Below are 57671 nucleotides of genomic sequence, written 5' to 3' on the forward strand. Positions count from 1 at the left end.
TTTTCAATCAGCGCCAACAGGCAGATTTCAATTACACCTGTTGGCCCACATAAAATGGGTTAATTGTAAGACACGACGTGCCGTTTGACTTCATGTTGAAAACGACCGAAGGCTGGTTTTAACTGACGAACCGAAGACCATCCACAGGAAGCTCCAGGCGTATGCCTTGTGGGATTCATCGGTTATGGGGGTGAGTTAAGAAACGGTTTTGTTACGCACCCGCTACATTCACCTTTCCGTTAACTGAAACGCGGCCAAAGACTTGAACATCAGTGACATGAGCGTCGTTTTCGGGAACAAGGCTGTTTAAGTGGTGTGCGATTTAGCACCAAAAACCCTCAGCCTTCTCAGACTTTTCCTTCGAAAAGTAGGGCATCCATGAACTAGGCGCCTTGCAGATAGGCAGATAACCTCTGTTCGTCACCGCAAAAAACGGTGACACGGACGTGCAAGTCCGGATTCGGCATTCATTCGGTTATAGCTATTCACCGAGCGTTTTCTTATGCTCGCGGATCGTTATGGCGGCTGTGTGTGGGAGACCTTCGGGTCTGCCGGTTTACCGAGTCCGGTCTTGCACACCTATACACAGCTGCCACCCTTTTCGAAGCAAGCGAATCGGATTGGCCTCATAACTCGGTGACATTCAAATGTTCAAACCAAGCCCCAATCCGCCGGAATCAGATACGGTATCGCCCTACGAAAGCCTCGATTCAAAGAAACTCCACGAAGCCGCTGAACGCGCCCTCGACCACCATCTCGCCCCACCCAAGCCCGCTCCAACAAAACGCACCGGCCAACTCTTCAGCGTCTGCCCAGACATCAACACCGAAGCCCTCCTCGCCAACGCCTCCGAAGACCTGCTCTCCATCAGCGCCATCGCCGCCGACCTCGCCGACGATGTGGATGGCTCGCGCCGTTCCGTAGCCTTGGCGCTCAGTCGTATGGCCGACGGTGTGCATTTGTTGGTGGAGCAGGCGCTGGATCATCTGGATGAACCGGAAATGGCAGCGATCGTTGCCAGGCAACACAGTCGTGTCGGCTAGGTAGGAGCCGGCTTGCTGGCGATGGCGTCAATGAGAGCACCATCGCCAGCAAGCCGGCTCCTACAAAGTGCAGTATTCCAGGCACAAAAAATGGGCACCCAACCTGGTTGGCGTGCCCATTTTTTCCACTCCCCCGCTACGCGGGCGGTGCAGACGGATTACGGATTGACGCTGTCTTTCAACGATTTGCCTGGCTTGAAGGCAACGGTGTTGCTGGCCTTGATTTTGACGGGCTCACCGGTTTGCGGGTTTTTGCCGGTGCGGGCGCCGCGATGGCGTTGCAGGAAGGTGCCGAAACCCACCAGCGTCACGCTGTCTTTGCGGTGCAGGGCGCCGGTGATTTCTTCGAGGACGGCGTTGAGAACGCGGTTGGCCTGCTCTTTGGTGAGGTCTGCTTTTTCAGCAATTGCTGCGGCGAGTTCTGGTTTACGCATATTAGTGAAGCCCCTTTGACGGTTTTTTGTTGTTATGTCCGTGCTGCTCTCTGTGGAGCAGCGCCCAAAGCGCCGCAGGTGCTCTACTCTGCGGCAGACGGGAGTGAGGATGGCACGCAGCGAGGTGCCGCGCCAGTGTCGGCGCGGCCAATGTAGGGGCAAAAGGGGGGTGATTCCGACAGAACGACCGGTATTTACGCCAGCAGTGCCGGAAGCTCTTTGTTCAGGGCCAGTTTTTCCATCACGGCCGCGCCTGTCAGGGCATATCCGAGCAGTTTGCCGCTGGCATCACGGCATAAAACCTTGATGTCGGCGCCCTGCCCTTCGACGGTCCAGACGCCTTCCGTACCCCGTGGCGGCGGGGATACCACCAACGGGCACACCGGGGTTTTGACGGTGATCGGCATCGGGCCGTAGTTGACCCGCGTCGGGTTGCCGGCGAGGGTTTGCGCCAGCGCTCTCGCACAGCTCATCAGGGGCATCACGTACAGCAAGTTCAGCCCATCGACCTCGGCGCAGTCACCCAGGGCGTAGATGTTGGCGTGGGAGGTTTGCAGGTGACGGTCGACCACCACGCCGCGATTGACTTGCAGGCCGGCAGCGGCGGCCAGGTCGATGCGCGGGCGCAGGCCAATGGCCGAGACCACCACGTCGCACGGGATGACCTGGCCATCGGATAGATGCGCTTGCAGACCATCTTCAACCCGTTGCAGGCGATTGAGCACCGGCCCGAGGTGGAAGCGCGCGCCGAGGCTTTCCAGCCCGGCCTGCACCGCAGCAGCAGCTGCCGGGTGCAACAGGGTCGGCATGACTTGTTCGCATGGCGCCACCAATTGCACTTCGTAGCCGCCCAGGCTCAGGTCGTTGGCGAACTCGCAGCCAATCAGGCCGGCGCCGAGCAGCAACACGCGACGTTTGCCAGCCGCGGCGGCACGAAAGCGTGCGTAGTCTTCGAGGTCGTTGATCGGGAACACGCAGTCCGCCGCGTCACCTTCGATGGGCACGCGCACGGTTTCGGCGCCCCAGGCCAGGATCAGGTCGCGATAGATGACCGATTCTTCGCCGATCCACAGGCGCTTGTGGCCCGGGTCGATGCCGCTGATGCGCGTGTGGGTGCGCACTTCGGCTTTCAACTGCTCGGCCATGGCGCCCGGTTCGGCCATGCTCAGGCCGTCGGCATCCTTGTTTTTGCCGAAACCGGTGGAGAGCATCGGCTTGGAGTAAGAGCGCCCGTCATCGGCGGTAATCAGCAGCAGCGGGGTTTCGCCATCGAGTTTGCGAAACTCGCGGGCAAGGTTGTAGCCAGCCAGGCCGGTGCCGACGATGACAACAGGTGCGTTCATTCCTTACTCCTCTGGGTGTCTTAGTTGATTTCGATCATTTCGAAATCCATTTTGCCGACGCCGCAATCCGGGCACAGCCAGTCTTCCGGCACGTCTTGCCACAGGGTGCCCGGCGCAATGCCGTCATCCGGCCAGCCGTCGGCTTCGTTGTAGATCAGGCCGCAGACTACACATTGCCACTTTTTCATTCCGGTACTTCCTCAAATTCAGGCTTTTACTGGCGCGAACGGTCGATGGATAAAGCGCTGCCGTCCGGCTCAGGGCGTTTTGTACTGATGGGGCCGGGCAGATGCAAGCCTGTTCGGCGCAACGGGCGGCCGGATCACTCAAATTTATAAGCTGACATGGTAAGCTCGCCGCCTCATTTGCTGCCAATAATGACTCACTGTGCCGCACTCAAAATCCCTGTTTTGGGCTCCCAGAAGCCAACTCGCTCCCCTCCCCGACGCCACCATCCTCGACTGGTTGTTCGATGAAGGTTCGCTGACCAGACGCCTCATTCAGCTATCGAATGATGCGTTCAGTGTCACGCCGTTGTTCGAAGGCTGGCAGACCCTGCGCGCCGACGAATGCGCCGCGCTGGACCTGGCCGAAGGCAGCGAGGGTTGGGTGCGCGAGGTGTATTTGCGCGGTCATGGCGAGCCGTGGGTGTTCGCCCGCAGCGTCGCGTCGCGCAGTGCGTTGCAGGGCGATGGTTTGCACATGGACGAGTTGGGCAGCCGCTCCCTGGGCGAATTGCTGTTTTGCGATCACGCCTTCCAGCGCCGGGCCATCGAGGTTTGTCACTATCCTCAAGCGTGGCTGCCGATAGAAGTGCAGGCGCCAGCGTTGTGGGGCCGCCGTTCGCGCTTCGACCGTGGCGCCTTGAGCGTGCTGGTGGCCGAAATTTTCCTGCCGACCCTGTGGAACGCCGCCCGCGTCCATCCGGAGAATTGCTGATGTACCAGAGCCTGCTCAAGTCCCTGAACCGCTTGAACCCACGGGCCTGGGATTTCATTCAGCTGACGCGCATGGACAAGCCGATCGGCATTTATCTGCTGTTGTGGCCGACTTTGTGGGCATTGTGGATTGCCGGCAAAGGCTCGCCGTCCCTGGCCAACATCGTGATTTTCGTCCTCGGCGTGGTGCTGACCCGCGCCGGCGGTTGCGTGATCAATGATTGGGCGGACCGTAAAGTCGACGGGTACGTGAAGCGCACCGAACAACGGCCGCTGGTGAGCGGCAAGATCAGTTCCAGGGAAGCGTTGGTGTTCTTCGCGCTGCTGATGGGCGTGAGTTTCCTGCTGGTTCTGTGCACCAATGCCGCGACGATTTGGCTGTCACTCGGCGGCTTGGCGCTGGCGTTCAGTTACCCGTTCATGAAGCGTTACACCTATTACCCGCAAGTGGTGTTGGGCGCGGCGTTTTCCTGGGGTATGCCGATGGCGTTCACCGCCGAAACCGGTGAATTGCCGGCAGCGGCGTGGTTGCTGTACATCGCTAACCTGATGTGGACGGTGGGTTACGACACCTATTACGCGATGACTGATCGCGACGATGATTTGAAGATCGGGGTGAAATCCACGGCGATTCTGTTTGGCGAGGCGGACCGGGTGATCATCCTGACCTTGCAAGGGCTGGCGCTGGGTTGCCTGTTGCTGGCCGGGTCAAAATTCGAGCTCGGTGGCTGGTTCCACCTTGGGTTGGCGGTGGCGGCGGGCTGTTTTGCCTGGGAGTTCTGGTACACCCGTGGTAAGGATCGGATGCGTTGCTTCAAGGCGTTTTTGCACAACCATTGGGCCGGGTTGGCGATTTTTGTCGGGATTGTGCTGGATTACGGGTTGCGTTGAGGATTTTAAAAGATCGCAGCCTTCGGCAGCTCCTACAGGGGGCTGCGATCTTTTTTGGATTACGGTTATTTTTGCGACTCGTGCATGACGTGCCAGACGTCTTTCATGTTGTCACCGACCATGTCGCCGGGTTTTTTGTCCTTCACGAACGTATACAGCGGCTTGCCGTCGTAAGCGTATTGACTCGTACCGTCATCGCGCTTGATGACGCTCCACTTGCCTGAAGTCGTGGCACCCGCCGGCGCCATCATCGGTGGCCAGTTTTTGGCGCACTCGTCATTACACATCGACTTGCCGCCGGAGTCCTTGTCGAACGTGTACAGGGTCATGCCCTTGTGGTCGACCATCATCCCGTCTTTCATCATCGCCGGGTCGGCGGCGAAGGCCATGGTCGGCAGCGTTAGCGCCGCAGTAACCAACAGGGCCTTCCAGGATTGAGCAAGGTGATTCATGGAAACCTTCCTTTTGTGGTTGTCAGGATTCGGACTTAGAGCTTAGTCCAGGTTCATGACAATCGCCGGGCGACTAAAATACTGTCACACGACTGCAATAATTCCGTTATCTAATGCGGCGCAAGACAGTTAAATGACAAGAGGATTAAGGCATGGTTGGCAGGAGCATTCTGATCGTCGACGACGAAGCGCCCATTCGCGAAATGATCGCCGTTGCGTTGGAAATGGCCGGCTATGACTGTCTGGAGGCGGAGAACTCCCAGCAGGCCCACGCCATTATCGTCGACCGCAAACCGGACCTGATCCTGCTCGACTGGATGCTGCCCGGCACCTCCGGTATCGAACTGGCCCGCCGCCTCAAGCGTGATGAGCTGACCGGGGATATCCCGATCATCATGCTTACCGCCAAGGGCGAAGAGGACAACAAGATCCAGGGCCTGGAAGTCGGCGCGGACGACTACATCACCAAACCGTTTTCCCCCCGCGAGCTGGTCGCACGCCTCAAAGCCGTGCTGCGTCGCGCCGGGCCTACCGATGGCGAGGCGCCAATTGAAGTCGGTGGCCTGTTGCTCGACCCAATCGGCCACCGCGTGACCATCGACGGCAAACCGGCGGAAATGGGCCCGACCGAATACCGCCTGCTGCAATTTTTCATGACCCACCAGGAACGCGCCTACACGCGCGGCCAGTTGCTGGATCAAGTCTGGGGCGGCAACGTCTATGTCGAGGAACGCACCGTGGACGTGCACATCCGGCGCCTGCGCAAAGCCCTCGGCGACGCCTACGAAAATCTGGTACAAACCGTGCGCGGCACTGGTTACCGCTTTTCTACCAAAGCCTGACGGCAGCTACGAGCTTCAAGCTGAAAGCCAAGCCGCTTCAAACTTGAGGCTTGAAGCTTGAAGCTAAAAGCTGCTTCTCTGACAAGGACGCGCGTTCAAGTGAACCAAAACTGGCATGGCACCCTGATTCGCCACATGCTGCTGCTGGTCACCGCTTGCCTGGTGATTGGTCTGATCACCGGCTACTACGGCTGGAGCCTCGCGGCTGGCCTGGGTATTTACCTGGCCTGGACGCTCAAGCAATTGCTGCGTCTGCATGAGTGGCTGCGCCTGCACAAACCGGATGAAGCGCCGCCCGATGGCTACGGCCTGTGGGGTGAGGTGTTCGACAGCATCTACCACCTGCAACGTCGTGACCAACGGGTTCGCGGACGCTTGCAAGCGGTGATCGACCGGGTTCAGGAATCCACGGCCGCGTTGAAAGACGCCGTGGTCATGCTCGACAGCGACGGCAATCTGGAATGGTGGAACCGCGCCGCTGAAACCTTGCTGGGCCTCAAGACGCCACAAGACAGCGGCCAACCCGTGACCAACCTGGTGCGCCACCCGCGCTTCAAGGAATATTTCGAGCAGGACAGCTACGCGGAGCCGCTGGAAATCCCCTCGCCGACCAACGACCGGATGCGCATTCAGCTGTACATCACGCGCTACGGCAACAACGAACACTTGATGCTGGTGCGCGACGTGACGCGCATCCATCAGCTGGAACAGATGCGCAAAGACTTCATCGCCAACGTATCCCATGAGCTGCGCACGCCGCTGACGGTGATCTGCGGCTACCTGGAAACCCTGCTCGACAACGTCGAAGACGTGAACCCGCGCTGGACCCGCGCCCTGCAGCAGATGCAGCAGCAAGGCGGGCGCATGCAGACGTTGCTCAACGACTTGCTGTTGCTGGCCAAACTGGAAGCCACCGATTACCCGTCGGACAACCAGCCGGTGGCCATCGACGGTTTGCTTCAGTCGATCAAAAGCGATGCGCAACAGCTGTCCGGCCAGAAAAACCAGCGCATTACCCTGGAAGCCGACCCGACGATTCTGCTCAAGGGCAGCGAAGCCGAATTGCGCAGCGCGTTTTCCAACCTGGTGTTCAACGCCGTGAAATACACCCAGGCCGAAGGCAACATCCGCATTCGCTGGTGGGGCGACGAGCAAGGCGCGCACCTGAGCGTGCAGGATTCCGGGATCGGCATCGACACCAAACATCTGCCGCGCCTGACCGAGCGTTTTTACCGCGTCGACTCCAGCCGCAACTCGAACACCGGCGGCACCGGCCTCGGCCTGGCCATCGTCAAACACGTGCTGTTGCGCCACCGTGCGCGCATGGAAATCAGCAGCGTGCCGGGCCACGGCAGTACGTTTACCTGCCATTTCGCCCCTGCCCAGGTCAGCCAATCCAGAGTCATCAGCGCGGCTGACTGATACCGGCCAGCACGCGCCACTAGGCAATCGACAAGTCAGCCGCTACATTGGCTGACTTGTGCCTGCCTTTCAGGTACACATTTTTCTTTCCTTTTGAATTCACGGAACCCGCAAAACTCCATCATGGACCCTTCCCCTGGCTTGACCCTCGCAACAATATTCGCCGATTTCGGCATGATTCTTTTTGCTCTGATCCTGGTTTTGCTCAACGGCTTTTTCGTTGCGGCGGAATTTGCCATGGTCAAACTGCGCTCGACCCGGGTCGAAGCCATCGCTGAACAACACGGCTGGCGCGGGCACATCCTGCGCACCGTGCACAGTCAGCTCGATGCCTACCTGTCGGCGTGCCAATTGGGTATCACCCTCGCCTCCCTGGGCCTCGGCTGGGTCGGTGAGCCGGCGTTCGCGCACCTTCTGGAGCCGTTGCTGGAAACCATCGGCGTGCAATCCGCCGAAGTGGTCAAGGGTGTGTCGTTCTTCACCGCGTTCTTCATCATTTCGTACCTGCACATCGTGGTCGGCGAACTGGCCCCGAAATCCTGGGCGATCCGCAAACCCGAGCTGCTGTCGCTGTGGACCGCCGTGCCGCTGTACCTGTTTTACTGGGCCATGTACCCGGCCATTTACCTGCTCAACGCCAGCGCCAACCAGATTTTGCGCATCGCCGGCCAGGGTGAACCCGGCCCGCATCACGAGCACCATTACAGCCGTGAAGAACTGAAACTGATCCTGCACTCCAGCCGTGGCCAGGACCCGAGCGACCAAGGCATGCGCGTATTGGCCTCGGCGGTGGAAATGGGTGAACTGGAAGTGGTCGACTGGGCCAACTCCCGCGAAGACCTGGTGACCCTGGAGTTCAATGCACCGCTCAAGGAAATCCTGGCGATGTTCCGTCGCCACAAGTTCAGCCGTTATCCGGTGTACGACAGCGAGCGCCAGGAGTTCGTCGGCCTGCTGCATATCAAGGATTTGTTGCTGGAACTGGCAGCACTGGACCACATTCCCGAGTCGTTCAACCTGGCCGAGCTGACCCGCCCGCTGGAGCGCGTGTCCCGGCACATGCCGCTGTCGCAACTGCTGGAACAGTTCCGCAAGGGCGGCTCGCACTTCGCCGTGGTCGAAGAGGCCGACGGCAACATCATCGGCTACCTGACCATGGAAGACGTGCTGGAAGTGCTGGTGGGCGACATTCAGGACGAACACCGCAAGGCCGAGCGCGGCATCCTCGCTTATCAGCCGGGCAAACTGCTGGTGCGGGGCGATACGCCGTTGTTCAAAGTCGAGCGACTGTTGGGTATCGATCTGGATCACGTTGAAGCCGAAACACTTGCCGGGCTGGTTTACGAAAGCCTGAAGCGGGTGCCGGAAGAGGAAGAAGTGCTGGAAGTCGAAGGACTGCGGATCATCATCAAGAAGATGAAAGGACCGAAGATTGTGTTGGCCAAGGTGTTGATGCTGGACTGATACACACCTCGGCTGAACGATTACTCATGTGGCGAGGGAGCTTGCTCCCGCTGGGCTGCGAAGCGGCCCCAATCCTGCAACCGCGATCCTTCAGATCAACCGCATTCACCGGATTAACGGCTGCTGCGCAGCCGAGCGGGAGCAAGCTCCCTCGCCACAATAAGTCTTCGCAAGCCCTCGTTATTGCTTGCCCACCACAAAGTTGGGCAACGCACCCACCGATTGGTTGAACTGATACGGGATCGATACCAGCCCCATCCCGGTATTGCGCTGCACCACGAAATGCAGGTGCGGGCCGCTACTGTTGCCGGTATTGCCCGATAGCGCCAGTGGGCTGCCCACTGCCACCTGCTGCCCCTCCCGAACGCTGACCGAGCCTTTTTTCAGGTGCAGGTACACGCCCATCGTCCCGTCATTGTGCAGCACCCGCACAAAGTTGCCTGACGCGTCGGTGCCACGCCCGTCCTGGCTGTTTTCAGTCTTGATCACCACCCCGCCCCGCGCGGCAATGATCGGTGTGCCTTCGGGCATGGCGATGTCGATGGCGTAGCGGTTCTTCGGCCCGAAGTGGCTGTATTGGCCGTTGGCGCCCTGACTCACCCGAAACGGCCCGCCACGCCAGGGCAACGGGTATCGATAGGCCATGGAGGCACCTGCGGGGTCGCCCAGGGAATATTCGAACTTGGGAACGTAGGCAATCGGCCTTTCGGCCTGCGTCGCCGTGAGCATCGCCAGACGGATGCTGCTGCGTGCCGGCATCACCCGCCGAATCGGCCGGCTCGGCGCGCCGCTGACATTCTTCAACCCGGCGAAACTCAACTCGATCTCGACCGGTGCATACAGGTCGTTGCGCACATAAACGCTGTCCACGCCTTCCTTCTTCATGATCACCAGGTACACCTGACGCTCAAGGTGCTCGACCATGCGATCGCGAAAAGTGAACACCGTGGAGCCTTTCGTGGGGCGGTCGCTGTAGGAGACCACTCCATTGGTGTCGGTGGACTTGTAGATGGTCACGGCTACTGCTGAGGAGGCAGCCATGAACAGTCCGCAGAAAAAAAGCAGGCGCGCGAGCATGGGCGAGATTCTGTCGAGTAGGGTCTGGAGTGAGCCTAGCAGTCGGAATTGACCTGTGTAGTCGGCAGATGTTTCAAAATTGGCCGGTGTAGATCGATCAGGCTGGCTGGAGTGGCTCGCGCGGCAATATACAAATGTCGACAGACAAATGGGCCGACGAAGACAAATTCACCAAGGCATCGAGTGAAAATTTGTCGATTTTGCCGCTGAGAACATCGTTCAGTCGCGGCTGGCTGATGCCCAGTCGCTTGGCCGCCTCCTTTTGCGACAGTTCCCAAGCCTGAACGGTTTTGCCCAGTTCCAGCATCAGCTTGGACCGCAGGCGCATGTTTGCAGCTTCCTGGGGAGTATCTTCCAGTGCATCCCAAATACTGGCAAAGCGCTGGGTCTGGTTCTGATCATCCGTCATTTGATTAACCTATTTCCTTCAGTCTAGCCCGTGCCAGTTCGATATCCCGTACTTCAGTTTTTCGTGTGGTCTTGTGCAAGGCGTGCAGCACATAAACGGCTTCAGGCCGGCTGACGACATAAAATACCCGGTACGCCCCTGACTCTTCGGTAATTCTGATTTCATTGACGCCCCGGCCAACTGTTTTCATCGGCCTCCAGTCAAAAGGCTCTTCGCCCTGCTGCAAGAGATCCAGCTGAAACCCCGCAGCTCTTCGCGCATCCAGCGGGAAAGCTTTCAAATCCTTGAGTGCGGTCGCGATAAACACCACATCCTTGTGCCTTGGCATCGACGTCTCCTGTTGCTGACAGAAAAAGCGTAATCGATGACTTGGGGATCGGTAGATCGAGGTTGTTTCAAGGCGTGGCCGGGATGGAGCACTAACAATCAGGCTATATCAGAACAGATATAAATCAAGTCGCGGGGGCGAGATATCAGACGTGCGGGATGGAAATGACCCCATCGCGAGCAAACTCGCGATGGCGGACTAGCAGGCGAAGCCGATCTTAGGCGCCCGGAATGAAATGCTTCTGCGCCGTACCGCGCGCAATCAGCCGGGAGATGTAATCGAGTTTTTGCGCATCTTGATCGACGAAGCGGAAGGTCAGTTGCAGCCAGTCGCTGTCGGGCTTTGGCTCGTGGGCGACGATGGCGTGCAGGTAGCCGTTCAGACGTGCGGTTTCAGCGTTGTCGCCTTGCTCCAGGTCCAGTACGGCGCTATCGAGCACTTGTGGCAGGGTTTCCGAGCGTTTCACCACCAACAGCGCTTCTTTGAGGCTGAGCGCCTTGATAACGCATTGCTGAATGCCGTTCGGCAGGCGCAATTGACCCTGACCACGCCCGCCCCCGGCGCCAGCGGCCGCTGCCGGCGCCTTGACCGGCGGGCTGTTGAGCAAACCACGGGACGGTGCGGCAGCGGGTGCGGCAGGCGTTGGCGCGACCACGGCAGCTTTGCCGCCGGTCAATGCGTTCAGGGAATCGTTGCCGAACGCCGAGCTGGTTTTGGTCGCGGCGACGCTCATCAACGAGTCGAGTTTGCCGACCTTGTGCAGCGCCTGTTTAACCTTGGTGATCAGTTGCTCGTTGGTGAAGGGCTTGCTGACGTAGCCGGAAACGCCGGCCTGGATCGCCTGAACGACGTTCTCTTTGTCGCCACGACTGGTCACCATCACGAACGGCATGGCCTTCATGGATTCCTGCTCGCGACACCAGGTCAGCAGTTCCAGGCCGGACATTTCCGGCATTTCCCAGTCGCACAGGACCAGGTCGAACGCTTCACGCGTCAGCAGGGCTTGAGCCTTTTTGCCGTTGATTGCGTCTTCGATCCGCATGCCCGGGAAATAATTGCGCAGGCATTTCTTCACCAGGTCACGAATGAACGAGGCATCGTCCACGACCAACACACTGACCTTACTCATCCATAACCCCTTTAAAAAATCCCGGCAAGCATACCGTTTTGCTGATGGCACTTTGCCAAAAACCTTCAGTCACGCCGGGACTTTTCGTTCGCGGGTGCTGCTTTTGAAATTCGCAAACCACAAACAAAAACGCCCGGCCAAAAGGCCGGGCGCTTTACTTGGGCAATCTTACTTATCGTCAGATTTGCCCGGAACATTAGCGCTTTCGCCGCTGGTTCCTTCAACTTCTTCCTTCATGCGTTTGAGCCCCAGGTGACGTACGTCGGTGCCGCGCACCAGGTAAATCACCAGCTCCGAGATATTGCGCGCGTGGTCGCCGATGCGCTCCAGCGAACGCAGCACCCAGATAATGCTCAAGACCCGCGAGATAGAGCGCGGGTCTTCCATCATGTAGGTCGCCAGCTCACGCAGGGCGGTCTTGTATTCGCGGTCAATGATCTTGTCGTACTGCGCCACCGACAACGCCAGGTCGGCGTCGAAACGGGCAAAGGCGTCCAGCGCATCACGCACCATGTTGCGTACCTGGTCGCCGATGTGGCGAACCTCGACATAACCGCGCGGCGCTTCGCCTTCTTCACACAACTGGATGGCGCGACGGGCGATCTTGGTCGCTTCGTCACCGATGCGCTCCAGGTCGATCACCGATTTGGAGATGCTGATGATCAGGCGCAAGTCCGATGCCGCTGGCTGACGACGAGCCAGAATGCGCAGGCATTCTTCGTCGATGTTGCGTTCCATCTGGTTGATCTGGTCATCGATCTCGCGGACCTGCTGGGCCAGGCCGGAGTCGGCCTCGATCAGCGCGGTCACCGCGTCGTTGACCTGCTTCTCGACCAGCCCGCCCATGGCCAGGAGGTGGCTGCGCACTTCCTCAAGCTCGGCGTTGAACTGCGCGGAAATGTGGTGGGTAAGGCCTTCTTTACTAATCATCTATTTCGCTCCGCGAAAGTTGCAAGCTTCAAGCTGCAAGCTTCAAGCAGTTATGTATAAGTCCTGAAATCGCACCGCTTCTATCTTGCCGCTTGCAGCTTGTAGCTAGCGGCTGCCTCGACTAGCCATAACGACCGGTGATGTAGTCTTCGGTCTGCTTCTTCGCCGGATTGGTGAACAGGGTGTCGGTGTCGCCGAACTCCACCAGCTTGCCCATGTACATGAACGCCGTGTAGTCGGAAACCCGCGCGGCCTGTTGCATGTTGTGGGTCACGATGACGATGGTGAACTTCGATTTCAGTTCGTAGATCAGCTCTTCGACTTTCAGCGTCGAGATCGGGTCGAGTGCCGAGCACGGTTCGTCGAGCAACAGCACTTCCGGTTCCACGGCGATGGTGCGCGCGATCACCAGACGTTGCTGCTGACCACCGGACAGGCCCAATGCCGACTCATGCAGACGGTCTTTGACTTCGTCCCACAGCGCCGCGCCTTTCAATGCCCACTCGACGGCTTCGTCGAGCACGCGCTTCTTGTTGATGCCCTGGATTCGCAGGCCGTAAACCACGTTTTCGTAGATGGTTTTCGGGAACGGGTTGGGCTTCTGGAACACCATGCCGACGCGACGACGCAGTTCGGCCACGTCTTCGCCTTTACGGTAGATGTTGTTGCCGTACAGGTTGATCGCGCCTTCGACACGGCAGCCATCGACCAGGTCGTTCATGCGGTTGAAGGTCCGCAGCAGCGTGGACTTGCCGCAGCCGGACGGGCCGATGAAGGCGGTCACGCGCTGTTTAGGGATGTTCATGCTGACGTCGTACAGCGCTTGTTTGTCGCCGTAGAACAGGCTCAGGCCCGGCACTTCGATGGCAACGGTTTCCTGCTCAAGGCTCAGGCTCTGTTTGTCGCGACCCAGGGCCGACATGTTGATGCCGTGGGTATGTGTTTCGTGCTGCATGGGAGGCTCCCTGTGCTAACAAATTCGGTTCGTTGAACCACTGGCCTGGCCAGCGGGTTACTCAAATTCTATGTCTGTCGCGGTCCCTGTGGGAGCTGGCTTGCCAGCGATGCAGGCGCTGCGGTTTTTCAGTAACACCGCAGTGATGCCATCGCTGGCAAGCCAGCTCCCACAGGATTCGTATTAGCTGTCGAGTGCTTTGTACTTCTCGCGCAGGTGGTTACGGATGTACACCGCCGACAGGTTCAATGTCGCGATCACCAGCACCAGCAGCAGCGCTGTGGCGTATACCAGCGGTCGTGCAGCTTCGACGTTCGGGCTCTGGAAGCCGACGTCATAAATGTGGAAGCCCAGGTGCATGATCTTCTGGTCAAGGTGCAAGTACGGGTAGTTGCCGTCCACCGGCAGCGACGGCGCCAGTTTCACCACACCCACCAGCATCAGCGGCGCCACTTCACCGGCGGCGCGAGCCACGGCGAGGATCATGCCGGTCATCATCGCCGGGCTGGCCATCGGGATAACGATCTTCCACAAGGTTTCAGCCTTGGTCGCACCGAGGGCCAACGAGCCTTCGCGCACGGTGCGCGGGATTCGCGCCAGGCCTTCTTCAGTGGCCACGATCACCACCGGCACCGCCAGCAGCGCCAAGGTCAGCGAAGCCCAGAGCAGACCCGGCGTACCGAAGGTCGGCGCCGGCAGCGCTTCGGGGAAGAACAAGCGGTCGACCGAACCACCCAATACGTAAACAAAGAAGCCCAGGCCGAACACGCCGTAAACGATCGCCGGAACGCCAGCCAGGTTATTCACCGCAATCCGGATGATCCGGGTCAGTGTGTTCTGCTTGGCGTATTCACGCAGATACACCGCCGCCAGCACGCCGAACGGGGTGACGATCATCGCCATGATCAGGGTCATCATCACGGTGCCGAAGATCGCCGGGAAGATCCCACCTTCGGTGTTCGCTTCACGCGGGTCGTCCGACAGGAATTCCCAGATCTTGCTGAAGTAGAAACCGACCTTGGTGAACGTACTCATCGCGTTCGGCTGGTAGGCGTGAACCACTTTGCCCAGGCCGATTTCGATTTCTTTGCCGTTGGCATCACGAGCGGTGAGGCTGTCGCGGTTGAACTGCGCGTGAAGGTCGCCAAGACGCGCTTCGATGTCCTGATAACGGGCATTGAGTTCGGCGCGCTCGGATTCCATGTCCGCTTGCGCGGCCGCGTCGAGCTTGCCGTCCAGTTCCAGTTTGCGGCTGTGCAGACGGATGCGTTCGAGACCGGCGTTGATCGCACCGATATCTACCTTTTCCAGGGTCTTGAGTTGTGAGGCCAGCTGATTCACACGGTTGATCCGCGCTTGCAGCTCAGGCCAGGCAGCTTCGCCTTCAGCGATGACCTTGCCATCCTGTTTGACGTTGACCAGGTAGCCGTAGAAGTTGCCCCACTCGCGGCGCTCCAGCGCCATCAGCTCGACCGGGGTCTTCTGGTTGGTCAGCCACTCGCCGACGATCCACGTGAAGTCATTGCCGTTCAGGTCACGGTTGCCGACCTTGATCAGCTCACGAGTCATGAACTCCGGGCCTTCGTCCGGCACTGGCAAGCCAGCGCTTTTCAAACGCGCACGCGGCACTTCTTCCTTCTGTACCACTTCGCCGATGACCAGGTGATTGGCCTGGCCCGGCACGTCATAACTGGCGTGGATCAGGTCCGCCGGCCAGAAGTGACCCAGACCGCGCACGGCAATCACTGCCAGCAGGCCAATGGTCATGATGACCGCGATGGACACCGCGCCACCGCTGATCCAGACGCCGGGGGCGCCGCTCTTGAACCATCCTTTCAGGGAGTTCTGTTTCACAGACTTCTACCTTTGCTTAAAGCGACGAGTATTTCTTGCGCAGACGCTGACGAATCAGTTCCGCGAGGGTGTTCATGACGAAGGTGAACAACAGCAGCACCAGCGCCGAGAGGAACAGCACGCGGTAGTGGCTGCCGCCGACTTCCGACTCCGGCATTTCCACCGCGACGTTGGCGGCCAGGGTGCGCAGGCCTTCGAACAGGTTCATTTCCATGACCGGGGTGTTACCGGTGGCCATCAACACGATCATGGTTTCGCCGACCGCACGGCCCATGCCGATCATCAGCGCCGAAAAGATGCCCGGGCTGGCGGTGAGGATCACCACGCGCGTCATGGTCTGCCACGGCGTGGCACCGAGGGCCAGGGAGCCGAGGGTCAGGCCACGAGGTACGCTGAACACGGCGTCTTCGGCGATGGAGTAGATGTTCGGGATGACCGCGAAGCCCATGGCCAGACCGACCACCAGTGCGTTGCGCTGGTCGTAGGTGATGCCCAGGTCGTGGGAGATCCACATGCGCATGTCGCCGCCGAAGAACCAGTTCTCCATGAACGGGCTCATGTACAGCGAGAGCCAGCCAACGAAGAGGATCACCGGGATCAGGATGGCGCTTTCCCAGCCATCCGGCACTTTCAGGCGGATGGATTCAGGCAGGCGACTGAAGATGAAACCGGCGACCAGGATGCCGATCGGCAGCAACATCAGCAGGCTGAAGATCCCCGGCAAATGCCCTTCTACATACGGCGCGAGGAACAGACCGGCGAAGAAACCGAGGATCACCGTCGGCATCGCTTCCATCAGCTCGATCACTGGCTTGACCTTGCGGCGCATGCCCGGGGCCATGAAGTACGCGGTGTAGATCGCCGCGGCAACAGCCAGTGGAGCGGCCAGCAGCATGGCGTAGAACGCGGCTTTCAGGGTGCCGAAGGTCAGGGGTGACAGGCTCAGTTTCGGCTCGAAGTCGGTGTTGGCGGCGGTCGATTGCCAGACGTATTTAGGCTCGTCGTAGTTCTCGTACCAGACCTTGCTCCACAGCGCGCTCCACGAGACTTCCGGGTGCGGGTTGTCGAGCAGCAGCGGTTGCAGCTTGCCGCCGGCTTCGACGATCACGCGGTTGGCACGAGGCGACAGACCGAACAGGCCCTGGCCTTCGACCACTTGGTCGACCAGCAAAGTACGGTGCGCGGTGCTGTGGAACACGCCGAGCTTGCCGGAGGCGTCGAGGGCAACGAAGCCCTTGCGGCGCTCTTCAGCGGTGATTTCGACGATAGGCGTGGTGCCCATCTGGAAGGTGCGGATCTGCTTCAGGCGTTGCTCGCCATCCGGATCGCGAGCCATGAACCACTGGGCCAGGCCACCTTTGGAGTCGCCGAGGATCAGCGAGATACCGCCCACCAGTTGCGTACTGGCGGTGATTTCAGCGTCGCCGTTTTCCAGCAGTTTGTAGCGACCGTTGAGGCTCTTGTCGCGCAGGCTGAACACGTCGGCCTGGGCACGACCGTTAATCACGTACAGCCACTGCTGACGCGGGTCGACGAAGATGTTCTTCACCGGCTCGGTCATTTGCGGCAGGTCGATACGCTTCTGCTCGTTGGTGATTTCGCCGGTCATCATGTTTTCTTCGCTGGTCAGCGACAAAACATTGAGTTGCGAACCGGTGGCGCCCACCAGCATCAGGGTCGAATCGTTGGCGTTGAGGCTGACATGCTCCAGAGCGCCGCCGGCTTCATTCAGCGCAATGGGCGTTTCGCCGTACGGGTACTCAATGGCCGGCGAAATGGTCTTCTTGCCGTCCGGGTAGCTGACTTTGTAGGTGTGACGGAACACCAGTGCCTGGCCGTTGGAAAAGCCCACGGCCACCAGCGGTTGACCTGGCTGGTCGTCACCGATGGAAGTCACGGTGGCACCCGCCGGAACCGGCAGATCGACGCGCTTGAGTTCAGCGCCACTGTCGATGTCGAAGAACAACGCCTGGCCCTTGTCGGAAACCCGCATGGCGACCTGGTTCTGTTCTTCCAGGGAAATCATCAGCGGCTTGCCGGCGTCTTGCATCCAGGCCGGCGTGATGGCGTCCTTGGACGTCAGGCTGGCACCCTGGAACAGGGGCGCAACCACGTAGGCGAGGAAGAAAAAGATCAGCGTGATCGCACCGAGAACGGCGAGGCCGCCCACGAGGACGTACCAGCGGGTCAGGCGATCCTTGAGCGCGCGGATGCGGCGCTTGCGTTGCAGCTCAGGCGTATTGAAATCAATTCGCTTGGGGGGATTTGTAGTCATTGTGGAATTGGCCAGATCATTCATTCGCACACCCTAGCGATCCTGTATGACAGAAAGATGACAGTGCAGTGACGCAACAAATCCGCCGCTGGTGGTAGCCAGCAGTGGATCGGGAATTTGGGGGTTGTAGGAGCCGGCTTGCTGGCGATCCTGTCGACTCGGTCCGACGGGCTCACCGTGGTGATCCCATCGCCAGCAAGCCGGCTCCTACAGGTTCGGGGCGTGCCCCGGACCTAGGGTTTTACTTTTTTGCGACTTCAGCGCCGCCTTCCTGCAGACCCAGGTCAGCCAGTGCTTTTGCAGCAACCTTGGCTGGCAACGGGATGTAGCCGTCTTTCACTACAACTTCCTGACCCTGTTTCGACAGAACCAGTTTCACGAACTCGGCTTCCAGCGGGGCCAGAGGCTTGTTCGGGGCTTTGTTGACGTACACGTACAGGAAGCGCGACAGCGGGTACTTGCCGTTCAGGGCGTTTTCTTCGGTGTCTTCGATGAACTCGGTGCCGCCTTTCTTGGCCAGGGCCACGGTCTTCACGCTAGCGGTTTTGTAGCCGATGCCCGAGTAACCGATGCCGTTCAGCGAGGAGCTGATCGACTGCACGACCGAAGCCGAGCCTGGTTGTTCGTTGACGTTTGGCTTGTAGTCGCCTTTGCACAGGGCTTCTTCCTTGAAGTAGCCGTAGGTGCCGGATACCGAGTTACGGCCGAACAGTTGAACTGGCTTGTTGGCCAGGTCGCCGGTCACGCCCAGGTCGCCCCAGGTTTTAACGTCGGTTTTAGCGCCGCACAGACGAGTGGACGAGAAGATCGCGTCGACTTGTTCCATGGTCAGGTGCTGGATCGGGTTGTCCTTGTGTACGAATACCGCCAGGGCGTCCACGGCAACCGGGATAGCGGTTGGCTTGTAGCCATACTTCTGCTCGAAGGCCGCCAGTTCGGTGTCCTTCATCTTGCGGCTCATCGGGCCCAGGTTGGAGGTGCCTTCAGTCAGCGCAGGTGGCGCAGTGGCGGAGCCAGCGGCCTGAATCTGGATGTTTACGTTCGGGTATTCTTTTTTGTAGTTCTCAGCCCAGAGGGTCATGAGGTTGGCCAGGGTATCGGAACCGACGCTGGACAGGTTGCCCGACACACCAGTGGTCTTGGTGTAGCTCGGGATAGCAGGGTCAACAGCGGCAACCGCGTTGGCAGTCGCAACGCCAGCAGCGACAAAAGTCATTGCCGCCATCAAACGCTTCAGTTTCATGCCTTACTCCTAGCAGATAGGGTGTGTTAAGTCGGGGCCAAGTATCAGCAGGCCGTGTGAACACTCTATGGCTGAAATATGACAATTGGATGAAAGGCCAGTATTCGAGTTTTTACCGGATGATTCATGCGCCCCCAATCGCCAGCAAGCCGGTTCCTACGGGCTTGTGTAGGAGCCGGCTTGCTGGCGATGAGGCCAGAACTAACGCCCCTGTTTCCAGAGATACGCACCCACCAGCATCCCGACCCCACACAGCACCGCCACGTAATAAGCCGGCCCCATCGGGCTTTCCTTCAGCAGCAGGCTGACAATCATTGGCGTCAAACCACCGAAAATTGCGTAGGCCACGTTGTACGAAAACGACAAGCCGCTGAAGCGCACCACCGGCGGGAAGGCCTTGACCATCACGTACGGCACCGCACCGATGGTGCCCACCAGCAGGCCGGTCAGGGCGTACATCGGGAACAGCCAGTCAGGATGGTCGGCCAGGCTGTGGTAGAAGGTCCAGGAACTGGCCAGCAACGCGGCGCAACCGAACACGAACACCCGGCCCGCGCCGAAGCGATCCGCCAGGGCGCCGGAAACGATGCAGCCGATGCTCAGGAACACGATTGCCACGCTGTTGGACTGCAACGCGGTGGTGGGCGAGAAGTGGTAGACCGTTTGCAACACGGTCGGGGTCATCAGGATCAGCACCACGATGCCGGCAGACAACAGCCAGGTCAGCAACATGGAGATCGCGATCGCGCCACGATGGTCACGCAGCACGGCGCGCAGTGGCACTTCTTCGGCCAGAGCCTTGCGCTGTTGCAGTTCGGCAAACACCGGGGTCTCGTGCAGCCAGCGGCGCAGGTACACCGAGAACAGGCCGAACACACCGCCCAGCAGGAACGGGATCCGCCACGCGTAATCCGAGACTTCCACCGGCGTATAAATGCTGTTGATCGCGGTGGCGACCAGAGAGCCCAGCAGGATGCCCGCCGTCAGGCCACTGGTCAGGGTCCCGCAGGCGTAGCCGACATGCCGTTGCGGCACGTGTTCGGAAACGAAGACCCACGCGCCCGGCACTTCACCGCCAATCGCAGCGCCCTGAATCACGCGCATCAGCAACAACAGAATCGGTGCCCACATGCCGATCTGCGCATAGGTCGGCAGCAAGCCCATGATCAGGGTCGGCACGGCCATCATGAAAATGCTCAGGGTGAACATTTTCTTGCGCCCCAGCAGGTCGCCGAAGTGCGCCATCACAATGCCGCCCAGCGGCCGCGCCAGGTAGCCGGCGGCGAAGATGCCGAAGGTCTGCATCAGGCGTAGCCATTCAGGCATGTCCGCCGGGAAGAACAGTTTGCCCACTACCGTGGCAAAGAAGACAAAGATGATGAAGTCGTAAAACTCCAACGCGCCACCCAGGGCCGACAACGATAGGGTTTTATAGTCGTTGCGGGTCAGCGGACGTGCGGATTGGCTTGGCTGCGCGATACTCGAGGGCGCTGTGGTCATGGCAAGGGCTTCTCTAATAGTCAGATCTGCCGCCCCAACAACGCTGGCAAGGGCTCGGGCAGGTCCGCACCATAGCAAATTGTTCGAAAAAGCACATAGAGGCGCGTATTTGACGGTCAAAATGAGAACCGGACGGTCGTCTCGGAGTCTACCGACCGATATACTCGCAATCTTGCTGCACTTTGAAAGGGTTGCTGTGCGAAAACGCCTGTCAGGTTCATAGGCGATTTCGCAGAGTTTCCCTTTAGGCGCCTTATGGAAAACGTGACGAACGTAGTATGTTCGGTGCTGAATCGTTTTTCCCGAAGACGGCTACCACCAGCAATACCAACGAAGAGTCACGGGTCAGAGGCACCCCCGGCATGATAGAGCTCGAACAAGAAGATCCGATCCCGCAAGGCGACCTGGCCCTGCAAATCACCGCGCTGCCGCGCGAAACCAACGGCTTTGGCGATATTTTCGGCGGCTGGCTGGTGGCGCAGATGGATTTGGCCGGCACGGCAATGGCCAGCAAGGTGGCCGGTGGTCGCGTGGCGACGGTTGCGATCGATCGCATGGCGTTCCTGGTTCCAGTAGCGGTGGGCGCTCAGCTCTCCTTCTATACCCAGGCCCTGGAAATCGGCCGCAGCTCGATCAAGATGATGGTCGAGGTCTGGAGCGACGATCCGCTGTCCAGCGAATGGCGTAAAGTCACCGAAGCGGTGTTCGTGTTCGTGGCCATCGATGGCAGCGGCCGCACCCGTTCGGTTCCGCCTAGAGCTCGTTAAACCAGGGCTGCGTTAAACCTGACGATCGCTTCGCGGTCCATTGCACTCCTGTTACTGATCGAGAGCTGTCCCATGAACACGCCCAACGTTGAAGCCGTGAAACTGGATGAACTGAACTGCTGGCGCATCCGCCACGGTCAGGCCGAATTGCTGGTTGCCCAGCAAGGCGCGCACATCCTCAGTTATCAGTTGGCTGGCCAGCCGCCAATCATCTGGCTCAACGATGAGGCGGTGTTCAAGACCGGCAAAAGCATTCGCGCCGGTGTGCCGGTGTGCTGGCCGTGGTTCGGTAATCTGGCGCGCAACCCGCAGAGCGTTCAGGCAATGCGCGTCAGCAACGAACCGGCGGCGGCTCATGGTCTGGTGCGTGCAATGGACTGGGAACTGGTCGGCATCGAAGCCGAGGGCGAAAGCCTGAAGGTCGAATTCCTCCTGCCCTACCCCGAAGGTGGCCTGCCGGGCTGGCCACATCAGGTGGACTTGAAGCTGAGCATTCGTCTGGATGAACAGCTGCACATCAGCCTGACCAGCCACAACCAGGGCACCGAAAAAGTCACCATCAGCCAGGCGCTGCACAGCTATTTCGCGGTCAGCGACGCGCGCAACGTGCATGTCGAAGGGCTGGATGGCTTGAGTTACATCGAGACGCTGGATGACTGGAAAACGGTCACCCAAACCGGTGACCTGCACTTTACCGGCGAGACGGATCGCATCTATCTCGATACACCTGCGAAGCTGAGTATCGTCGACCCGCAATGGGAACGGCGCATCGAGTTGACCAGCAGCGGTTCACGCTCGGCGGTGATCTGGAACCCGTGGATCGATCGTGCTGCGGCGCTCAGTGACATGGCTGACGATGGCTGGCAGCGCATGCTGTGTATCGAGACGGCGAATGTGATGGGGGATGTGGTGAACCTGGCGCCGGGCGCCAGTCACACCCTCGGCGTCAGCATCGGTAGCAAACCGCTGTAAACCTACAGGAGCCGGCTTGCTGGCGATGGCGTCCTCAAGATCGCTATCGCCGCAAACCGGCTCCTACGGTGTTTTTACAAATCCGACTCTTTCACCACTCGCACCTTCGCTGCATCCAGCGCATACGCCGCATCGGCCAAATCATTGCTGACCTTCTCGATTTTCAGCGTGCCGGTCACCCACAGCGGCGTGTAGATGTCGTTCAGCTTCAAACCCTTCGGATAGCGCACCAGCACCAATTGATTCGGTGGCGGCGGCGGCACGTGGATACAAGCGCCCGGATACGGCACGAGGAAGAACAAGGTGCTGTGCCCCTTGGCGTCGGACTCCAGCGGTACCGGATAGCCACCGAGACGGATGTTTTTGTCATTCATCGACGCCACGGTTTTGGTCGAATACATCACCGCCGGCAAGCCTTTGCTCTGCTTCATGCCACCCTTTTCGGTAAAGGTGCCAGTGGCTTCGGGGGAGTTGTGGTCGATTTCGGGCATGGCTTCGAGGGCCTTTTGATCCGACTTTGGCATCAGTTCGAGCCAGTCGGTTTCCGGCAGCTCGCCGGCGTGGGCAAGGCCCGTACCCAGGAAAAGAAGAGACAACAGAAGACGGCGCATGAAGGTGCTCGGTAAAGGAGAGGACTGTGAAACGCCGAGCATTCTAGCCCTCCCCACACATTTGGCAGAGAGGGCTTTGTCGCTTGATCAGTTCTTTTTGATCAGGCCGTAGATCACCAGCAAAATCACAGCGCCAACCAGGGCACCGAGGAAGCCAGCGCCTTGGCCGGCCTGGTAGAAGCCCAGGGCCTGGCCGCCGTAAGTGGCCGCCAGCGAACCGCCGATACCGAGCAGGATGGTCATGATCCAACCCATGCTGTCATCGCCCGGTTTCAGGAACCGCGCCAGCAGGCCGACGATCAAGCCGATAAAGATGGTTCCGATAATTCCCATGGCATTTCCCTCTGAATGGATAGTTATGCGAAAGCCTAGTCAGACTTTCGCATCCTGCCATGAGAGAACGGCGGCCCCTTAATGGTTCCGCCGCTGCCACATGAAACTGTTTTACTCGGCGATGAGCGCTTCGACCTTGAGGATCTGCGCGGCGAGGGTTTCGCGATCTGCACAACGCAGGTTGGCGTGACCGACCTTGCGGCCGACCTTGAATGCCTTGCCGTAGTGATGCAGATGGCAATCGGCGATCGCCAGGACCTTCTCGGTCTCCGGTACTTTGCCGATGAAGTTGAGCATCGCGCTCTCGCCGACCTTGGCCGTCGATCCCAGCGGCAGACCGGCAACCGCCCGCAGGTGGTTTTCGAACTGGCTGCACTCGGCGCCTTCAGTGGTCCAGTGCCCGGAGTTGTGCACACGCGGGGCGATTTCGTTGGCTTTGAGGCCACCGTCGACTTCAAAGAACTCGAACGCCATCACGCCGACGTAATCCAGCTGCTTGAGCACACGGCTGGAGTAATCTTCGGCCAGGGCTTGCAGCGGGTGGTCGGTGCTGGCCACGGACAGCTTGAGGATGCCGCTGTCGTGGGTGTTGTGCACCAGCGGGTAGAACTTCGTTTCACCATCGCGAGCACGCACGGCAATCAGCGAGACTTCGCCGGTGAATGGCACGAAGCCTTCCAGCAGGCACGCCACGCTGCCCAGTTCGGCGAAGGTGCCAACCACGTCTTCAGCGGTACGCAGGACTTTCTGGCCCTTGCCGTCGTAACCCAAAGTACGTGTCTTGAGCACGGCCGGCAGACCGATGGAAGCCACGGCGGCGTCCAGATCGGCTTGCGACTGAATGTCAGCGAACGCCGGGGTGGGAATCCCCAGGTCCTTGAACATGCTCTTTTCGAACCAGCGATCGCGGGCGATACGCAGGGCCTCGGCGCTTGGGTAGACCGGAACGAATTGCGAGAGAAATGCCACGGTTTCAGCCGGAACGCTCTCGAACTCGAAGGTCACCAGATCGACTTCATCGGCCAGCTGACGCAGGTGATCCTGATCGCTGTAATCGGCGCGCAGATGCTCGCCCAATGCAGCAGCGCACGCGTCCGGCGCCGGGTCCAGAAAAGCGAAGTTCATGCCCAGCGGAGTCCCCGCCAGCGCCAACATGCGGCCCAACTGGCCGCCACCGATTACACCGATCTTCATCGTCAACAACCTCAGGCGATGCGTGGGTCTGGATTTTCCAGGACGCTGTCTGTCTGCTCAGCACGGAAGGTTTTCAGCACTTCGTGGAACTGCGGGTGCTTGGCGCCAAGGATACTCGCCGACAACAGCGCGGCGTTGATCGCGCCAGCCTTGCCGATGGCCAGGGTGGCGACCGGAATGCCCGCAGGCATCTGCACGATAGAGAGCAGCGAATCGACGCCCGAGAGCATCGCCGACTGCACCGGCACGCCCAGCACCGGCAGGTGGGTCTTGGCCGCACACATGCCAGGCAAGTGGGCCGCGCCACCGGCACCGGCGATGATCACCTCGATGCCACGCGCCTCGGCTTCTTCAGCGTACTGGAACAGCAGGTCCGGGGTGCGGTGCGCGGAAACCACCTTCACCTCGTAAGGGATGCCGAGCTTTTCCAGCATATCGGCGGTGTGGCTAAGGGTGGACCAATCGGACTTGGAGCCCATGATCACGCCAACCAATGCACTCATCGTCGTGCCTCTTCTCTCTGGGCGCCCGCAGGCGCATCAAAAAACAACAAGCCACGCAAAATGCGTGGCTTGATTGTACGAATTATGGCCGGTCGTAACCGGCCGAAGGCCGCGCAGTATACCTCAATGGAGCAGATAAACAGCCCCCGAATCGACCATCCGTCATACAGCGCAAAGCGCCGGTTTTATTGACTCAGAGGTCAGCCAAAACACACTGCAAATCCCTTGCAGGAGCCGGCTTGCTGGCGATCAAGTCGACGCGGTCTAACCTGACACACCGCGTCGCATGGATCGCCAGCAAGCCGGCTCCTACGGGTTGATGGAGGTTTGCGCGGCGCCGCCTTCGAGTTTGCGCCACAACAACCGCACGTTAGCCTTGCGCACCAGCGCGCAGCGGTACAGACGAATCTCCAAAGGCACATGCCATTGCGGGCCACCGCAAACCACCAATTCGCCGCGAGCCAGTTCGGCGCGTACGCTGAGTTGCGGCACCCAGGCAATCCCCAGCCCTTCCAGCGCCATGCTTTTCAGGCTGTCCGCCATCGCGGTTTCGTAGATCGTGGTAAATCGCAGCGCCCGTTGGCGCAGCAGCAGGTTCACCGAACGCCCGAGAAACGCGCCGGCGCTGTAGGCCAGCAGCGGCACACTGCCCTCGCCTTCCAGGTCGAACAACGGCTTGCCGTCGGCGTCCGCCGCGCAGACTGGCAGCATTTCGGTGTTCCCCAAGTGCAGTGACGGAAAGATCTCTGGGTCCATCTGCATGGCTGCGTCGGGGTCGTAGAACGCCAGCATCAAGTCGCACCCGCCTTCACGCAGCGCATGCACCGCGTCGCCGACGTTGGTCGCGACCAGCCGCGTAGCGATGTTCAAGCCTTCGTTGCGCAGCTGCGCGATCCAGCGCGGGAAGAAACCCAGCGCCAACGAGTGAGCGGCAGCAACTTGCATCACTTCACCCTGCCCGCCTTCCAGGTGATGAAGGTGGCGCAGCACTTCGCCGAGCTGTTCGACCACGGTGCGCGCGGTGACGAGGAACAACTGCCCCGCCGCTGTCAGCTCGACCGGCGTGCGCGAACGGTTGACCAACGTCAGCCCCAGCGCCGCTTCGAGACTGCGGATTCGCCGACTGAACGCAGGTTGGGTCACGAAGCGACGTTCCGCGGCCTGGGAGAAGCTGCGGGTGGCGGCCAGGGCACTGAAGTCCTCCAGCCATTTACTTTCCAGATTCATCACGCCCTCCCGGACACGCACCAAATTAGGTCACACGCTCGCCGTCAACGCGGCGTCACACGGGCATTATGCCGAATGTGCATAGGCCAGTGTTTAACAGCATTGGCCCAAAATTCTCCACAAGCCTAGCATTTGCAGTGTTCCGGCACAGACCGGGTCCATATTGAGATGATTTCTATCATGTCCTCCGCTGCATCATTCCGCACAGAAAAAGACCTGCTTGGCGTACTCGAAGTACCGGCTCAAGCGTATTACGGCATCCAGACCCTGCGAGCGGTGAATAACTTCCGTCTCTCCGGCGTTCCGATTTCGCATTACCCGAAGCTGGTTGTCGGCCTGGCGATGGTTAAACAAGCCGCCGCTGACGCCAACCGCGAGTTGGGTCACCTGAGCGAAGCCAAGCACGCTGCCATCAGTGAAGCCTGTGCACGATTGATCCGCGGCGACTTCCACGAAGAGTTCGTGGTGGACATGATTCAGGGTGGCGCCGGTACTTCCACCAACATGAACGCCAACGAAGTGATCGCCAACATTGCCCTCGAAGCAATGGGTCACGAGAAAGGCGAGTACCAGTACCTGCACCCGAACAACGACGTGAACATGGCGCAGTCCACCAACGACGCCTACCCGACGGCAATCCGTCTGGGTCTGCTGCTGGGTCACGACGCGCTGCTGGCCAGCCTCGACAGCCTGATCCAGTCGTTTGCCGCCAAAGGTGAAGAATTCAGCCACGTCCTGAAGATGGGTCGTACCCAGCTGCAAGACGCCGTGCCGATGACCCTTGGCCAGGAATTCCGCGCCTTCGCCACTACTCTGGGCGAAGACCTGGCACGCCTGAAAACGTTGGCACCTGAGCTGCTGACCGAAGTGAACCTCGGCGGCACCGCGATCGGCACCGGCATCAACGCCGACCCGCGTTACCAGCACCTGGCCGTTCAACGTCTGGCGACCATCAGCGGTCATCCGCTGGTGCCAGCTGCCGACCTGATCGAAGCCACCTCCGACATGGGCGCCTTCGTGCTGTTCTCCGGCATGCTCAAGCGCACCGCGGTGAAGCTGTCGAAGATCTGCAACGACCTGCGCCTGCTGTCCAGCGGCCCTCGCACCGGCATCAACGAAATCAACTTGCCGGCGCGTCAGCCAGGCAGCTCGATCATGCCAGGCAAGGTCAACCCGGTTATCCCGGAAGCCGTAAACCAGGTGGCATTCCAGATCATCGGCAACGACCTGGCCCTGACCATCGCGGCCGAAGGCGGCCAGCTGCAACTGAACGTGATGGAGCCGCTGATCGCCTTCAAGATCTTCGACTCGATCCGCCTGCTGCAACGCGCCATGGACATGCTGCGCGAACACTGCATCACCGGCATCACCGCCAACGAAGCGCGCTGCCGTGAACTGGTCGAGCACTCGATCGGTCTGGTGACTGCACTGAACCCGTACATTGGCTATGAAAACGCCACCCGCATCGCCCGTATTGCCCTCGAAAGCGGCCGCGGCGTGCTGGAACTGGTGCGCGAAGAAGGCTTGCTCGACGAAGAAATGCTCGCCGACATCCTGCGCCCGGAAAACATGATTGCTCCGCGTCTGGTTCCGCTTAAAGCCTGAACCGACGCGTTAGTTGTAGCACCGCTCACCAGGTCGAGGGACTAGACACCTCTCACCTTTTGAGGGCTTGGAGATCAATCTCCAGGCCCTTTTTTTTAAAAGCGAAAAGATCGCAGCCTGCGGCAGCTCCTACAGGGGCCGCATTCAAATGGAGGAGCTGCCGCAGGCTGCGATCTTTTGATCTTCGTTTCACCGCATGCACCACAACCGTGCAGACGGACGGCACTCCCATCGGTATAGTGCCGCCCCTCTTCACGTGGGCGGTCGTCGGTAGCGAGACCTGAACCCATGCGAAACCCGAACTAATAACAAACCCGCGATATGAAACCGGGACGGACATCGACCCACCTGTTGTGCCGAGTGCCAACTGATGTAACTCGATGTGTCTGACCGGCCAGCATTTGCCTACACAAAAAACAGCGAGGAATAATCCATGCTCGAAGTCATTAACGACTTCCTCTCAGGGAAAGTACTGATCGTGCTCATTGTCGGGCTCGGTAGCTACTTCACGATCCGCTCGCGTTTCGTTCAATTGCGTCACTTCTTCCACATGTTCGCGGTGTTCCGCGACAGCCTCAAAAGCAGCGCCGGGCAACTCAGTTCGTTCCAGGCACTGATGCTCAGCCTCGCCGGCCGCGTCGGCGCGGGCAACATCGCCGGTGTCGGCATCGCCGTGACCCTCGGCGGCCCGGGCGCGGTGTTCTGGATGTGGGTGACCGCGCTGGTCGGCATGTCCAGCAGCTTCTTCGAATGCTCCCTCGGCCAGCTCTACAAGCGCTGCGACTCCGAAGGCCAGTTCCGTGGTGGCCCGTCCTATTACATTCAGCACGGCCTGCAAAAACGCTGGCTTGGCATGTTGATGGCGTTCCTGTTGCTGGTGACCTTCGGGTTCGCCTTCAACGGCCTGCAAGCCCACGCCGTGACTCACTCGCTGAACAACGCATTCGGTCTCGACACGACTTACACCGGCATCGGCCTGGCCGTGCTGCTGGGCCTGGTGTTCATCGGCGGGATCAAGCGTATCGCCAAGGTCGCCGACCTGTTGGTGCCGGTGAAAACCCTGGTGTACATCGGCGTGACCCTCTACGTGATCGTCCTGCAATTCGACCACGTACCGGGCATGTTGATGACCATCGTCAAGAGCGCCTTCGGTCTGGACCAGGCCTTCGGTGGCCTGATCGGCAGCGCCATCATCATGGGCGTGAAACGTGGCGTGTTTGCCAACGAAGCGGGCCTGGGCAGCGCGCCGAACGTGGCAGCGGTCGCAGCGGTCGAGCACCCGGTGGCGCAAGGCGTGGTTCAAGCGTTCAGCGTGTTCCTCGATACGTTCGTGATCTGCACCTGCACGGCGTTGCTGATCCTGCTCTCGGGTTTCTACACCCCGGGCTTCGAAGGCGACGGCATTGCCCTGACCCAGAACTCCCTGGCCGCCGTGGTCGGTGACTGGGGCCGGATGTTCATTTCCGTGGCGCTGGCGTTGTTCGTGTTCACCTCGATTCTCTACAACTACTACTTGGGCGAGAACAACCTGCGCTTCCTGATCGGTGAAAACCGCAAAGCGCTCATGGGCTATCGCGCGCTGGTACTGGTCCTGATTTTCTGGGGCGCCATCGAAAACCTCGGCACCGTGTTCGCCTTCGCCGACATCACCATGACCCTGCTCGCGTTCGTGAACCTGATTGCGTTGTTCCTGCTGTTCAAGGTCGGCATGCGCATCCTGCGTGACTACGATGACCAGCGCGCTGCCGGAATCAAGACCCCAGTGTTCGACTCGAGCAAGTTCCCGGATCTGGATCTCGATCGTCAGGCCTGGCCGGCGAATCCACCAGCGGCTTCTCAGGCTCAGCCCGGGCTGCAAGGCGTGACCGCAGCGCAACGCTGATCGGTTAAAGTGCGCCATACCTTGTAGGAGCGAGCCTGCTCGCGATGCGGCCATCACGTTCAACATCCATGTTGATGATCAGGCCGCCATCGCCAGTAAGCCGGCTCCTACAGCACGTCATTGTTCTTGGAGCAGCGCCATGAATTCTTCGACCTATCCTGCCGGCCAGCACGTCATGGTGCTCTATACCGGTGGCACCATCGGCATGCAGGCGAGCGCCAACGGCCTGGCCCCGGCGTCCGGTTTCGAAGCGCGGATGCGCGAGTACCTGCACAGCCAGCCTGATCTCGTGGTGCCGCAATGGCGCTTTCGCGAGATGTCGCCGCTGATCGACAGCGCCAACATGAGCCCGGCTTATTGGCAGCAACTGCGTGAAGCAGTGGTCGACGCCGTAGATGTGCAAGGCTGCGACAGCGTGCTGATCCTGCACGGCACCGACACCCTGGCCTACAGCGCCGCCGCCATGGGTTTTCAATTGATCGGCTTGAACGCCCGCGTGTGCTTCACCGGCTCGATGCTGCCGGCCGGCGTCACCGACAGCGATGCCTGGGAAAACCTCGGTGGCGCATTGGTTGCCTTAGGCGAGGGCCTGGCCCCGGGCGTGCATTTGTACTTCCACGGCGAACGACTGGACCCGACCCGGTGCGCCAAAGTGCGCAGTTTCGGTCGGCACCCGTTCAAGCGACTGGAGCGTCAGGGCGGCGGTGTGAAAGCGGCTTCGATTCCGCCGCAACTGCATTACAACCAACCCAGGCAACTGGCGAACGTCGCTGTGTTGCCGCTATTCCCCGGCATCGGCGCCGAGGTGTTGGATGGCTTGCTGACCAGCGGGATTCAAGGCCTGGTGCTGGAATGCTACGGCAGCGGCACGGGGCCCAGTGACAACCCCGATTTCCTGGCCAGCCTCAAGCGTGCGCAGGAACAAGGCGTCGTGGTACTGGCGGTCACGCAATGCCATGAAGGGGGTGTCGAGCTGGATGTCTACGAAGCCGGTAGCCGCTTACGTGGCGCGGGAGTTCTGTCCGGTGGCGGCATGACCCGTGAAGCCGCGTTCGGCAAGCTCCATGCGCTATTGGGCGCAGGGCTGGATAACGCCGAAATACGAAATCTCGTGGAACTGGATCTGTGCGGTGAACTGAGCTGAACCCCACTCCGGCATATACATAATTACCACCCTCTCCAAATCGTGACTCCCTAGCATGGAAGCGGCCTTGAGGCCTGACCTCAGCCGCTTCCATTACTTTGAAACGCAGGGATGCACGATGAGTACACCAGTCTTAACCACCACACCCGATACCCGCGCTCGCCATAACCCGACCGATACCCTGATCACTCAACTCAGTGTCGGTCCCGACTTGCGCGACGTAGCCGCGGTCCTGTTGCGCCAGCACTTGCGCAAGCTCTATCCCACGCTGGATCTCGACCCGACCATTACCATGGTCGGCACGCCCACATGGTTGATCGTCAATGACCAAGTCGTGTCCGGGTTCCCCACGTTCCAGGCATTGACCGACATTCTCGCTGCCCAGGTCGTGCACGGCGTTCCTGCACTGTACATCGAGGGTGAGCACTTCCTGGCGCAACAACCGATTACCGAGCCCGAGATCCATCTGCCGGTGCGCATCGACGAAATCGCCAACCTGATCAACCTGCTGGCACCGGTCATGCTCACCGCCTTCCAGGAACAACAACTGGCGTTCTGGAATGCGCCCGAAAGTGGTTCGCAGCCACGTTGGCACGAGCTATCCAAGACCTTGCGCGAAGTCTGGAATATTGATCGGATCGGGGGCTGGGATAACGATGACTGCGAGATGGCGCGTAGCTTGTTTCGCGCCCCGGATCTTGCGAGCAGAAAGCTCAACGATCCCTACAAAAGCAACGCTTATCTGATTGGCATCGACCTGGTCGATGGCGAAAAGGTCACACACCTCAATGAGGTGTCGATTGTCGTGCTGATCGGCACGCACAAAGGGCGCACGATCATCCTTGCCCACTCGTTGCTCAAGGGCTTTCAAAAATTCGACTCCCTGGAAAAGCTCGGTGCCACCTTGCCTGAGCATGTCAGCACGGCCGAGCCCGCCCAGAAAATTCAGTGGCGACTGCTGGAGCCCCTCGACAGCATTTTCGATTACCAGGCTTGCGCGTTGATCTCCATCCAGATCGACGTGATTGGCGCCATGGATTTTTCTCTCCCTGCAACCGCCAATCCGAACAAGCTCCCGTCTACCCCGACACCCGAAGTGGATGACAGTGTCAAAAAAACAGGACCGGGTCTGGACTGGTTCAAGGATGCACTGCCTGACTGGCTGAGTACGGCGTCGCTCTCGGATCTGAACAACTACTCGCGACATCTGAAGGATCTGGCCGCGCTGCACAGTCAGAACGAGGGCAAATCCTACATGGACGGAATCCTGCCCATCCGCCAGTACGCACTGAGCAAATTGAACGCACTCCATGCCAGCAAACTCCTGGAACATGCCAAGGTTTTGCAAGAGGCCCCAGAGTTGGAAACGGCGCTTGAGTCGATTCAGCTTCGGGTCAAGAGCCCCGTTATCTGGGGGACGTTCACCGTCCCGGGCAAGATTGATACCTTCAACTTCAGTGTTGCCGACCTTGCCTTGCAAAACCTGATTGCATTGCCTCTGGGCGACAAGACGCTGCATTCCACCCGCGGCAAAACGCTTCCCGCATGGCTAACCGTCAAGTACATCGAAGAACTGATCAGCCAGGCGGACATCGGCTCAACTTACCCGGAACTGATCAAAAGCGAACTGATCGATAACTCGCCAGAAGCCTTGCGCCGACAAACCCTGTTCACCCAACACCTGCGCATCCAGTTACCGCTGCAGGCTTTGCAATGCAAGATTCGCGAAGAGAACGGCATCGATGCACGCGGGTACCGTTACGTCGCCGCCGCGATGGAACCCGAGACCGACAATCGCGTGGTGGAAGGCCAGACCATCGTCATACGGCCACTGACCTTCGCACCCAAACGCCGCAAAGACGGCTCGCAGGACGAGGTCGCCAACATGTTCGTGATCGGCCCCGAGGACTCGGCAGCCGGTCCGTGCCTGCTCTATCGGCCGATGCTCGATCAGCCACTGAGTCAGTACCCATCGCCGAGCAACTTGCTGTACGCCATTCAGCAATCGGCCAGCCTGCGGGACACGATGCTGGCCTGGCTACCGGAAGACGTCAGCAGCGACTACGCCAATTACGTGTTTCCAGGCACGCTGCCTTCACCCTGGACCATTACCGATTTCTTGATCGACCCGGACAAGCTCACGACAATGACCGGGCCAATGGGTCTGGGTGGAAAAGCGCTTGAGGGCGATTTGCCCGAAGCCCTGTTCAAGGCCAATGCTCAGGCGTTGGTGACGCTCGCCGATCGTCAGTCGGTTTCGAACGCCGAAAACCGCTGGGCCAGTTTCAAGCAGGCCGGCTGGATGCTGTTCTATTCAGTTCTTCCGTTTCTGGGGCGTACCGTCGGCATCGGCGCCTGGATCTGGCAAGTGATGGATCAGCTTCAAGAGCTGCACGAGGCCCATGAGAAAGAAGATACGCAGGCGCAATGGGCGGCGCTCACGGATGTACTGCTCAATCTCGGAATGGCGATCACGTTACATATCAGTACCCGAAGCAACATTGATCCGCGTCTGGCGAAGGAGTTAGCCACGACCGAGGCACCCAAGCTTCCGGAATCGACGGAGAAAAAAATCAGCGTCGAGCAACTGAGCAAAAGCGCCCCCCATCAGGTGTCCAATCTCCAGCAAGGGGTCAGCATCAGCGGCGCTGCGAATCGAACGCCCGCGAGCCTCGCGACCGTGCTTGATCATTTCAAGATCACCCGTCCAGAGGGGCTTGGCACCGCCAACACCGAAGAAGGCGCCTATAAACATCTCTACAGCCTCAACAGCAAATGGTACGCCCCGGTGGGACCGAACTGGTTTGAGGTCACGGTGGATGAAAACGGCACCGTTGTGATCATCGATGCAAAAGAGCCCGCCCGTTCTGGCCCGGCCCTGGCCCACACCCTGCCAGGACAATGGGTGGTTGATGTTCGCTTGCGCCTGCGCGGCGGCGGCTCGACGAGCCTGACCCGCCTGGCCGAGACCGAAGGCCAGCGCGAAGCCACGGAACTGCGCACAAAACTCACGGCTTTCGAGAAGCGTAAAGCGACGGCCCAGCAAGAACTCCAGAAAGCTCACCAGGCAATGAGCAGCGCTACCGCTGACGAGGCTCAAGCCAAACGTCAGCTCTACCTCCAGGCACTGGAATCCCAACGCGCGGAATACGCGGCAGCGCTAAGCAATCTCAAATCGCTGCATGTCTTTTCGCCGACGGCGGACTATCAACAAAAATCCCTTGGCTATCTCAAGGCCCAGCTTGAGCTGATAACCGCCGGTGTTGGCGAAGCGCTCACTGTCTTCACCCCGAAATTGCGGGCCGTTCTGAATCAAATCGACCGTCAGTCCGAGGACCGGCATGATCGTCAAATCCCGGCGGTTCGACAGTTGATTGAGCTGAACCAAGACATGATTTCGCGCCTGGAGCAGATTCAGGAACGGTTTACAGAGCTCAAGCGCCTCGAAAAAGAAGGGCTACGGGTGATTCAGAACAGCCGATCGAAGCTCCCCGGCTATTCACTCGATGACCTCAAGGCCCTCCAGGTGACACTGGCGCGCAACGTATGCCTGCCGGAAAACTCGGTGGCGACGGCGGCCGAGGCCTGGCTCACCATCGACCAGATCGTCGACACCGCCGACATTGTCGTGCAAACCCTGCGCGACACCCTGAATGAACGCAGCATCAGCCGGCTCGACGAGCGAATCGACTCCCTGAACGATCTGATCGAACAGTTCAGCGTCATCGACGAACGTTTGCTGGACTTCAAGACAACGTTCTCTGCGCAAACTCTGGAAGCGCCGGTAAAGAAGCTTCGCCTGCAGCTCGACGAATTCCGTCAGCGCGCCGAGCGCAATCTGGTGTTGGTGCTCGACGAAAGGGAAATTCTCAGAAGTCGTCCTGCACTGCCTGTGCAACCGCCAAGGCCAAAGAAACAGTTCATCAGGACGCGTTACAACGGCGTGCTCATCGGCGAGCCGCGCTTGTCGGATCAAGGGTTGGAGACCAACCTCGTCGATATCAAGTCCCCCTCACCGATAAGGTCATTGCCACTTTCCATCAGAAAACACCGGGGGTCTGGGTCGAGCGAGTCAACCCCCCCAAAACAGCCACCGCGGCACCGAACCTTGAGATCAGTCTTAACAAGGGCCAATCCCTGCTCGATTCACTGGCAGCGTTCAATACCCGCATGACCGAATACATCAAGCAGCCAGGGCGCTCGCCGGGAGGGATCGAATACCTGTTTCACCAGTACGCCCTGCAAATGGAGCAGACCAGCAGCGACATCGAGAAAGCCTTGACCAGCAGTAACGCTACAGAGAGCAATAATCTCCCGGCAGCGACCGTCAACAAGGCCCTCACCGAAGCAGCGGAGAATCTCTACCAGCAAGCGACTAACAACATGCTGACGATGATCAAGCAACAGCCTCCTACAGTCCCCGGTGTTGAGTGGCTCAACAATAACAATGCAATCAGTGTTGCAAAAACCGTCACTCGACGTCGTCTCAAAGGAGGCAAAACCTTGTACCTGGATGAGTACAGCATCACCGACCGCAAAACCCGGCAAATACTCTGGTATGCGCACTTTCTGAACTCGACATCCTGGGTGCCGGCAAAATCCTTCGTCTACGCACGCTTGAAAACGCCACATGAACAAGGGCTGGGCATGGCCGCCGACTCGACTCAGGGATTGAGCGGGCCTCAACGCCTTGCGCACTACCGCAGCATGATCGGGCTAGAGCAGGCCAAGCGGCTGTTTTTCAGCACGACCTGAAGCATCCCGGGTGTCGGCTTTTTGCTAACGTTCAAGCGCCCTTGCGAAAGTGAGGGCGTTGAATCACGGCACGCTACTTGCTCCGTCCCGATCAAACAAATGACGGGTACTGCCCATGCTCCACTCACACCTCACAACGCTCAACGCCGTTTCGCTGGTGCTCGATGCCTTCAAGGCCGAGGGTCTGTCCAGCGATGCGTTGTTGGCCGGAAGTGGCATCAGCGCTGCGGATCTGAACCGTGCCGACACGCGCATCACCACCAATCAAGAGATGCAGGTCTGTGCCAATGCCGTCGCGCTCAAGCGTGACATCGGCCTGGAGTTGGGTCGGCGGATGCACGTTTCCTGTTACGGCATGCTCGGTTACGCATTGCTCACCAGTGCCACCTTCGGTGACGCCTTGCGTTTGGCGATACGCTATCCGGCGTTGCTGGGAACAGTTTTCGAACTAAGCCTGGAAGACGATGGCGAACGTATCTGGTTCGTGGCTGCCGATTATCGCGAGAGCCCGGCAATGGCCGTGTTCAACGCCGAGTTTTGCCTGGTTTCGCTGAAAGTCACCTGTGACGACCTGCTCGGGCATTCATTACCGCTACTGGCCGCACGCTTCGAGCACGCTGCGCCCGACTATGAGGCGACCTACGCCGAACATTTCAATTGCCCGCTGCACTTCGGGGCACGGGACAACGCCTTTGCCTTCGACAAGCGCTGGCTCGACCAGCCATTGCCGCTGGCCGACGTCATCACCCATCAAGCCATGGCCGAACGCTGCCGCAAACAGAACCTCGAATTCACCGGGCGCCAGGCGTGGCTGGGGCGAATTCGACAGTTGCTCAGCGCACAATTGAACGCGGCGCCAGGGCTCGAAGGCCTGGCCGAGCAGATGAATTGTTCGGCGCGTACATTGCGTCGGCATCTCAAGGACATGGGGTGCAGCTATCAGGAATTGCTCGACGAATTGCGCTTTGAGCAGGCCAAGCAAATGCTTTGCGAGGATCATTTGCCCATCTATCAAATCGCCGAGGCACTGGGCTTCAGCGAGACCGCGAGTTTCCGCCACGCGTTTGTGCGCTGGAGCGGAGTAGCGCCCAGCCAATTCCGCCCGCAGCACCGGCCCCTGTAGGAGCTGGCTTGCTGGCGATGAGGCCGGTACATCCGACGCACCTCCATTGACTCGAACATTGCTTTCGCCAGCAAGCCGGCTCCTACAAATGCGTGCTCTGAGAGGGGCGAATTTCGGTCAAATGTTTTGGCCATATCGATCCCCTTTTGGCCTTTCCTGCCGTTCTCCAAAACCATCCGCGACGCAAGACTGTGTGCAACCGAACCCGCCTGCGGAGAACAAGAAAATGCTGACGATCTACTCGGACGATCACCACCTGCACCACGGTCGTTGCGAACTCATCGACGGGCAACTCAAGCCCTGCTTCGAGATGCCATCCCGTGCTGACCACGTGTTGTCACGGGTGCAAAAGCAGAATCTCGGCCCCGTCGAAGCACCGAAGGATTTCGGCCTGGAGCCAATCGCGCGCATCCACAGCCGCGACTACCTCGACTTCTTCAAGGGTGCCTGGGCCCGTTGGACCGAGTTCAACACTGACGGTGACTTGCTGCCTTACACGTGGCCGGCTCGCACCCTGCGTCGCATCAAACCCACCAGCCTGCACGGCGAACTCGGCTATTACAGCTTCGACGGTGGCGCACCGATCACCGCCGGCACCTGGCAAGCGGCGTACAGCGCGGCGCAAGTGGCATTGACCGCCCAAGCGGAAATCCAGCGCGGCGCCCGCAGTGCGTTCGCCCTGTGCCGTCCACCGGGACACCACGCCGCTGGCGACTTGATGGGCGGTTATTGCTACCTCAACAACGCCGCCATCGCCGCCCAGGCCTTCCTCGATCAGGGCCACAAAAAGGTTGCGATCCTCGACGTCGATTACCACCACGGCAACGGCACCCAATCGATTTTCTACGAGCGCAGCGACGTGCTGTTCACCTCGATCCATGGCCACCCGGAAGCCGAGTTTCCGTTCTTCCTCGGCTATGAAGACGAGCTGGGAGAAGGCGCCGGTGAAGGCTTCAACTTCAACTATCCATTGCCTGCCGGCAGCGGCTGGGACACCTGGAGCGCAGCGCTGGAACAAGCCTGCAAAGAGATAGAAAGCTACGGTGCCGACATCGTCGTCGTGTCCCTCGGCGTCGACACCTTCAAGGACGACCCGATCTCGCAATTCAAGCTCGACAGCCCGGATTATCTGGCCATGGGCAAGCGCATCGCCAAGCTCGGCGTGCCGACGCTGTTCGTGATGGAAGGCGGTTACGCGGTCGAAGAAATCGGCATCAATGCCGTGAACGTTCTTGAAGGTTTTGAAAGCGCTCAATGAGGAATTAAATCAATGATCAAGTCCGGCACCTGATTCCACGCCGTCACCAGGACCTGCACTCGCGCAGGTCTTTTTTTGCCCGCAATATTTATTTACCGCCATTGCCGCTCTGCCCGTCACTACCTTGCAAAGGATCGCGCACCGAACCTTCCACGGTGCCTGCTGCCCTCAAAAGGATGTGACCATGACAGATACTTCCAACTCCACTACTGACCCCGGCCTCTCCCGCGATCAGGAGGCCCTGCTGACCCAACTGGTGGCCGGCCCCTCTATCAGGGAAGTCGCCACCCATGCCCTGCAACCGGCCCTGAAAGCGTTGTACCCGCAGCTACAAATCGACCCACGCCTGGCGATGGTAGTAACGCCAACCTGGACCTTCCACGACCAGCGAGTCGTCCCCGGGCCGAGCCACTTCGAATCGCTGACCGACGCGCTGGTTCGCCACGGCGTAGCGGGTACGCCGGTGGTCTACCTCGATGGCGAGCAATACCTGACCCTGCAACCTCAAGACTCAATACCCACGCAATTCCCCGTCAGCATCGACGCCATCGCCAGGCTACTCAACGAGCTCGCGCCTTTACTGTTTGTCGCGTTTCAAGAACAGCAGGTCGAATACTGGAACCAGTTCACCCGCGCCTCGACACCGCGCTGGCAGGGATTGTCCAAGTCCCTGCGCGACCTGTGGGACATCGAGACGAATCCGCAGTGGAGCAACGATCTGTGCGCCATGGCGCGCAACCTGTTCTCCTTCCCGGAGAAAACCACCCGCGCACCTCATGACCGTTTTCGCTCGCGTGCCTGTCTGATTGACCTCGATTGCACGAAGGAAGGTGCCTCGACTCACCTCAACATCCTCGATATGGCGGTACTGATCGGCACCGTCGGCCCGCGCACCCTGATCCTCTGTCACACGATCACCCGTGGTTTCGAGACCTACGACTCAATGCTGGAACTGGGCGAGTCATTGAAGACCTATGTCGATGAGTCGACACCTGGCAACGCCTTGCACTGGCGCCTGATCGAGCCCGAGGGCAATTATTTCGATCATTTGGCGTGCAACCTGATTGCCCTGCAAACCGACTCGATTGGCGCGTTGGCCAATGCCTCGACGCCGAATCCCGACCTGACACCGCACATCAGCCGCACGGACAACGAACTCGACCCGACGGACAGACAGGCGCCTTCGCGGTTCAACCGGGTCGAACAAGCCCTGCCGGACTGGATGGACAACGCTTCACCCAGCGACCTCACCGCCTACAGCCGTCATTTGATGGAGCTGGCGCAAGTGCAAAGCCAGAACGCCGAGAAGTCTTTTCAGGACGGCATCAAACCGATCCGCGAATTTGCCCTGGATAAGTTGCGCGAAGCCATGCTCAAGCAGCATGCCGATGCCGAAAAGTTGAACCTGGCCGAAATTGAAATCGTGGTCGACAGCGTGGTGGTCTGGGGCAGTTTTACCCCGCCGGTGGGGTCTCAGCGCACCATTCTGAGCCTGGTGGATCTGTCGCTGCAAAACCTGATTGCCCTGCCGCTGGGGACCAAGTCCGTACGCAGTTCCAACGCCAATGCGTTGCCGACCTGGATGACAGCGAGTTATCTGGAGGCGTTGATCGTCAGTGTCGACATCGGCAAAACCTACCCGCAGCTGATCAAAAGCAAACTGCTCGACGATCCCCTGGAAAGCCTGCGTCGTCAGAACCTGTTCACCAGCCAACTGCGCGTCGAATTGTCGTTGCTGGCCTTACAACAGAAAATTCGCGCGCAAAGCGGGATCGACGAATTGGGTTACCGCTACGTCGCGGCCGTCGTTCAGGTACTCGACGCCAATCGCCGGGTGGATGGCCAGGAGATTGTCATTCGCCCGCTGGCCTTCAAGCCCGGCTGGCGCGTGGGTAGCTCTACGGACGAAGTGGTCAACATGTTCGTCATCGGACCCCGGCAGATGGATAAGGGGCCGTGTCTGCTCTACCGGCCATTGCTCGACCGGCCGTTGAGCCAATTCCCGACACCGGCCAACCTGGTCTATGCCGTCAAGCATTCCCCAAGCTTGCGCCAGTCGGTACTCGCCTGGCTGCCGGACGACGCACGCGCCAATTACGCCAACTATGTGTTCACCGACGACCGGCCTTCCGTCTGGACGCTCTCACAGCTCCTGGCCGACCCGCTGACCTCCCTGCAAATGAGCGGTGCGCTCTCCTTGGGTTCCGGGGTCATCGCCACGGACTATCTGGCCTCCTTGTTCAAGGCCAACGTAAATGCCATGGTCGAACTGGCGCAGCGACAATCGGTGTCCAATGCGCAGAATCGCTGGGAGACCTTCAAGCACGCAGGATGGACGATTTTCAACGCGGCACTGCCGTTCCTCGGTCGCACGGTCGGAACGGCCGCCTGGATCTGGCAGGTGCTGGATGATCTGCAACAAACTGTGGATGCCGCTGAAGCAGGCGACGGCGAGCAGCAGAAAACCGCGATGACCGATCTGTTGCTGACCCTGGCCATGGTCCTCGCCCACCACGCCAGCACACGCAACTCGACAGCCCGCAGAATCGAGGAAAAAACGTCCAAAACCGTCGCTACCGAGATCAAGGAAGAACCGGCAGCGACCCCGGTGAACATAGTTCAACAGCCAGATGTGGTCGGCGAGCATCCTGCGCAGCACCAAACGTCATTGAAGACCGACACCGCACTGAGCCTCAGCAAAACCCTGGATGGCTTTGCGATCACCCGACCCAGGCAGCTCACTCCACCCACTGGCGAAACCGGCCACTATCGCCACCTCTATCGTCACGAACAGAAAGATTACGCCCCTGTAGGCGAGCGCTGGTTCGAAGTGGCTGTTGAGGAAACCGGTGAAGTTTCGATCATCGACTCAGGACAAGAACCCGTGCGCAGCGGCCCGGCGTTGATCAGCAATCAACAGGGCCAGTGGTTCGTCGACACACGCTTGCGCCTGCGCGGCGGCGGTTTATCGAGTCGCCGCAAGGCTCAGAAACAGCAAAATCTCGAACGCATCGCCGAGCTCAAAAAGCAACTGGCCGAATTCGATAACGAGCGCGAACGGGCGCGCAAAGAGCTGACGGCCGCACATGACGCCATGAAATCCGTCAGCGACGACGCACTGCTCGCCGAGCAAGCCAAGTTTCTGGAGACGCTCGATCGCCGCACCCGGGAGTACGCCGCCCCCATCGATCAGCTGAAATCGCTGAACCTGCTCGATACCGTTCCCCATTACCGAACCGCCATGGCCGAAATGCTCGGTACTCAGCTTTTTTTTAACCAGACCTGGCTTGATCAGCGCGATCCAACCTTCACTCAGACCCTGAAAGAAACCCTGGTATTGCTTGCAGCGGAAGAAACTGCCGGAGGTGCCGGCGACCGCGCGACCTACCAAAAAATGTTCGATCTGGCCGAAAGCATGATTGGCAAAATCGAGTTTGCTCAATCGCGTTTCCAGGAATTGACCCGACTGGGCAAAAGTGCCGCGCAAATCGCCAACACCTACCGCGCCAAATTGCCGGTTTTCGGCCTCAACGATCTCAAGGCGCTTCAGGTCTCCCTGGCCCGTGATGTCTGCCTGAAAGAAGGAAACACCGCAGCGCTGAACCTGGCCCAGAGTGAATTCGTACACCTGCTCGACACGACCAATCTGGTGATCCAGACCTCGCAGGAACTGATGCTGGATGAGGGCCGCCTGATCGCCAGCGAACATATCGAAGGCCTCAGTGGCATGCTCGAACAGTTTGCCGCCATCGACCAGTCATTCGAAGATTTCGGCCTCAGCCACAAAGATGTGGTACTTGAGCAACCGCTCAAACACATACGTAGCCGCGTCAGCGAATTCCAACAGGAAACCGAAAAACACTTGGCGCAGTTGCTGCTTGAGCAACGGCCAGTGGAACCCCGGCCCGGTCCCTCAAGGCCCGCGCCGCCATCGCGTAAACGGGTGATCAAAACCCGCTTCAGGGGCACGGTCGTTGGCGAAGTACGTCCATCGGCTCCCGGGCAACCGATACTGCTGGACGTGAAAGCGCCCATGACCGGCAACGTGATCGCCACTTTTCACGAGAAAACACCCGGGGTCTGGGTTGAGCGAATCCAACCCAGACGCCGCCGCCCGACGACACAATTACCCGACCTCAACACGCAAATCGCTCAAGGCCAGACGCTGCTCGATGGTGTGGAAAACTTCATTCATCAAACCGAGGCGAGTGCGAAAAAACCTGGCCGTATCCCGGTGGAAATCGAAGAACTGTTCCAACAGAAAGCCGACCAGCTCGACGAAAACGCCAGGAACCTGGAGCAAGCCCGGCTCCGTGCGAACACCACCGATGAGCCTCCGGCCGTGATCGCGGAACTGAACGAGGCACGTGACCGGCTGTACACCGAGGGCTACCGGGTACGGGTCGAGATGATCAAACAACAACCGCCCACCGCAGCCCGTATCGAATGGCTACTAAGCAAAGATGAAATCGACATTGTGTCTGCCGGTGATCGACGTCGCCTCAAGGGCCCGCGTCGGGGTTACTTGCAGGAGTACGAAATTCGCGAGCGTCGTACTCAACAGACGTTGTGGTATGCGCATTTCCATTACGCCACCCAGGATGCACCGGTCGACGCGTTCACGGCAGCCCATTTGAAACTGCAGGATCAACGGCGGTTAGCCGGCGCATTCGACCTGCGTTCGGCGACCTCCAACCCACAAGTAATCGCCATCTATCGCAGCGAGATCAGCCCGCAACTGGCGCGCTCCCTGTTCTTTGCATAAGCCCGGACGTCAAAAAGGAAAATGACGATGACTGAACCATCAGAGAACTCCGAAACCCACGCATTGCTGGAAAAAAGCCAGATCATCCATCAGACCAGTCGTGGTCCAACGGTCGATGAAGTGGCCGCCGAAATGCTGCGCCAGGCACTGAAAGTGCTGTATCCAGATCGGTATATCGACCCCGACCAAACCATGATCGGCACACCTCGATGGCTACTGCTCGACGGTGAACTCGTGGCCATGCCTGCCCAGTTTGAATCGCTGTCCCATGCGCTGGTACGACAACTCTTCAGCTCTTCCAGTGCCAACTTTCTGGAAGGTGAACACTTCCTGACATTCAACCCCCAAGCCTCGCCAGTGGTGCATCTGGACATCGACATCGAAGCCATTGCCAAGATGCTCAATGACTACTCGCCCTTGCTGTTCGTGGCCTTCGGGGAACGACAACTGGGCTATTGGAACAGCACCCGGCATCAGGTGCCGCATTGGCAGGAACTGTCCGCAGCCTTGCGCAAAACCCTTGATGTGCAAAACGTCGAGGGTTGGGATGCGGACCAATGTCTGGTGGCCCGGGCTATCTCGCTTCATCCCGACAAACAGGCGCGGCAAACCCATGACCCTTCGCTCTCGGCTATCCAGGTCTGCTTGATTGATATTGATTCCGTCGATGCCCAAGGCCAAACCCGACACTTGGTTATGGGGGGAGCCGCGGTGGTCATCGGCCGCTACAAACAGCGTGACCTGGTAATGATGTACACAGTGGAAAAAGGCTATGAATCGTTCGCTTCCCTGACGCAATTGGGCGCTTCATTACCAGAGCGAGTTGAAACGCCACCGGCCGGCCAGAACCTGCAATGGCAGCTGTTCGAGCCTGAGGGTAATTTTTTCGATCACATGGCGTGGGCCCTGATTGCCAGTCAGCTCGACGCAATTAGGTTGATCACACACGAAGGCCTCGCCGTCGAAACGGATGACGGCATCAGCTCCACGCCCTTGGTCGAACATGCCAGTGACGCAGATAAAAACGTGCTCACTGGCCTTGATGATTCAATACCCGACTGGCTGTTTGGTGCTTCGGCTGCAGATCTGGATCAGTACAGCCAGTCCATTAATGCATTGGGCATGCTGTACAAGCAGACCGATAAAAAACTGTTCCGCATTCTGCCCATTACTACCTATGCCCAGAACCGCATGCGCGAAGCGATCAATGCCGATAAGGCATCTGCCGCCGATATGCCCCTGGACAGTCTGCAAATCACCATCACCAACAGCTTCGAATCCGGTGGTTTGACGCTGCCCAATCCGCACGACATCCATACCGAATCCCTGGGCGAATACGCCTTGCAAAATTCCGCGCCTTATCTGGCCACCCTTGAATTCAACCCAACACACCCGGTCCCGGATTGGCTGGACGTGGCGTACCTGACGAAAATGGCGAGCAAAGTCGACATCGGTGAGGGCTATCCCAAACTGATCAAGGACAAGCTGATCGATGATCCGGTACAGGCACCCTTGCAGAAGCATTTTTACATCAGCCAATTGCGCGCCCTGCTGCCGCTGATTGCGCTGGAATGCAAGATCCGCCGCATCGGCGGTTTTGATGAGCTGGGTTATCGCTACATCCGCGAATGGCTCAAGCCGACACCCGCTCACCTGCAACCCGTGGTCATCCGCCCCCTGACTTTCGTCCATTCCGGGTCAACCGATGGCGACACCGTTGCCAACATGTTCATCATCGCTCCGCGTCAGCCAGAAGCCGGGCCGTGCCTGCTGTATCGCCCGTTGCTCGACCAGCCGTTGCTGCAATTTCCTTCACCGCAAAACCTGCTGTATGCCTTGCATCAGCCCGGCGAACTGCGGGACTCGGTACTGGCATGGCTGCCCGACTCGGCCACCCGGTTCAAATACGCCCAATACACCTTTCCCGTCGGTCTGCCCAGTCTGTGGCTGGGCGCGCATCTGCTCTCCGAACCCTGGACATCCGTGGACTGGGCCGGCCCGGTCGAACTCTCATCCACTGAACTGGCCGGCGACGTTTTCCCGGTGCTGTTCAAGACCCATGCACTGGCCATGGCCGAACTCGCCGACCGGCAGTCCCAGTCCGACGCTGAACGACGCTGGGCCTTGCTGCGTGACAGCGGCTGGGCAGTGTTTAACTCCGCCGCGAACTTTCTCTGCGGCCAGGCCGGGGCGGCGGTTTGGGTCTGGCAAAGCATCAGTGAAATCGAGGAAGTACTCGACGCCCACAAACGCGGTGATGCTCACGCTCAATGGAGCACCGTCGCCGATATGCTGCTGAATCTGGGCATGATCCTGGCCCATCACGCGGCCACCCGACGCCAGACCGGGGATCGAACGTCGATACGGCTTGAAGACGAAAGGCTGCCGGTGGCCGAAGTGACTCCATCGGTGACGCCTGCGAAGCCAACAGTGACGCAACTCACGGCGACGTTGACCGGGGAACTTCCGTCCAGCCATTACTCCTCGCTTGAGGTCAACGGCTCAGTGCCCCATCGATCCAACACGGCATTGGCAACTTATTTGAACACACTGACAGTCACGGCTCCCGATCTCACGTCTACGGACCTGGAAACCCTGCTGCGCGACAAAGCCACCCTGTATCGCCTCGACACAAAGACCTACGCACAGGTCGGTGAGCGCTGGTTCCGCGTCATGGAAAACGATGACGAGCAGGTACAAATCGTTTACCCGAAAACGCCCTCGAAGACCGGTCCGTTATTGATTCACAATCAGCAAGGCCACTGGTTCGTCGACACTCGATTGCGCCTGCGCGGTGGTGCGGGTGGCACCAGCCTGCAAAGTCAGCTCAAGGCACAGCGCAAGGAGAAAGAAAATCAAAGGAAAGAGCTGCGCACAGCGCTGGACACGTTCAAAAGTCAGGAAGCGACCGGCAATGCGGCGTTGGACAAGGTCCACAAGGAGATGTTGGCAGCCACCGGGCAAGCGCACGAGGAAGCGACACACAATTACCTCGTCCAGGTAGAACAACTGATCGGCGATTACGACGACGCCCTGAAAAAGCTCGGGCAATGGCGTCTCAAGGGCGGCAGTGACGGCTACTTCGCTGATCTGCAGCGCATGACGACTTTGCTGCAAAAAAATCTCAGCCTGTGGTTTGTCCTCAAACGCAACGCCTACTCAACGCTCACCGGTAAGCTCGCCAAGGACAATGTCATTGATTCAGCCGCTTCCCTGCAGTCACACATCAAGGAGGTCAAGCAGACATTGGCATTAAGCCGGGACATCATCGCTCGGTTGAACCTGTCGCAGACATCCCTGGAAACCCTCGACGCCATCGGCAGCGCGGGCATGACCACTGCACAACGCCTGCGAGATCTGCTTCCAACGTTTACTCAGTGGGACTTCAAGTCCAATGAAATCGGCTTGTCCCATGAGCTGTGCATGCGTGAGGCGGCCACTGAGCCGGCTCGCGAAGCGGTCGGTTTGTTGATTATCGAGGCCGCAACTGCCAGCCATCGGCATGCAGCGTTAAACAGAACCCCGGAGAGCGGCGAGACCACCACTTGGCGCATCGATCGTCTGAGCAGGCTGATCGATGTCTACATCGATGCCGATCAGCGTTTTGCAGACCTTCCCGGTGAGTACCCCGGCATGGTGGAACCGACCGAGCTGGCACGGGTCAGCAGCTTGATCGGCGAGTTCAGGCAACTGGCTCAGGAGCAACTGAGTGCGCTGCTGCCCGAGGGTGCTGCAAGCGTCGCACCGGTCGAGCCCAAACCCGCTGTCGCAGGCCCCTCACGGCCCGTTGGCAAAGTCACCAAGAGCCGCCCCCGTGACCCTGCACCCGCTAAACCCTCGACATCCAGCGAGCCGCCACTCGAGGAATTCCTTCCTGCCAGGCCAAAGCCCTCGCCAGTAGCACACTTGGACGACATCGATATCATTGCCGATGCCCTGACCCAGAACGAGGATGTACAGAGTTTCATTGATCGAACCCGCCGTGATGCCTTCAGGCCCAATCGTATTCCGGCAGACATACAGGACTTGTTCGATAATCAGGCTCGACGCCTGGAACAAGCTGCGATCAATGTCGACCAGGCCTTGGCTCGCATAATTGCGACGGGCGGAACGCGGCTCCCTGTGGGCGACCTAAGCTCGGAACTGCGGGACGCCGCCATCCGGCTACGCGATCAAGGCATCAATATCCGCGCCAGCCTGCTCAAGGACCGGCAGCCTCGACAGGCGTATTTGCAGTGGCTGCTGGACAACAACCAGGTCCGTGTCGTGAGAAACGCAAAAGGCCGGATCAAGACCAAAAAACGCCAGGACTACTTTCAGGAGTATCAGGTGCTCGACACCACGAGCCGAGACCGGCCTTTGTGGCTCGCGCATTTTCACTACGACTCGCCTGAAGCCCCGCCGGAGCAGTTCACGGCTGCGCACTTGAAAATCGCCGATGAGCAATTTATGCAACTCACCGCTGAACGTCGTCAGGCACTGACGACCCTGTCACCGCTCGACTATGTACTGCGCCGGATTGGCGACCCGAGTCTGTTTTTGAAACTCGAAACACAACGCTGATACAGGTACACGGGCGGACTGATAATCCGCCCGCTTCAGCCAACACGCCACACCGCCCGCAATCGCTCCAACGCCGCCTCGATCGCCTTTTCGGGAACGGCGGCGAAGCCCAGCACCAGCCCGGCGCGTTGATCGTTCGGCGTAGTGGATTCCGGTAGCCAGTAGCTGCTCAAACCGTTGATCTCGACATCGACGCTGTTCGCCCGCTCGATCAACTCATGCTCACGCGCCACGCTCTCGACCGGCACGGTCATGTGCAGCCCGGAGGCGACCGTGGGTAATTGGCCAACGCCCGGGATATCCAGTGGCCAACCATTCATCACCGTATTACGCCGACTCAGCGCCGCACGCCGCATGCGACGAATATGCCGCTGGAAATGCCCGGTAGCCATGAACTCGGCCATCACCGCCTGGGTGCTGACTTCGGAATGGCGCACATCCACGGCACGACGTTGGGAAAACGCGTCCACCAGACCCATCGGCAACACCAGATATCCCAGGCGCAATGCCGGGAACGCGACTTTGCCGAAGGTGCCGACGTACAGCACCCGACCCTGGCGATCGAGTGCCGCCAATGGCGCCAGCGGTGCACCGCTGTAACGGTACTCGCCATCGTAATCATCCTCGACGATCCAGCCTTGGGTGCGCTCGGCCCAGGCCAGCAACTCCAGACGTCGAGCGAGACTCATCACTACCCCTGTCGGGTACTGATGGGACGGCGTGACATAGGTCAGACGGCAATCACTGAGTTTCGCCAGCTCGCCGCAGTCGATGCCTTCGCTATCAACAGATACCCCGTGCAAACGCGCCCCTGCGACAGCGAACGCATGACCCGCTGCGCGATAGCCCGGATTCTCGATCGCTACCCCATCCCCCGGCTCCACCAGCAACTGTGCACAAAGGCTAATCCCCTGCTGCGCGCCACTGGTGATCACTATTTGCTCAGCCGTGCACTGCATGCCCCGAGAACTGCGCAAGTACGCTGCAATCATCCCGCGCAAGCGCGGGTCGCCGGCCGGGTCGCCGTAACACAGCTGCTGCAAATCCGGTTTGCGCCAGAAAGCCGCATTCAGCTTGGCCCAGACCTCGAAGGGAAACAGATCGAACGCTGGAACGCCGACCCGAAACGCCCGTGGCGGGCCACTTGGAGGAGTCGGTAAATGGTTCTTTTCTACCCGCCCCAACGCGCCGCTGTGGATAACTTTACTGGATGAAACCACAGGTAAATCCAGCCAATTTGTGGATAAAGCTGTGGGTAAGCCTGTTGACAACCCTGTGGATACTTTTGTGGATAATTTTTTTACCGGCAAGGCGCTTTGCGGCAGCTGGGCAACATATGTCCCGTCGCCGACCCGTCCCTCGATGAAGCCTTCAGCGTAGAGCTGGTCGTAGGCCCGAACCACGCTGTTGCGGGAAATCGCCAAGGCCGCTGCCAGATCACGGCTGGCCGGCAAACGTGTACCACTGGCCAGTCGACCATCCAGCACCCGCACCCGCAACGCCTGATAGAGCTGACGACTGAGCCCCTGGCGGCGGTCGAGCTCGATGCCCGCCGGGTTGAACGATAACGACAGTGGTTCGCTGGTCATGGCAATGGACCTATGAAATTGGTCATTAATGGCTCTTACAACAGACCAATAGCCTGCCTAGGATGCAGTCATTCGCCAAGGAAAATATCTCCATGTACACGCCACGTGCTTTCGCCATCGACGAGTTGTCCCAACTGCATGAACTGATTCTCGCCAGCCGACTCGCCATCCTGGTGACCCACGGCGAAAGCGGCCTGCAAGCCAGTCACGTACCGGTGCTGCTGCATTGCGAACAAGGCTCGAACGGCACGTTGTACGGGCATCTGGCCAAAGCCAATCCACAGTGGAAAGACCTGCGCGACGGCGCCGAAGCCCTGCTGATTTTTGCCGGCCCCGACGCCTACGTCAGCCCTGGCTTCTACCCGAGCAAGGCCGAACACGGCAAGGTCGTGCCAACCTGGAACTACGTCGCCGTACACGCCTATGGCCGCGCCGAAACCTTCAGCGATGGCGGGCGGCTGCTCGACATCGTCAGCACCCTCACCGACCGTCATGAAGCGGGCCGCGCCCAACCGTGGTCAGTGGCCGATGCCCCCGCCGATTACATTGACGGCATGCTCAAGGCCATCGTCGGTTTCGCCATTCCCATCGACCGTCTGGAGGGCAAGCGCAAGCTCAGTCAGAACCGCAGCGCCGCGGACATCGCCGGCGTGCGCAAAGGGCTGGCCGCCAGCCCCGACGTCAATGACCAAACCCTCGCCCAATTGATGCCCAATTGATGCCCAAGGAATGACCATGAGTCAGATCGAGATTCGCCAGGTCACTGCCGACGACCACGCCGCGTGGCGACCGCTGTGGCAAGCCTACCTGCGCTTTTACAACACTGAACTACCGGACGCCGTCAGCCAAAGCACCTGGCAACGCCTGCTCGACCCGAACGAACCGACCCACGCGGCGCTGGCCTGGGCCGATGGCAATGCGGTGGGCATGGTGCATTTCATCTACCATCGTTCGAACTGGAGCATCGAAAACTCCTGCTACCTGCAAGACCTGCTGGTAGCCCCGGAAACACGCGGCACCGGTGTTGGTCGCCAGTTGATCGAATTCGTCTACGCCACGGCCAAGGCCGATGGTTGCTGCAAGGTTCACTGGTTGACCCACGAAACCAACGCCACCGCGATCCAGCTCTACGAGCGCATCGCCGAACGCCCCGGTTTCATCCAGTTTCGCAAAGCCATTTAAGGTTCAAGGAGAACAGCATGTCGACTTCACTCGCGGACTGGAAAGGCGTCCCGGCCCCCTCGGTGCAAACAATCGAAGGGCGTTTCATCCGCCTGGAAAAACTCGACCCGGCGCGCCATGGCGACGGCTTGTGGAATGCCCTGCAAGGCCCTGGCGCCGACCCAAAACTCTGGGACTATTTGCCTTACGGTCCCTTCCCGGAACGAAGCGCTTTCGATAACTGGCTCAACAACCACGCGGCCAATAGCGATCCGTATTTCTTCAGCGTCATTGATCGCGTCAGCGGCGACGTGCAAGGCATCCTCAGCCTGATGTCGATCGTCCCGGCCCAGGGCCGCATCGAAATTGGCCACGTCACCTTCGGCGCACCGATGCAGCGCTCACCGAAAAGCACCGAAGCGGTTTACCTGCTGGCCAAAGAATCGTTCAACCTCGGTTACCGACGCCTGGAGTGGAAATGCAACAACGGCAACGCCCGTTCCAAGTACGCCGCCGAGCGCTTGGGGTTCAGCTTTGAAGGGGTGTTTCGCCAACACATGGTGGTCAAGGGCCAGAACCGTGACACCGCGTGGTACTCGATACTGGACTCGGAGTGGCCGGCGATTGGGGCGGGGTTCGAGCGTTGGTTGAGCGATGAGAATCAGACGGGGTCGGGACAGGTGAAAACGTTGGCGGAGTGTCGTGGCTAAAGCCTTGAAACCACCGGATGCACAGTTTATTCAAGTTGTGATAGACGGCCGCCTCCCGATTTGTTGTAAGAAAAAACATCAGCACGAAGGGATAGAAACTGTCTTCTTCGAGCATTCGGATTTTTTCCACACGACTATCTGACACACCCCTCAACGCTGCCGGAAGCAGCTGACATCGGCACCCATACCCGTCCTTTTAGAGTTTGGCCTCCTGCTAAAAGAGGCCAGACTCGATGCCCGCTCAACACAAATACCGACCGAAACACCTTGCCTTGGCGATTGCCTTAGCCTTGGGATACGTAGAAATCGCTCAGGCACAACAGCCGCCCATCCAAGCCGCGACTGAAGAAAAAATCACCAAGCCGCGCAAAAAAAAACCCAAGCCGGTAGCGAACGATGACGATATTTTCGCCATCAAGGTATTCATCGGACCACTTGAACATTCGGCTCCGTTCAACGCGCCACCGGGCGAGGAGCAGCCTCCTCAGTTACTCACGACCAAACCCAATCCCTTCGCAGCCGAGCTTGAGGAAGTGTCCCAGGCGTTCGCTGAATTTTTCACCGAGCCCGTACCGTCTGAAACGGTAGCGCCCCCGGTAAAACAGGACTCTTCCGAGGATGTCCGTGACACGCTCGTTTCAACGCCAATGGAAACCACTGAAGGGCTCTCCCTGAAACGGGGTGAGGTGGACGATCCGGTAGTGATAAACGAAGGCGCTCAATGGGATGGGCCGATAGACGACGGCGGCGGCAAAAACAACTTGCTGCTGGACGCTTTGGAAGGAGGCGAGATTGGCGAAACCAGGAATTTTAAACGCGCTCGCATCGCCCGAGGTAATTGGACACTGCACCATGATTTCGCGGGTCACGCCGAGGTCAAGGCTGGAGCGAGCCTTTTGAATAACGGCTCGATCAAGGGCGATGCCGTCATCGATGCGAATGCGGTCTATAGCGGCCATGGCAGCGTGAACAACCTGCATGTGGACGGTGCGCTGGTGGTCAGCCCGGTACTCGGCTCCCCCATTATCAAGGGCAACCTGACGCTTTCACCCGGGGCGACTTTTTCCTATGGAATGACAGTCGACGAAAACTCCAAACCCGTCATTGTCAGCGGCACTGCCACCTTGGCAGGTGCGGGTTTTCATGTTTCAGCCATCCAGGGCGAATACGCCGACAGTACCGAGAGCGCGGTTTTGACTGCCGCGAAAATTGAGGGCGAATTCGCAGAGCCCAGCAGCAGCCTTGCCTACATGACACCGACGTTGTCGCGTACCGATACCACAGTGACACTTACTTTTGAGCGCAACGACTTGCCTGTGCGCGAGGTAGCCACTTCCACCAACGGCCAAGCCTTGGCAGACAGCGTGGATACCGCGAAAGCGGCCACTGACAACCCCGCCGTCCGCGCACTGGTGCATAGCAATAAAGAAACCGCCCCACACGCCATCGAACAATTGGCCGCCAGTAACAATGCCAATCTGGCTAAAGCTACTTTCAGCAGCGTCAGCCCAGTGAGCACGAGCATGCTCTCGGCCATGCGCCAGTTGGAAAATCGCAGCATTTTACTCCAAAGGTCCGACCAGGCGCCCCGCGTGGCCAGCAGTGACGACAACGGTCGAGTGTGGCTTCAGGCGCTAGGCCATGGAGGCAAAGTCGATCGTGACTTCGACAGCACCCTGAAACATGCCACCCAAGGCCTGGTACTGGGCGCTGATTGGCGCGTCGACGAGCACTGGCATGTGGGGCTGATCGGCGGCAAATCGCAAACGCGATTTGATGCCCGGCAGTTCGATGGCGATCTCGACAGCTGGCACCTGGGCGCTTATGCGGTTCGACAAGACGGACCGGTTGCCCTGCGCTTGGGCGCCTCCTACGCCAGCCATGACGGCAGCAGCAACCGCCAGGTGGCTTTCAATCGATTCAGTGACAGGCCAAAAGGTCGTTACGACGCTAACACCCAACAAGCCTTCGCCGAGGTCGGTTACAACCTGGGGCGCGCCAACGTCAGCATCGAACCGTTTGCCGGTCTCGGATATCAGCGTTACCAGCGAGACAGCTACACCGAAAAAGGCGGCGCCGCCTCGTTGAAAGTCTACGGCGAGACCCTGGACTACATGAGCAGCACATTCGGCCTACGCCTGGCGAAGAAAAACACGCTGGATAACGGCATGCATCTGACGCCGCGCTTGAGCGCGAGCGTGAAGCACATCTACGGTGAACTCAACAGCGAAACGCGCCAGCAATTGGTCGTGGGTGGCCAAAGCTTCGAAGTCGAAGGCGCAGCAATGGATCGCAACAGCCTGACGCTCGCTGCCGGTCTCAATCTCAGCCTGTCAGCCCGCCATACCCTGAGCGCTGGCATCAACGCCGAGTTCGGCACCGACAGTCGCAATCATGGTGTGATAGGTCAGTGGCGGCTGGCGTTTTGAACAACCGACTCTGCTCTCACTGGCTGCAATGCCTGCTCGCAATTGCGCAGTGACATTCAGCATTCTTTTCGAATGAAACACCGCCATCGCGAGCAGGCTCGCTCCCACACTGATTCGAAGCAAAAAAAAGGGGAGCACATGCCCCCCCGAGGTTTAAAGCGTGTATCGAGGCTGTTAACTCAGCCTTCGATCTCGATCAGGATTTCGCCCGGGTTCACCCGGTCGCCCTTGGCCACGTGGATGGCGGTGACCTTACCGGCGATGGCAGCCTGGACTTCGGTTTCCATCTTCATCGCTTCGGTGATCAGGACAGCCTGGCCAGCCTTGACGGTGTCGCCTTCCTTGACCAGGACGTCGACGATGTTGCCCGGCATGGTGGTGCTGACGTGGCCCGGTGCAGTGGCTTGCTTGCGCTTGCTGCTGCCGCCGCTGACGAATTCGTTGAGCGGTTCGAACACCACTTCTTCCGGCATGCCGTCGATGGACAGGTAGAAGTGACGCTTGCCTTCAGCCTTGACGCCGACACCGGTGATGTCGACGCGGTAGGTTTCGCCGTGGACGTCGATGACGAACTCGGTCGGTACGCCTTCACCACCGGCCGAGGCGACGCCACCGGCTTCTGGAATCGGCAACAGCACTTCCGGCGTCAGGGTGCCCGCAGCGCGCTCTTCGAGGAACTTGCGGCCGATGTCCGGGAACATGGCGAAGGTCAGCACGTCTTCCTCAGACTTGGCCACGGCGCCGATGTCGGCACGCAGCTTGGCCATTTCCGGCTTGAGCAAGTCGGCCGGGCGAACGTCGATGACTTCTTCGCTGCCGATGGCCTGGCGACGCAGTTGTTCGTTCACGGTGCCCGGCGCCTTGCCGTAGCCACCTTGCAGGTACAGCTTCACTTCGTTGGTGATGGTCTTGTAGCGCTCGCCGGCCAGTACGTTGAAGAACGCTTGGGTGCCGACGATCTGCGAGGTCGGGGTCACCAGCGGCGGGAAGCCGAGGTCTTCGCGAACGCGCGGGATTTCCGCCAGCACTTCGCTCATGCGATTCAGGGCGCCCTGCTCTTTCAACTGGTTGGCCAGGTTGGAAATCATCCCGCCCGGAACCTGGTTGACTTGAACGCGAGTGTCGACGGCGGTGAATTCGCTTTCGAACTGGTGGTACTTCTTGCGCACGGCGTAGAAATACAGACCGATCTCTTGCAACAGTTCCAGGTTCAGACCGGTATCGAATTCGGTGCCTTTAAGAGCAGCAACCATCGATTCGGTACCTGGGTGGCTGGTGCCCGAGGCGAAGCTGGAGATCGCGGTGTCGATGTGGTCGGCGCCGTTTTCGATTGCCTTGAGTTGGCACATCGTGGCCAGGCCAGCGGTATCGTGCGAGTGAATGAACACTGGCAGCGACTGTTCGGCTTTCAACGCCCGAACCAGTTCGCCGGTGGCGTAAGGAGTCAGCAGACCGGCCATGTCCTTGATCGCCACCGAGTCGCAGCCCATGGCTTCCATCTGCTTGGCTTGTGCCACGAACGCGTCGATGGTGTGCACCGGGCTGGTGGTGTAGGCGATGGTGCCCTGGGCATGTTTGCCCGCCGCTTTCACCGCTTCGATGGCCACGCGCAGGTTACGCACGTCGTTCATCGCGTCGAAGATACGGAACACGTCGATGCCGTTGACCGCAGCCTTGGCGACGAAGGCTCTGACCACATCGTCGCTGTAGTGGCGGTAGCCCAGCAGGTTCTGGCCACGCAGGAGCATCTGCAGACGGGTGTTAGGCAGCGCGGCGCGCAGTTGGCGCAGACGCTCCCACGGGTCTTCTTTCAGAAAGCGTACGCAGGCGTCGAACGTCGCGCCGCCCCAGCATTCAAGCGACCAGTAGCCGACTTTGTCGAGCTTGTCGCAGATCGGCAGCATGTCTTCGGTGCGCATGCGGGTGGCGAGCAGCGATTGGTGGGCGTCGCGCAGGATCGTGTCGGTAACGTGGATTTTCTTGCTCATTGTTCTATTCCTCACAGGCCTGCGTGGGCGGCGATGGCGGCGGCGATGGCCAGGGCCAGCTCTTCGGGTTTGCGCTTGATCGAGTAGTTGGTCAGTTCAGGGTGGCTTTCAACGAAGCTGGTGTTGAACTGGCCGCTACGGAATTCCGGGTTACGCAGGATTTCCTGGTAGTACGCGGCGGTGGTCTTGACCCCTTGCAGACGCATGTCGTCCAGGGCTCGCAACCCACGATCCATCGCCTCTTCCCAGGTCAGCGCCCAGACCACCAGTTTCAGGCACATGGAGTCGTAGAACGGTGGAATGGTGTAGCCGGTGTAGATCGCCGTGTCGGTACGTACGCCGGGGCCGCCGGGTGCGTAGTAACGGGTGATCTTGCCGAAGCTTGGCAGGAAGTTGTTTTTCGGGTCTTCGGCGTTGATCCGGAATTGCAGGGCGAAACCACGGTGATGGATGTCTTCCTGTTTCACCGAAAGCGGCAGGCCGGACGCGATGCGAATCTGCTCGCGAACAATGTCGATGCCGGTGATTTCTTCGGTGATGGTGTGTTCCACCTGCACCCGGGTGTTCATCTCCATGAAGTACACCTCGCCCTCGGCGAGCAGGAACTCCACGGTACCGGCGTTCTCGTAACCCACGGCCTTGGCTGCACGCACCGACAGGTCGCCGATGTAGGCGCGCTGTTCCGGGGTCAGTTGCGGGCTCGGAGCGATTTCGATGAGCTTCTGGTTGCGGCGCTGGATCGAGCAGTCACGCTCGAACAGATGCACCACGTTGCCAAAGCTGTCGCCGAGAATCTGCGCTTCGATGTGCTTCGGGTTGACGATGCATTTTTCCAGGAACACTTCCGCGGAACCGAACGCCTTGGTGGCTTCGGAGATAACGCGAGGGAAAGCTTGTTCGAGTTCTTCGCGGCTGTTGCAGCGACGGATACCGCGACCGCCACCACCGGAGGTGGCCTTGAGCATGACCGGGTAACCGATACGGTCGCCTTCGGTCAGGGCTTCTTCGATGCCCGCGACGTTGCCTTCGGTGCCCGGGGTAACCGGCACGCCAGCCTTGATCATGCTGCGGCGCGCTTCGGTTTTGTCGCCCATGCGGCGAATGACTTCAGCCGATGGACCGATGAATTTGATCCCGCGTTCGGCGCAGATGTCTGCCAGTTCGGCATTTTCCGACAGGAAGCCGTAACCAGGGTGCAACGCATCGCAACCGGTTTCCACCGCCAGGTTCACCAGCTTGCGCGGGTTCAGGTAACCGGCCAGTGGCTCGGCGCCAATGCTGTGGGCCTCGTCGGCACGTTTCACGTGCAGGGCATGACGGTCGGCGTCGGAATAGATCGCGACCGAGCGAATGCCCATTTCGGCGCAGGCACGCACGATTCGTACGGCAATCTCACCACGGTTGGCGATCAGGATCTTTGTTATCACTTGGAGTTTCCCTTGAGCCGGTGGTACCCACGACCTGCTAGACCAGGTCGACGCGTGACCAAATGTTTCAATTTGGTCGCGGCTCAACACTAGCGCTCACAAGGAATTAACAAAAATGAATAATTATTGGGTCATGCATAAGTAAAGACTTATAGTTGATGCATCAGCCTACGGCGGGAGCGTCTAGATAATGCGTAAGTCATTGATGCGTATGACATTGCGTCAATTGCAGATTTTTAACGAAGTCTGTGATTTGCGCTCCTACAGCCGTGCAGCCGACGAAATGTCACTCACCCAACCCGCCGTCAGCCTACAGATTCGTCAGCTAGAAGAGCTGATTGGTCAGCCATTGTTCGATTACGTCGGCAAAAAGCTTTACATGACGGAAGCCGCTGAAGCGTTACAGCGCGCCAGTCGCGACATTTTCGGGCGCCTGGAAAACCTCGATATGCAGCTGTCGGACATGCAAGGGTCGTTGCAGGGCCAACTGAAACTGGCGGTGGAATCCAGCGCCAAGTATTTCGTACCGCACCTGTTCGCTGCCTTCAAGCGCCAGCATCCGGAAGTGAACCTGCAACTGACGGTAGTCAATCGCGGGCAAGTGATTCGACGCCTGTCAGATAACCGCGATGACTTGGTGATCATGTCCATGGTGCCGCAGGACATGGGGCTGGAATTCCTGCCGTTTCTCAACAACCCGATCGTCGCGGTCGCCCCGCCGAATCATCCGCTGTGCCACATGGGACCGCTGCGCTTGCAGGATCTTGAACCTTATACGTTGCTGCTGCGCGAACCCGGCTCCGGGACGCGCATGGCGTGCGAGGAATATTTCAAAGAGAAGCGCGTGCACTTCAACCAGACCCAGGAAGTCTCGTCAGCCGAAGCCCAGCGAGAGTGCGTGCTGGCAGGACTGGGCGTGGCGCTGTTGACGCGCCACGCCCTGAACCTTGAATTGGCGACCGGCGGACTGATCGAGCTACCGGTCGAAGAGCTGCCGCTGTTCCGCAGTTGGTGCCTGGTGCAAGCCAAGGCTAAACGGCTGTCACCGGTGGCTCACGCATTCCTTGCGTTTGTGCGCAGCGAACGGGTGCAGATCAGCGCCCTGGTTGAGCGTTTCGACGGGAAATCACGGGAGA

At 59.4% G+C, this 57671-nt stretch carries 46 protein-coding genes (2 of these 46 only partly in view); 22 read left to right on the forward strand and 24 right to left on the reverse strand.

The genetic code is table 11. From position 1 onward, the window contains the following. The first annotated feature begins 647 nt into the window (after positions 1-647). A complete protein-coding gene (locus NL64_RS17430; RefSeq protein WP_034149321.1) occupies positions 648-1043 on the forward strand; it encodes a DUF6124 family protein in 396 nt (131 codons plus the stop codon). A gap of 158 nt (positions 1044-1201) precedes the next feature. Here NL64_RS17430 and NL64_RS17435 read toward each other — a convergent pair whose 3' ends face one another. From NL64_RS17435 to NL64_RS17445, 3 genes are all read right to left on the reverse strand, one after another. Next, the gene (locus NL64_RS17435) at positions 1202-1477 is read right to left on the reverse strand and encodes an HU family DNA-binding protein (RefSeq protein WP_003213368.1); all 276 of its coding nucleotides are present in this window, start codon (positions 1475-1477) and stop codon (positions 1202-1204) included. A gap of 194 nt (positions 1478-1671) precedes the next feature. Continuing rightward, a complete protein-coding gene (locus NL64_RS17440; protein ID WP_034149322.1) occupies positions 1672-2820 on the reverse strand; it encodes an NAD(P)/FAD-dependent oxidoreductase in 1149 nt (382 codons plus the stop codon). Positions 2821-2840: 20 nt separating this feature from the next. Then, complete coding sequence (locus NL64_RS17445; protein WP_007954349.1) at positions 2841-3008, reverse strand: rubredoxin; 168 nt, start codon at positions 3006-3008, stop codon at positions 2841-2843. A 199-nt stretch (positions 3009-3207) separates the two neighbouring features. Here NL64_RS17445 and NL64_RS17450 point away from each other — a divergent pair, with 199 nt between their 5' ends. Beyond that, entirely contained in the window at positions 3208-3759 is a 552-nt protein-coding gene (locus NL64_RS17450) for a chorismate--pyruvate lyase family protein (RefSeq protein WP_034149323.1), read from the forward strand. Continuing rightward, positions 3759-4649: a 4-hydroxybenzoate octaprenyltransferase gene (gene ubiA, locus NL64_RS17455; protein ID WP_034149324.1), complete on the forward strand. Its 891-nt coding sequence runs from the start codon at positions 3759-3761 to the stop codon at positions 4647-4649. The genes NL64_RS17450 and ubiA overlap by 1 nt, the downstream gene beginning before the upstream one ends. Before the next feature lie 65 nt (positions 4650-4714). Here the strand turns inward: ubiA and NL64_RS17460 are convergent, their stop codons facing one another. Further along, complete coding sequence (locus NL64_RS17460; protein ID WP_034149325.1) at positions 4715-5101, reverse strand: COG4315 family predicted lipoprotein; 387 nt, start codon at positions 5099-5101, stop codon at positions 4715-4717. Between the two features lie 152 nt (positions 5102-5253). On the opposite strand from NL64_RS17460, the gene phoB reads away from it, so the two are divergent. The 3 genes from phoB to NL64_RS17475 all read left to right on the forward strand — a co-directional run bounded on the left by phoB (position 5254) and on the right by NL64_RS17475 (position 8829). Beyond that, positions 5254-5943, forward strand: a complete 690-nt coding sequence (phoB, locus tag NL64_RS17465) for a phosphate regulon transcriptional regulator PhoB (protein WP_034149326.1) — start codon at positions 5254-5256, stop codon at positions 5941-5943. A gap of 135 nt (positions 5944-6078) precedes the next feature. Beyond that, positions 6079-7365 carry a phosphate regulon sensor histidine kinase PhoR gene (gene phoR / locus NL64_RS17470; protein WP_253277095.1) on the forward strand — a complete coding sequence of 429 codons (1287 nt, stop codon included), beginning with the start codon at positions 6079-6081 and terminating at the stop codon, positions 7363-7365. Positions 7366-7488: 123 nt separating this feature from the next. Next, positions 7489-8829, forward strand: coding sequence for a hemolysin family protein (locus tag NL64_RS17475; protein ID WP_034149328.1), 1341 nt, complete (start codon positions 7489-7491; stop codon positions 8827-8829). A gap of 180 nt (positions 8830-9009) precedes the next feature. Here NL64_RS17475 and NL64_RS17480 read toward each other — a convergent pair whose 3' ends face one another. The 10 genes from NL64_RS17480 to NL64_RS17525 form a co-directional block, all read right to left on the reverse strand. Next, positions 9010-9906: a peptidoglycan DD-metalloendopeptidase family protein gene (locus NL64_RS17480; protein WP_034149329.1), complete on the reverse strand. Its 897-nt coding sequence runs from the start codon at positions 9904-9906 to the stop codon at positions 9010-9012. Positions 9907-10003: 97 nt separating this feature from the next. Then, positions 10004-10315: a helix-turn-helix domain-containing protein gene (locus tag NL64_RS17485; RefSeq protein ID WP_034149330.1), complete on the reverse strand. Its 312-nt coding sequence runs from the start codon at positions 10313-10315 to the stop codon at positions 10004-10006. Positions 10316-10319: 4 nt separating this feature from the next. Continuing rightward, a complete protein-coding gene (locus NL64_RS17490) occupies positions 10320-10643 on the reverse strand; it encodes a type II toxin-antitoxin system RelE/ParE family toxin (RefSeq protein WP_034149331.1) in 324 nt (107 codons plus the stop codon). A 217-nt stretch (positions 10644-10860) separates the two neighbouring features. Then, entirely contained in the window at positions 10861-11772 is a 912-nt protein-coding gene (locus tag NL64_RS17495; protein WP_034149332.1) for a response regulator, read from the reverse strand. A gap of 168 nt (positions 11773-11940) precedes the next feature. After that, complete coding sequence (gene phoU, locus NL64_RS17500; protein WP_034149333.1) at positions 11941-12702, reverse strand: phosphate signaling complex protein PhoU; 762 nt, start codon at positions 12700-12702, stop codon at positions 11941-11943. Between the two features lie 121 nt (positions 12703-12823). Then, complete coding sequence (pstB, locus tag NL64_RS17505) at positions 12824-13657, reverse strand: phosphate ABC transporter ATP-binding protein PstB (RefSeq protein ID WP_034149334.1); 834 nt, start codon at positions 13655-13657, stop codon at positions 12824-12826. A gap of 183 nt (positions 13658-13840) precedes the next feature. After that, the gene (gene pstA, locus NL64_RS17510; RefSeq protein WP_034149335.1) at positions 13841-15511 is read right to left on the reverse strand and encodes a phosphate ABC transporter permease PstA; all 1671 of its coding nucleotides are present in this window, start codon (positions 15509-15511) and stop codon (positions 13841-13843) included. A gap of 16 nt (positions 15512-15527) precedes the next feature. Further along, positions 15528-17810: an ABC transporter permease subunit gene (locus NL64_RS17515; RefSeq protein ID WP_034149336.1), complete on the reverse strand. Its 2283-nt coding sequence runs from the start codon at positions 17808-17810 to the stop codon at positions 15528-15530. A gap of 217 nt (positions 17811-18027) precedes the next feature. Beyond that, a complete protein-coding gene (locus NL64_RS17520) occupies positions 18028-19029 on the reverse strand; it encodes a phosphate ABC transporter substrate-binding protein PstS (protein ID WP_034149337.1) in 1002 nt (333 codons plus the stop codon). Between the two features lie 201 nt (positions 19030-19230). Beyond that, positions 19231-20529, reverse strand: a complete 1299-nt coding sequence (locus NL64_RS17525) for an MFS transporter (RefSeq protein WP_034149338.1) — start codon at positions 20527-20529, stop codon at positions 19231-19233. A 362-nt stretch (positions 20530-20891) separates the two neighbouring features. Between NL64_RS17525 and NL64_RS17530 the strand changes: the two genes are divergently transcribed. Both NL64_RS17530 and NL64_RS17535 read left to right on the forward strand, forming a co-directional pair. Beyond that, a complete protein-coding gene (locus NL64_RS17530) occupies positions 20892-21296 on the forward strand; it encodes an acyl-CoA thioesterase (RefSeq protein ID WP_007942704.1) in 405 nt (134 codons plus the stop codon). Positions 21297-21368: 72 nt separating this feature from the next. Next, a complete protein-coding gene (locus NL64_RS17535) occupies positions 21369-22268 on the forward strand; it encodes a D-hexose-6-phosphate mutarotase (protein ID WP_034149339.1) in 900 nt (299 codons plus the stop codon). 74 nt (positions 22269-22342) lie between these two features. On the opposite strand, the gene NL64_RS17540 is transcribed toward NL64_RS17535, so the two are convergent. From NL64_RS17540 to NL64_RS17560, 5 genes are all read right to left on the reverse strand, one after another. Beyond that, positions 22343-22879: a DUF3299 domain-containing protein gene (locus tag NL64_RS17540; protein ID WP_034149340.1), complete on the reverse strand. Its 537-nt coding sequence runs from the start codon at positions 22877-22879 to the stop codon at positions 22343-22345. An 87-nt stretch (positions 22880-22966) separates the two neighbouring features. Next, the gene (locus tag NL64_RS17545; RefSeq protein WP_033059272.1) at positions 22967-23212 is read right to left on the reverse strand and encodes a GlsB/YeaQ/YmgE family stress response membrane protein; all 246 of its coding nucleotides are present in this window, start codon (positions 23210-23212) and stop codon (positions 22967-22969) included. Between the two features lie 111 nt (positions 23213-23323). Continuing rightward, the gene (locus tag NL64_RS17550) at positions 23324-24406 is read right to left on the reverse strand and encodes a 5-(carboxyamino)imidazole ribonucleotide synthase (protein ID WP_034149341.1); all 1083 of its coding nucleotides are present in this window, start codon (positions 24404-24406) and stop codon (positions 23324-23326) included. Between the two features lie 11 nt (positions 24407-24417). Next, entirely contained in the window at positions 24418-24909 is a 492-nt protein-coding gene (gene purE / locus NL64_RS17555) for a 5-(carboxyamino)imidazole ribonucleotide mutase (protein ID WP_034149342.1), read from the reverse strand. A 309-nt stretch (positions 24910-25218) separates the two neighbouring features. Next, complete coding sequence (locus tag NL64_RS17560) at positions 25219-26136, reverse strand: LysR substrate-binding domain-containing protein (RefSeq protein ID WP_034149343.1); 918 nt, start codon at positions 26134-26136, stop codon at positions 25219-25221. Between the two features lie 180 nt (positions 26137-26316). On the opposite strand from NL64_RS17560, the gene aspA reads away from it, so the two are divergent. From aspA to NL64_RS17605, 9 genes are all read left to right on the forward strand, one after another. Continuing rightward, positions 26317-27741 carry an aspartate ammonia-lyase gene (aspA, locus tag NL64_RS17565; protein ID WP_034149344.1) on the forward strand — a complete coding sequence of 475 codons (1425 nt, stop codon included), beginning with the start codon at positions 26317-26319 and terminating at the stop codon, positions 27739-27741. 433 nt (positions 27742-28174) lie between these two features. Further along, positions 28175-29623, forward strand: a complete 1449-nt coding sequence (locus NL64_RS17575; RefSeq protein ID WP_034149346.1) for an alanine/glycine:cation symporter family protein — start codon at positions 28175-28177, stop codon at positions 29621-29623. Between the two features lie 139 nt (positions 29624-29762). Beyond that, complete coding sequence (locus tag NL64_RS17580) at positions 29763-30767, forward strand: asparaginase (RefSeq protein WP_034149347.1); 1005 nt, start codon at positions 29763-29765, stop codon at positions 30765-30767. 118 nt (positions 30768-30885) lie between these two features. After that, positions 30886-34941 (forward strand): dermonecrotic toxin domain-containing protein, encoded by a 4056-nt coding sequence (locus tag NL64_RS17585; protein WP_367379621.1) that lies wholly within the window; start codon positions 30886-30888, stop codon positions 34939-34941. Beyond that, positions 34938-35522: a hypothetical protein gene (locus NL64_RS30995; protein ID WP_367379622.1), complete on the forward strand. Its 585-nt coding sequence runs from the start codon at positions 34938-34940 to the stop codon at positions 35520-35522. The genes NL64_RS17585 and NL64_RS30995 overlap by 4 nt, the downstream gene beginning before the upstream one ends. A gap of 115 nt (positions 35523-35637) precedes the next feature. Beyond that, positions 35638-36645, forward strand: a complete 1008-nt coding sequence (locus NL64_RS17590) for an AraC family transcriptional regulator (RefSeq protein ID WP_034149348.1) — start codon at positions 35638-35640, stop codon at positions 36643-36645. A gap of 226 nt (positions 36646-36871) precedes the next feature. Continuing rightward, entirely contained in the window at positions 36872-37903 is a 1032-nt protein-coding gene (locus tag NL64_RS17595) for a histone deacetylase family protein (protein ID WP_034149349.1), read from the forward strand. A gap of 184 nt (positions 37904-38087) precedes the next feature. Next, positions 38088-42668 (forward strand): DUF6543 domain-containing protein, encoded by a 4581-nt coding sequence (locus NL64_RS17600; RefSeq protein WP_052321263.1) that lies wholly within the window; start codon positions 38088-38090, stop codon positions 42666-42668. Between the two features lie 27 nt (positions 42669-42695). After that, positions 42696-47231 carry a dermonecrotic toxin domain-containing protein gene (locus NL64_RS17605; protein WP_034149350.1) on the forward strand — a complete coding sequence of 1512 codons (4536 nt, stop codon included), beginning with the start codon at positions 42696-42698 and terminating at the stop codon, positions 47229-47231. A gap of 35 nt (positions 47232-47266) precedes the next feature. Here the strand turns inward: NL64_RS17605 and NL64_RS17610 are convergent, their stop codons facing one another. Beyond that, a complete protein-coding gene (locus tag NL64_RS17610) occupies positions 47267-48820 on the reverse strand; it encodes a PLP-dependent aminotransferase family protein (RefSeq protein ID WP_034149351.1) in 1554 nt (517 codons plus the stop codon). 92 nt (positions 48821-48912) lie between these two features. Here NL64_RS17610 and NL64_RS17615 point away from each other — a divergent pair, with 92 nt between their 5' ends. From NL64_RS17615 to NL64_RS17625, 3 genes are read left to right on the forward strand one after another with little or no spacing between them, the layout of a single operon-like run. Continuing rightward, positions 48913-49539, forward strand: coding sequence for an FMN-binding negative transcriptional regulator (locus NL64_RS17615; protein WP_034149352.1), 627 nt, complete (start codon positions 48913-48915; stop codon positions 49537-49539). Positions 49540-49555: 16 nt separating this feature from the next. Beyond that, positions 49556-50002, forward strand: a complete 447-nt coding sequence (locus NL64_RS17620; RefSeq protein WP_034149353.1) for a GNAT family N-acetyltransferase — start codon at positions 49556-49558, stop codon at positions 50000-50002. Positions 50003-50019: 17 nt separating this feature from the next. Then, the gene (locus NL64_RS17625; RefSeq protein WP_034149354.1) at positions 50020-50691 is read left to right on the forward strand and encodes a GNAT family N-acetyltransferase; all 672 of its coding nucleotides are present in this window, start codon (positions 50020-50022) and stop codon (positions 50689-50691) included. A 638-nt stretch (positions 50692-51329) separates the two neighbouring features. On the opposite strand, the gene NL64_RS30375 is transcribed toward NL64_RS17625, so the two are convergent. Further along, on the reverse strand, positions 51330-51560 hold the full coding sequence (locus NL64_RS30375; protein WP_172668682.1) for a hypothetical protein: 231 nt from the start codon (positions 51558-51560) through the stop codon (positions 51330-51332). A gap of 27 nt (positions 51561-51587) precedes the next feature. Here NL64_RS30375 and NL64_RS17630 point away from each other — a divergent pair, with 27 nt between their 5' ends. After that, positions 51588-53120 carry an autotransporter outer membrane beta-barrel domain-containing protein gene (locus NL64_RS17630; RefSeq protein WP_172668683.1) on the forward strand — a complete coding sequence of 511 codons (1533 nt, stop codon included), beginning with the start codon at positions 51588-51590 and terminating at the stop codon, positions 53118-53120. Between the two features lie 179 nt (positions 53121-53299). On the opposite strand, the gene oadA is transcribed toward NL64_RS17630, so the two are convergent. Both oadA and NL64_RS17640 read right to left on the reverse strand, forming a co-directional pair. Then, positions 53300-55108, reverse strand: coding sequence for a sodium-extruding oxaloacetate decarboxylase subunit alpha (gene oadA, locus NL64_RS17635; RefSeq protein ID WP_034149356.1), 1809 nt, complete (start codon positions 55106-55108; stop codon positions 53300-53302). A gap of 11 nt (positions 55109-55119) precedes the next feature. Further along, entirely contained in the window at positions 55120-56535 is a 1416-nt protein-coding gene (locus tag NL64_RS17640; RefSeq protein WP_034149357.1) for an acetyl-CoA carboxylase biotin carboxylase subunit, read from the reverse strand. Positions 56536-56725: 190 nt separating this feature from the next. On the opposite strand from NL64_RS17640, the gene NL64_RS17645 reads away from it, so the two are divergent. Beyond that, positions 56726-57671: the 5' portion of a LysR family transcriptional regulator gene (locus NL64_RS17645; RefSeq protein ID WP_034149358.1), read on the forward strand. It continues 17 nt past the right edge of the window; only the first 946 of its 963 coding nucleotides appear in the window; the start codon lies at positions 56726-56728; its stop codon lies beyond the right edge, outside the window. After that, on the reverse strand, positions 57630-57671 hold the 3' end of the coding sequence (locus tag NL64_RS29685; RefSeq protein WP_080758011.1) for a PA3496 family putative envelope integrity protein. 171 nt of this gene lie beyond the right edge of the window; the window shows 42 of its 213 coding nt (coding positions 172-213); its start codon lies beyond the right edge, outside the window; its stop codon occupies positions 57630-57632. The two genes, NL64_RS17645 and NL64_RS29685, sit on opposite strands and share 59 nt — an antisense overlap.

This window comes from Pseudomonas fluorescens, from assembly GCF_000802965.1.
Lineage (GTDB): Bacteria > Pseudomonadota > Gammaproteobacteria > Pseudomonadales > Pseudomonadaceae > Aquipseudomonas > Aquipseudomonas fluorescens_A.

What these genes read in the sequence shown, in the direction of transcription:
- NL64_RS17475 (WP_034149328.1), top strand. Translation starts at nt 7,489, where the DNA reads ATGGACCCTTCCCCTGGCTTGACCCTCGCAACAATATTCGCCGATTTC.
- NL64_RS17580 (WP_034149347.1), top strand. Translation starts at nt 29,763, where the DNA reads ATGAATTCTTCGACCTATCCTGCCGGCCAGCACGTCATGGTGCTCTAT.
- NL64_RS17525 (WP_034149338.1), bottom strand. Translation starts at nt 20,529, where the DNA reads ATGACCACAGCGCCCTCGAGTATCGCGCAGCCAAGCCAATCCGCACGT.
- NL64_RS17545 (WP_033059272.1), bottom strand. Translation starts at nt 23,212, where the DNA reads ATGGGAATTATCGGAACCATCTTTATCGGCTTGATCGTCGGCCTGCTG.
- phoR (WP_253277095.1), top strand. Translation starts at nt 6,079, where the DNA reads ATGCTGCTGCTGGTCACCGCTTGCCTGGTGATTGGTCTGATCACCGGC.
- NL64_RS17610 (WP_034149351.1), bottom strand. Translation starts at nt 48,820, where the DNA reads ATGACCAGCGAACCACTGTCGTTATCGTTCAACCCGGCGGGCATCGAG.
- NL64_RS17575 (WP_034149346.1), top strand. Translation starts at nt 28,175, where the DNA reads ATGCTCGAAGTCATTAACGACTTCCTCTCAGGGAAAGTACTGATCGTG.
- NL64_RS17585 (WP_367379621.1), top strand. Translation starts at nt 30,886, where the DNA reads ATGAGTACACCAGTCTTAACCACCACACCCGATACCCGCGCTCGCCAT.
- NL64_RS17595 (WP_034149349.1), top strand. Translation starts at nt 36,872, where the DNA reads ATGCTGACGATCTACTCGGACGATCACCACCTGCACCACGGTCGTTGC.
- NL64_RS17560 (WP_034149343.1), bottom strand. Translation starts at nt 26,136, where the DNA reads ATGAATCTGGAAAGTAAATGGCTGGAGGACTTCAGTGCCCTGGCCGCC.
- NL64_RS17590 (WP_034149348.1), top strand. Translation starts at nt 35,638, where the DNA reads ATGCTCCACTCACACCTCACAACGCTCAACGCCGTTTCGCTGGTGCTC.
- NL64_RS17440 (WP_034149322.1), bottom strand. Translation starts at nt 2,820, where the DNA reads ATGAACGCACCTGTTGTCATCGTCGGCACCGGCCTGGCTGGCTACAAC.
- phoB (WP_034149326.1), top strand. Translation starts at nt 5,254, where the DNA reads ATGGTTGGCAGGAGCATTCTGATCGTCGACGACGAAGCGCCCATTCGC.
- NL64_RS17430 (WP_034149321.1), top strand. Translation starts at nt 648, where the DNA reads ATGTTCAAACCAAGCCCCAATCCGCCGGAATCAGATACGGTATCGCCC.
- NL64_RS17600 (WP_052321263.1), top strand. Translation starts at nt 38,088, where the DNA reads ATGACAGATACTTCCAACTCCACTACTGACCCCGGCCTCTCCCGCGAT.
- purE (WP_034149342.1), bottom strand. Translation starts at nt 24,909, where the DNA reads ATGAGTGCATTGGTTGGCGTGATCATGGGCTCCAAGTCCGATTGGTCC.
- NL64_RS17435 (WP_003213368.1), bottom strand. Translation starts at nt 1,477, where the DNA reads ATGCGTAAACCAGAACTCGCCGCAGCAATTGCTGAAAAAGCAGACCTC.
- pstB (WP_034149334.1), bottom strand. Translation starts at nt 13,657, where the DNA reads ATGCAGCACGAAACACATACCCACGGCATCAACATGTCGGCCCTGGGT.
- NL64_RS17605 (WP_034149350.1), top strand. Translation starts at nt 42,696, where the DNA reads ATGACTGAACCATCAGAGAACTCCGAAACCCACGCATTGCTGGAAAAA.
- NL64_RS17495 (WP_034149332.1), bottom strand. Translation starts at nt 11,772, where the DNA reads ATGAGTAAGGTCAGTGTGTTGGTCGTGGACGATGCCTCGTTCATTCGT.
- NL64_RS17540 (WP_034149340.1), bottom strand. Translation starts at nt 22,879, where the DNA reads ATGCGCCGTCTTCTGTTGTCTCTTCTTTTCCTGGGTACGGGCCTTGCC.
- NL64_RS17625 (WP_034149354.1), top strand. Translation starts at nt 50,020, where the DNA reads ATGTCGACTTCACTCGCGGACTGGAAAGGCGTCCCGGCCCCCTCGGTG.
- NL64_RS17490 (WP_034149331.1), bottom strand. Translation starts at nt 10,643, where the DNA reads ATGCCAAGGCACAAGGATGTGGTGTTTATCGCGACCGCACTCAAGGAT.
- aspA (WP_034149344.1), top strand. Translation starts at nt 26,317, where the DNA reads ATGTCCTCCGCTGCATCATTCCGCACAGAAAAAGACCTGCTTGGCGTA.
- NL64_RS17535 (WP_034149339.1), top strand. Translation starts at nt 21,369, where the DNA reads ATGAACACGCCCAACGTTGAAGCCGTGAAACTGGATGAACTGAACTGC.
- NL64_RS17515 (WP_034149336.1), bottom strand. Translation starts at nt 17,810, where the DNA reads ATGAATGATCTGGCCAATTCCACAATGACTACAAATCCCCCCAAGCGA.
- NL64_RS17520 (WP_034149337.1), bottom strand. Translation starts at nt 19,029, where the DNA reads ATGAAACTGAAGCGTTTGATGGCGGCAATGACTTTTGTCGCTGCTGGC.
- NL64_RS17620 (WP_034149353.1), top strand. Translation starts at nt 49,556, where the DNA reads ATGAGTCAGATCGAGATTCGCCAGGTCACTGCCGACGACCACGCCGCG.
- NL64_RS17480 (WP_034149329.1), bottom strand. Translation starts at nt 9,906, where the DNA reads ATGCTCGCGCGCCTGCTTTTTTTCTGCGGACTGTTCATGGCTGCCTCC.
- NL64_RS17445 (WP_007954349.1), bottom strand. Translation starts at nt 3,008, where the DNA reads ATGAAAAAGTGGCAATGTGTAGTCTGCGGCCTGATCTACAACGAAGCC.
- NL64_RS17615 (WP_034149352.1), top strand. Translation starts at nt 48,913, where the DNA reads ATGTACACGCCACGTGCTTTCGCCATCGACGAGTTGTCCCAACTGCAT.
- NL64_RS17550 (WP_034149341.1), bottom strand. Translation starts at nt 24,406, where the DNA reads ATGAAGATCGGTGTAATCGGTGGCGGCCAGTTGGGCCGCATGTTGGCG.
- oadA (WP_034149356.1), bottom strand. Translation starts at nt 55,108, where the DNA reads ATGAGCAAGAAAATCCACGTTACCGACACGATCCTGCGCGACGCCCAC.
- NL64_RS17485 (WP_034149330.1), bottom strand. Translation starts at nt 10,315, where the DNA reads ATGACGGATGATCAGAACCAGACCCAGCGCTTTGCCAGTATTTGGGAT.
- NL64_RS17460 (WP_034149325.1), bottom strand. Translation starts at nt 5,101, where the DNA reads ATGAATCACCTTGCTCAATCCTGGAAGGCCCTGTTGGTTACTGCGGCG.
- ubiA (WP_034149324.1), top strand. Translation starts at nt 3,759, where the DNA reads ATGTACCAGAGCCTGCTCAAGTCCCTGAACCGCTTGAACCCACGGGCC.
- phoU (WP_034149333.1), bottom strand. Translation starts at nt 12,702, where the DNA reads ATGATTAGTAAAGAAGGCCTTACCCACCACATTTCCGCGCAGTTCAAC.
- NL64_RS17530 (WP_007942704.1), top strand. Translation starts at nt 20,892, where the DNA reads ATGATAGAGCTCGAACAAGAAGATCCGATCCCGCAAGGCGACCTGGCC.
- NL64_RS30995 (WP_367379622.1), top strand. Translation starts at nt 34,938, where the DNA reads ATGACCGAATACATCAAGCAGCCAGGGCGCTCGCCGGGAGGGATCGAA.